At 60.3% G+C, this 54,568-nt stretch carries 59 protein-coding genes (2 of these 59 only partly in view); 28 read left to right on the top strand and 31 right to left on the bottom strand.

Annotated elements, in window-relative coordinates:
* Positions 1-266, top strand: the 3' portion of a protein-coding gene (locus ACMDB8_RS03895; RefSeq protein WP_056728426.1) for an N-acetylmuramoyl-L-alanine amidase. The gene continues 505 nt to the left of window position 1, outside the view; only the last 266 of its 771 coding nucleotides appear in the window; its start codon lies off the left edge, out of view; its stop codon occupies positions 264-266.
* Between the two features lie 74 nt (positions 267-340).
* Here the strand turns inward: ACMDB8_RS03895 and ACMDB8_RS03890 are convergent, their stop codons facing one another.
* The 4 genes from ACMDB8_RS03890 to ACMDB8_RS03875 all read right to left on the bottom strand — a co-directional run bounded on the left by ACMDB8_RS03890 (position 341) and on the right by ACMDB8_RS03875 (position 3,788).
* Positions 341-1,252 carry an SDR family oxidoreductase gene (locus tag ACMDB8_RS03890; RefSeq protein ID WP_409078290.1) on the bottom strand — a complete coding sequence of 304 codons (912 nt, stop codon included), beginning with the start codon at positions 1,250-1,252 and terminating at the stop codon, positions 341-343.
* Between the two features lie 170 nt (positions 1,253-1,422).
* Positions 1,423-2,325 carry an alpha/beta fold hydrolase gene (locus ACMDB8_RS03885; RefSeq protein WP_056728423.1) on the bottom strand — a complete coding sequence of 301 codons (903 nt, stop codon included), beginning with the start codon at positions 2,323-2,325 and terminating at the stop codon, positions 1,423-1,425.
* Positions 2,325-3,107 carry a class II aldolase/adducin family protein gene (locus tag ACMDB8_RS03880; RefSeq protein WP_056728421.1) on the bottom strand — a complete coding sequence of 261 codons (783 nt, stop codon included), beginning with the start codon at positions 3,105-3,107 and terminating at the stop codon, positions 2,325-2,327. The genes ACMDB8_RS03885 and ACMDB8_RS03880 overlap by 1 nt, the downstream gene beginning before the upstream one ends.
* A gap of 225 nt (positions 3,108-3,332) precedes the next feature.
* Positions 3,333-3,788, bottom strand: coding sequence for a flavodoxin (locus ACMDB8_RS03875; RefSeq protein ID WP_056728419.1), 456 nt, complete (start codon positions 3,786-3,788; stop codon positions 3,333-3,335).
* A gap of 102 nt (positions 3,789-3,890) precedes the next feature.
* Between ACMDB8_RS03875 and ACMDB8_RS03870 the strand changes: the two genes are divergently transcribed.
* Both ACMDB8_RS03870 and ACMDB8_RS03865 read left to right on the top strand, forming a co-directional pair.
* The gene (locus ACMDB8_RS03870) at positions 3,891-4,367 is read left to right on the top strand and encodes a PAS domain S-box protein (RefSeq protein WP_056728416.1); all 477 of its coding nucleotides are present in this window, start codon (positions 3,891-3,893) and stop codon (positions 4,365-4,367) included.
* A gap of 54 nt (positions 4,368-4,421) precedes the next feature.
* A complete protein-coding gene (locus ACMDB8_RS03865; RefSeq protein WP_056728415.1) occupies positions 4,422-5,027 on the top strand; it encodes a hypothetical protein in 606 nt (201 codons plus the stop codon).
* 3 nt (positions 5,028-5,030) lie between these two features.
* Here the strand turns inward: ACMDB8_RS03865 and ACMDB8_RS03860 are convergent, their stop codons facing one another.
* Positions 5,031-5,990 carry a MerR family transcriptional regulator gene (locus ACMDB8_RS03860; protein ID WP_223542485.1) on the bottom strand — a complete coding sequence of 320 codons (960 nt, stop codon included), beginning with the start codon at positions 5,988-5,990 and terminating at the stop codon, positions 5,031-5,033.
* Positions 5,991-6,213: 223 nt separating this feature from the next.
* On the opposite strand from ACMDB8_RS03860, the gene ACMDB8_RS03855 reads away from it, so the two are divergent.
* The 7 genes from ACMDB8_RS03855 (at position 6,214) to ACMDB8_RS03825 (ending at position 10,772) form a co-directional block, all read left to right on the top strand.
* Entirely contained in the window at positions 6,214-6,783 is a 570-nt protein-coding gene (locus ACMDB8_RS03855; protein WP_409078291.1) for an antibiotic biosynthesis monooxygenase, read from the top strand.
* A gap of 140 nt (positions 6,784-6,923) precedes the next feature.
* Complete coding sequence (folM, locus tag ACMDB8_RS03850) at positions 6,924-7,634, top strand: dihydromonapterin reductase (RefSeq protein ID WP_409078292.1); 711 nt, start codon at positions 6,924-6,926, stop codon at positions 7,632-7,634.
* Between the two features lie 19 nt (positions 7,635-7,653).
* Positions 7,654-8,214 (top strand): GTP cyclohydrolase I FolE, encoded by a 561-nt coding sequence (gene folE, locus ACMDB8_RS03845; protein ID WP_008046221.1) that lies wholly within the window; start codon positions 7,654-7,656, stop codon positions 8,212-8,214.
* A 2-nt stretch (positions 8,215-8,216) separates the two neighbouring features.
* Positions 8,217-8,588, top strand: coding sequence for a dihydroneopterin triphosphate 2'-epimerase (gene folX / locus ACMDB8_RS03840; RefSeq protein WP_056728405.1), 372 nt, complete (start codon positions 8,217-8,219; stop codon positions 8,586-8,588).
* Positions 8,589-8,684: 96 nt separating this feature from the next.
* On the top strand, positions 8,685-8,981 hold the full coding sequence (locus ACMDB8_RS03835; protein ID WP_046040093.1) for a DUF1244 domain-containing protein: 297 nt from the start codon (positions 8,685-8,687) through the stop codon (positions 8,979-8,981).
* A complete protein-coding gene (locus ACMDB8_RS03830) occupies positions 8,974-9,312 on the top strand; it encodes a HopJ type III effector protein (RefSeq protein WP_409078293.1) in 339 nt (112 codons plus the stop codon). The genes ACMDB8_RS03835 and ACMDB8_RS03830 overlap by 8 nt, the downstream gene beginning before the upstream one ends.
* A gap of 209 nt (positions 9,313-9,521) precedes the next feature.
* A complete protein-coding gene (locus ACMDB8_RS03825) occupies positions 9,522-10,772 on the top strand; it encodes a 2-aminoadipate transaminase (RefSeq protein WP_409078294.1) in 1,251 nt (416 codons plus the stop codon).
* A 91-nt stretch (positions 10,773-10,863) separates the two neighbouring features.
* On the opposite strand, the gene trxB is transcribed toward ACMDB8_RS03825, so the two are convergent.
* Positions 10,864-11,820 carry a thioredoxin-disulfide reductase gene (trxB, locus tag ACMDB8_RS03820; protein WP_056728400.1) on the bottom strand — a complete coding sequence of 319 codons (957 nt, stop codon included), beginning with the start codon at positions 11,818-11,820 and terminating at the stop codon, positions 10,864-10,866.
* Between the two features lie 315 nt (positions 11,821-12,135).
* Between trxB and cysZ the strand changes: the two genes are divergently transcribed.
* A complete protein-coding gene (cysZ, locus tag ACMDB8_RS03815) occupies positions 12,136-12,888 on the top strand; it encodes a sulfate transporter CysZ (protein ID WP_056728398.1) in 753 nt (250 codons plus the stop codon).
* 36 nt (positions 12,889-12,924) lie between these two features.
* Positions 12,925-14,124: a glycosyltransferase family 4 protein gene (locus ACMDB8_RS03810; protein WP_056728396.1), complete on the top strand. Its 1,200-nt coding sequence runs from the start codon at positions 12,925-12,927 to the stop codon at positions 14,122-14,124.
* 133 nt (positions 14,125-14,257) lie between these two features.
* On the opposite strand, the gene ACMDB8_RS03805 is transcribed toward ACMDB8_RS03810, so the two are convergent.
* The 3 genes from ACMDB8_RS03805 to ACMDB8_RS03795 form a co-directional block, all read right to left on the bottom strand.
* Positions 14,258-15,361, bottom strand: coding sequence for an NADH:flavin oxidoreductase (locus ACMDB8_RS03805; RefSeq protein ID WP_056728394.1), 1,104 nt, complete (start codon positions 15,359-15,361; stop codon positions 14,258-14,260).
* 195 nt (positions 15,362-15,556) lie between these two features.
* Positions 15,557-16,039 (bottom strand): glutathione peroxidase, encoded by a 483-nt coding sequence (locus ACMDB8_RS03800; RefSeq protein ID WP_056728393.1) that lies wholly within the window; start codon positions 16,037-16,039, stop codon positions 15,557-15,559.
* Between the two features lie 122 nt (positions 16,040-16,161).
* The gene (locus ACMDB8_RS03795) at positions 16,162-16,647 is read right to left on the bottom strand and encodes an FKBP-type peptidyl-prolyl cis-trans isomerase (protein WP_007901600.1); all 486 of its coding nucleotides are present in this window, start codon (positions 16,645-16,647) and stop codon (positions 16,162-16,164) included.
* On the opposite strand from ACMDB8_RS03795, the gene ACMDB8_RS03790 reads away from it, so the two are divergent.
* Genes ACMDB8_RS03790 through ACMDB8_RS03780 form a run of 3 tightly spaced genes read left to right on the top strand, consistent with a single transcriptional unit; the run spans position 16,616 to position 20,005 of the window.
* Positions 16,616-16,942: a DUF3565 domain-containing protein gene (locus ACMDB8_RS03790; RefSeq protein WP_056728391.1), complete on the top strand. Its 327-nt coding sequence runs from the start codon at positions 16,616-16,618 to the stop codon at positions 16,940-16,942. The genes ACMDB8_RS03795 and ACMDB8_RS03790 overlap by 32 nt on opposite strands.
* A gap of 60 nt (positions 16,943-17,002) precedes the next feature.
* The gene (pta, locus tag ACMDB8_RS03785) at positions 17,003-19,102 is read left to right on the top strand and encodes a phosphate acetyltransferase (RefSeq protein WP_056728390.1); all 2,100 of its coding nucleotides are present in this window, start codon (positions 17,003-17,005) and stop codon (positions 19,100-19,102) included.
* On the top strand, positions 19,103-20,005 hold the full coding sequence (locus ACMDB8_RS03780; RefSeq protein ID WP_223542488.1) for an acyltransferase: 903 nt from the start codon (positions 19,103-19,105) through the stop codon (positions 20,003-20,005).
* Between the two features lie 153 nt (positions 20,006-20,158).
* Here the strand turns inward: ACMDB8_RS03780 and cysN are convergent, their stop codons facing one another.
* The 3 genes from cysN to ACMDB8_RS03765 form a co-directional block, all read right to left on the bottom strand.
* Complete coding sequence (cysN, locus tag ACMDB8_RS03775) at positions 20,159-22,057, bottom strand: sulfate adenylyltransferase subunit CysN (RefSeq protein WP_223542489.1); 1,899 nt, start codon at positions 22,055-22,057, stop codon at positions 20,159-20,161.
* Between the two features lie 9 nt (positions 22,058-22,066).
* On the bottom strand, positions 22,067-22,984 hold the full coding sequence (gene cysD / locus ACMDB8_RS03770; protein WP_008046199.1) for a sulfate adenylyltransferase subunit CysD: 918 nt from the start codon (positions 22,982-22,984) through the stop codon (positions 22,067-22,069).
* Positions 22,985-23,231: 247 nt separating this feature from the next.
* Positions 23,232-23,990, bottom strand: coding sequence for a Nif3-like dinuclear metal center hexameric protein (locus ACMDB8_RS03765; RefSeq protein ID WP_409078295.1), 759 nt, complete (start codon positions 23,988-23,990; stop codon positions 23,232-23,234).
* Between the two features lie 103 nt (positions 23,991-24,093).
* Between ACMDB8_RS03765 and algW the strand changes: the two genes are divergently transcribed.
* Positions 24,094-25,254 carry a Do family serine endopeptidase AlgW gene (algW, locus tag ACMDB8_RS03760; RefSeq protein WP_046040068.1) on the top strand — a complete coding sequence of 387 codons (1,161 nt, stop codon included), beginning with the start codon at positions 24,094-24,096 and terminating at the stop codon, positions 25,252-25,254.
* A 61-nt stretch (positions 25,255-25,315) separates the two neighbouring features.
* Here the strand turns inward: algW and hisC are convergent, their stop codons facing one another.
* The 10 genes from hisC to ACMDB8_RS03710 all read right to left on the bottom strand — a co-directional run bounded on the left by hisC (position 25,316) and on the right by ACMDB8_RS03710 (position 33,278).
* A complete protein-coding gene (gene hisC, locus ACMDB8_RS03755) occupies positions 25,316-26,368 on the bottom strand; it encodes a histidinol-phosphate transaminase (protein WP_409078296.1) in 1,053 nt (350 codons plus the stop codon).
* 2 nt (positions 26,369-26,370) lie between these two features.
* Positions 26,371-27,708: a histidinol dehydrogenase gene (hisD, locus tag ACMDB8_RS03750; RefSeq protein WP_409078297.1), complete on the bottom strand. Its 1,338-nt coding sequence runs from the start codon at positions 27,706-27,708 to the stop codon at positions 26,371-26,373.
* A 126-nt stretch (positions 27,709-27,834) separates the two neighbouring features.
* Positions 27,835-28,470 carry an ATP phosphoribosyltransferase gene (gene hisG / locus ACMDB8_RS03745; protein ID WP_008018703.1) on the bottom strand — a complete coding sequence of 212 codons (636 nt, stop codon included), beginning with the start codon at positions 28,468-28,470 and terminating at the stop codon, positions 27,835-27,837.
* 125 nt (positions 28,471-28,595) lie between these two features.
* Positions 28,596-29,861, bottom strand: coding sequence for a UDP-N-acetylglucosamine 1-carboxyvinyltransferase (gene murA, locus ACMDB8_RS03740; RefSeq protein WP_056728381.1), 1,266 nt, complete (start codon positions 29,859-29,861; stop codon positions 28,596-28,598).
* Between the two features lie 22 nt (positions 29,862-29,883).
* Entirely contained in the window at positions 29,884-30,123 is a 240-nt protein-coding gene (locus ACMDB8_RS03735) for a BolA family protein (RefSeq protein WP_008046181.1), read from the bottom strand.
* A 114-nt stretch (positions 30,124-30,237) separates the two neighbouring features.
* Positions 30,238-30,543: an STAS domain-containing protein gene (locus tag ACMDB8_RS03730; protein WP_056728372.1), complete on the bottom strand. Its 306-nt coding sequence runs from the start codon at positions 30,541-30,543 to the stop codon at positions 30,238-30,240.
* The gene (locus ACMDB8_RS03725) at positions 30,540-31,193 is read right to left on the bottom strand and encodes an MlaC/ttg2D family ABC transporter substrate-binding protein (protein WP_056728370.1); all 654 of its coding nucleotides are present in this window, start codon (positions 31,191-31,193) and stop codon (positions 30,540-30,542) included. Before ACMDB8_RS03725 ends, ACMDB8_RS03730 begins: the two co-directional genes overlap by 4 nt.
* An 11-nt stretch (positions 31,194-31,204) precedes the next feature.
* Positions 31,205-31,672 carry an outer membrane lipid asymmetry maintenance protein MlaD gene (mlaD, locus tag ACMDB8_RS03720; RefSeq protein ID WP_056728368.1) on the bottom strand — a complete coding sequence of 156 codons (468 nt, stop codon included), beginning with the start codon at positions 31,670-31,672 and terminating at the stop codon, positions 31,205-31,207.
* A complete protein-coding gene (gene mlaE / locus ACMDB8_RS03715; RefSeq protein WP_056728366.1) occupies positions 31,672-32,469 on the bottom strand; it encodes a lipid asymmetry maintenance ABC transporter permease subunit MlaE in 798 nt (265 codons plus the stop codon). Before mlaE ends, mlaD begins: the two co-directional genes overlap by 1 nt.
* The gene (locus ACMDB8_RS03710; protein WP_056728364.1) at positions 32,469-33,278 is read right to left on the bottom strand and encodes an ATP-binding cassette domain-containing protein; all 810 of its coding nucleotides are present in this window, start codon (positions 33,276-33,278) and stop codon (positions 32,469-32,471) included. Before ACMDB8_RS03710 ends, mlaE begins: the two co-directional genes overlap by 1 nt.
* A 275-nt stretch (positions 33,279-33,553) precedes the next feature.
* Between ACMDB8_RS03710 and ACMDB8_RS03705 the strand changes: the two genes are divergently transcribed.
* The 10 genes from ACMDB8_RS03705 to ACMDB8_RS03660 all read left to right on the top strand — a co-directional run bounded on the left by ACMDB8_RS03705 (position 33,554) and on the right by ACMDB8_RS03660 (position 40,619).
* Complete coding sequence (locus tag ACMDB8_RS03705; protein ID WP_056728361.1) at positions 33,554-34,528, top strand: KpsF/GutQ family sugar-phosphate isomerase; 975 nt, start codon at positions 33,554-33,556, stop codon at positions 34,526-34,528.
* Positions 34,528-35,052 (top strand): KdsC family phosphatase, encoded by a 525-nt coding sequence (locus ACMDB8_RS03700; RefSeq protein ID WP_008046159.1) that lies wholly within the window; start codon positions 34,528-34,530, stop codon positions 35,050-35,052. Before ACMDB8_RS03705 ends, ACMDB8_RS03700 begins: the two co-directional genes overlap by 1 nt.
* A 7-nt stretch (positions 35,053-35,059) precedes the next feature.
* A complete protein-coding gene (gene lptC / locus ACMDB8_RS03695) occupies positions 35,060-35,632 on the top strand; it encodes an LPS export ABC transporter periplasmic protein LptC (RefSeq protein WP_056728360.1) in 573 nt (190 codons plus the stop codon).
* The gene (lptA, locus tag ACMDB8_RS03690) at positions 35,619-36,167 is read left to right on the top strand and encodes a lipopolysaccharide transport periplasmic protein LptA (protein WP_056728359.1); all 549 of its coding nucleotides are present in this window, start codon (positions 35,619-35,621) and stop codon (positions 36,165-36,167) included. The genes lptC and lptA overlap by 14 nt, the downstream gene beginning before the upstream one ends.
* Positions 36,167-36,892, top strand: a complete 726-nt coding sequence (lptB, locus tag ACMDB8_RS03685) for an LPS export ABC transporter ATP-binding protein (protein WP_008054366.1) — start codon at positions 36,167-36,169, stop codon at positions 36,890-36,892. The genes lptA and lptB overlap by 1 nt, the downstream gene beginning before the upstream one ends.
* Positions 36,893-37,117: 225 nt before the next feature.
* Positions 37,118-38,611, top strand: coding sequence for an RNA polymerase factor sigma-54 (locus ACMDB8_RS03680; RefSeq protein WP_056728357.1), 1,494 nt, complete (start codon positions 37,118-37,120; stop codon positions 38,609-38,611).
* 74 nt (positions 38,612-38,685) lie between these two features.
* Positions 38,686-38,994 carry a ribosome hibernation-promoting factor, HPF/YfiA family gene (gene hpf / locus ACMDB8_RS03675; RefSeq protein WP_007941242.1) on the top strand — a complete coding sequence of 103 codons (309 nt, stop codon included), beginning with the start codon at positions 38,686-38,688 and terminating at the stop codon, positions 38,992-38,994.
* A gap of 12 nt (positions 38,995-39,006) precedes the next feature.
* Positions 39,007-39,471, top strand: coding sequence for a PTS IIA-like nitrogen regulatory protein PtsN (gene ptsN / locus ACMDB8_RS03670; protein ID WP_056728355.1), 465 nt, complete (start codon positions 39,007-39,009; stop codon positions 39,469-39,471).
* A gap of 2 nt (positions 39,472-39,473) precedes the next feature.
* A complete protein-coding gene (gene rapZ / locus ACMDB8_RS03665) occupies positions 39,474-40,331 on the top strand; it encodes an RNase adapter RapZ (RefSeq protein WP_056728354.1) in 858 nt (285 codons plus the stop codon).
* Positions 40,332-40,346: 15 nt separating this feature from the next.
* Positions 40,347-40,619: an HPr family phosphocarrier protein gene (locus ACMDB8_RS03660; RefSeq protein ID WP_007970256.1), complete on the top strand. Its 273-nt coding sequence runs from the start codon at positions 40,347-40,349 to the stop codon at positions 40,617-40,619.
* A gap of 211 nt (positions 40,620-40,830) precedes the next feature.
* Here the strand turns inward: ACMDB8_RS03660 and pmbA are convergent, their stop codons facing one another.
* On the bottom strand, positions 40,831-42,177 hold the full coding sequence (pmbA, locus tag ACMDB8_RS03655) for a metalloprotease PmbA (protein WP_056728352.1): 1,347 nt from the start codon (positions 42,175-42,177) through the stop codon (positions 40,831-40,833).
* A gap of 108 nt (positions 42,178-42,285) precedes the next feature.
* On the opposite strand from pmbA, the gene yjgA reads away from it, so the two are divergent.
* Complete coding sequence (yjgA, locus tag ACMDB8_RS03650) at positions 42,286-42,810, top strand: ribosome biogenesis factor YjgA (protein WP_056728351.1); 525 nt, start codon at positions 42,286-42,288, stop codon at positions 42,808-42,810.
* Between the two features lie 124 nt (positions 42,811-42,934).
* Here yjgA and tldD read toward each other — a convergent pair whose 3' ends face one another.
* The 8 genes from tldD to mreB form a co-directional block, all read right to left on the bottom strand.
* Positions 42,935-44,377 (bottom strand): metalloprotease TldD, encoded by a 1,443-nt coding sequence (tldD, locus tag ACMDB8_RS03645; protein ID WP_056728350.1) that lies wholly within the window; start codon positions 44,375-44,377, stop codon positions 42,935-42,937.
* 12 nt (positions 44,378-44,389) lie between these two features.
* Positions 44,390-45,244: a carbon-nitrogen hydrolase family protein gene (locus ACMDB8_RS03640; RefSeq protein ID WP_056728349.1), complete on the bottom strand. Its 855-nt coding sequence runs from the start codon at positions 45,242-45,244 to the stop codon at positions 44,390-44,392.
* Positions 45,245-45,313: 69 nt separating this feature from the next.
* Positions 45,314-49,117 carry a YhdP family protein gene (locus ACMDB8_RS03635; RefSeq protein ID WP_409078298.1) on the bottom strand — a complete coding sequence of 1,268 codons (3,804 nt, stop codon included), beginning with the start codon at positions 49,115-49,117 and terminating at the stop codon, positions 45,314-45,316.
* 75 nt (positions 49,118-49,192) lie between these two features.
* Positions 49,193-50,650 carry a ribonuclease G gene (rng, locus tag ACMDB8_RS03630; RefSeq protein WP_056728345.1) on the bottom strand — a complete coding sequence of 486 codons (1,458 nt, stop codon included), beginning with the start codon at positions 50,648-50,650 and terminating at the stop codon, positions 49,193-49,195.
* Positions 50,651-50,695: 45 nt separating this feature from the next.
* A complete protein-coding gene (locus tag ACMDB8_RS03625) occupies positions 50,696-51,304 on the bottom strand; it encodes a Maf family protein (RefSeq protein ID WP_223542494.1) in 609 nt (202 codons plus the stop codon).
* Positions 51,305-51,336: 32 nt separating this feature from the next.
* The gene (gene mreD, locus ACMDB8_RS03620) at positions 51,337-51,828 is read right to left on the bottom strand and encodes a rod shape-determining protein MreD (protein WP_007970244.1); all 492 of its coding nucleotides are present in this window, start codon (positions 51,826-51,828) and stop codon (positions 51,337-51,339) included.
* Positions 51,828-52,949: a rod shape-determining protein MreC gene (gene mreC, locus ACMDB8_RS03615; RefSeq protein ID WP_409078339.1), complete on the bottom strand. Its 1,122-nt coding sequence runs from the start codon at positions 52,947-52,949 to the stop codon at positions 51,828-51,830. Before mreC ends, mreD begins: the two co-directional genes overlap by 1 nt.
* 143 nt (positions 52,950-53,092) lie before the next feature.
* Entirely contained in the window at positions 53,093-54,130 is a 1,038-nt protein-coding gene (gene mreB, locus ACMDB8_RS03610) for a rod shape-determining protein MreB (RefSeq protein ID WP_002555108.1), read from the bottom strand.
* Between the two features lie 210 nt (positions 54,131-54,340).
* Between mreB and gatC the strand changes: the two genes are divergently transcribed.
* A protein-coding gene (gene gatC / locus ACMDB8_RS03605; RefSeq protein ID WP_007901429.1) for an Asp-tRNA(Asn)/Glu-tRNA(Gln) amidotransferase subunit GatC crosses the window boundary here: on the top strand, positions 54,341-54,568 show its 5' portion. Its footprint extends 60 nt past the window's final position; only the first 228 of its 288 coding nucleotides appear in the window; the start codon lies at positions 54,341-54,343; its stop codon lies beyond the right edge, outside the window.

The following is a 54,568-nucleotide window of genomic DNA, read 5'->3' as shown; positions in this document are numbered from 1 at the left end:
AAGGAGTCGGGGCCTGGTTCGATGAAAGCACTCGGGACGAGTATCTGCGCCAATACAACACATCCGGCGCTCCAGCCCGAAGCGAATTGCTGGGGCTGTTCAAAACCTATGGATACGATGTTTCGGGCGCGTCCACGGAAGGCGGTTTTCAACAATTGGTGCGGGCATTCCAGTTACATTTTCGCCCGGAAAACTTCGATGGAAAAATGGACGCGCAAACAGCCGCCAACCTGAAGGCGCTGGTAGTCAAATACTTCCCGGGCTGACCATTGGCAAACGGCTTTGCAGCCGACAAATGCAACAACCGGCAAGGTCGGTCAATGTGACCTTGCCGGCGCTTTCAGAGCGAATACTTCTGCAAGTTTCCCATCATTTCCTTCAACGCCTCGATGTTGTCCTTCGGGTGCGCCGCGCCTTCGAAGTCGCAAATCTGCTGCCAGTGCGCCGCCACGTCTTCCGGGGAGAAACCGGCCCGTGGATCGAAACCGATGCCGAGGCTGCGCTCCCAGCGGACCTTGCCCATCCAGCCGCCGCCGACTTCGAACAGACCGGCGGTTTCCTGGCAGTTCTCGCTGGCCAGGTACACCACCAGCGGGCTGACCAGTTCGGGCTTTAGCTGTTCGAAGACTTGCGGCGGGATCAGGCCTTCGGTCATGCGCGTGCCTCCGGTGGGGGCGATGGCGTTGACCAGGATGTTGTTCTTGCGGCCTTCGATGGCCAGGGTGCGCGTCAGGCCGTAGAGACCGAGCTTGGCCATGCCGTAGTTGGACTGGCCAAAGTTGCCATAGATGCCCGAGGTCGACGCAGTGAAAATCACCCGGCCGTAGTTTTGCTCGCGCATATGCGGCCAGGCGGCGCGGGTGACTTTGTAGGCGCCTTCGACGTGGACGCGGTAAACCAGGTCCCAGTCGGCGTCATCCATTTTGTGGAAGGTCTTGTCCCGCAGGATCCCGGCGTTGTTGACAACCACATCGACGCGACCGAAGACGTCCAGGGCGTGCTGGACCAGTTTGTCACCGTCAGTGACCGAGTCGTGGTTGGCTTCGGCAATGCCGCCAGCCTCGCGGATCTCTGCGACCACGCGGTCGGCGGCCGAGGCATTGGCGCCTTCGCCCTGGGCCGAGCCGCCAAGATCGTTGACCAGCACCCTGGCGCCCTGTTTGGCGAACAGAAGTGCATGCGTCCGTCCCAGGCCGCCACCGGCTCCGGTGATGATCACGACTTTATCTTCGAAGCGCACAGACTCATTCATGGGGGACTCCAGCAGGCCAAGGGACAGTGAGTCCGAGTTTCAGGCACGGCGTAGCGGGTCACAATGAACACGGGGGAGGCTGAATGGTGCGCGATAAGGCTGGGGGATGATGATCGTGTCGGACAGGATGACGCGATCCCACAGAAGAAGGACAGATTCAACGCTGCGATTCAGGAACACGCCACCTTGCGCGGCGGCAAGAGCAGCTGATCGCGAAACACCAGGTAATGCTTGAGCACCTCGCAGGGCGCCTCGATCTGCGGGTAGTGGCCAATGTCGGGCAATACCACTGTGTCCGCATCCGGGATCAGCTCACGGTAACGCTCGACCATGTGCACCCCGGAGACCGGATCGACCCCGCCATCGATCACTCGCAGCGGCACTTCACCACGTTGCATCGCGCTCACCCAGCGGTTGCGCCAGACGCGTCGCTCCGGGATGTAGGCGATCAATTTGTGCATGATCCGTGGCCCGCGCTGGCTTTCGACCAGGCTCCAGAAGTCATCCATCTGGCTTTCACTGGGACGGGTTTGCGGGCCGAAAATCTGCCGAAAGCTTCTCACCAGGCCATCACGACTGAAGGCGCGGCCAATCATCCAGCCCAACGGGCTGAGCAAGAGTTTTTGCATCAGTAGCGGGTGGTGGGTTTCCGGAAACAACCCGCCGTTGAGAAACACGCAACTGGCCAGTTCCAACCGCGATTCGTAATGCCTGGCCAGCAGTTCCTGGGCCACGCTGTCACCGTAATCGTGGGCGAGCAGGTGCACTGGCTGCTCGACATTCAGGTGTTCAAGCAGTGCCTGCTGCAGATCCGCCTGCTCCAGCAGGCTGTATTCGTGATTCACCGGTTTGGCCGAATCGCCGAAGCCCAGCATGTCGCAGGCGATCACGCGAAAGCGCTGGGCCAATGGCTGCCACAGGTAATGCCAGTCCCAACTGGCGGACGGAAAGCCGTGAATGAGCAACAACGGTTCACCCTGCCCTGCTGTCCAGTAACGGATGGTCTGGCCACGGAACACGAACGCCTGGCTGCGTTTGCGCCAGACACACAGCGGGATCTCGGCGAGTGCCATTAGAGTTTATAACCCGGGTCCAGTTTATCGAGTTTGCGCAGCAGCGCCGGCCAGGCCAGCGCTCCGCCCATTCCTTGAGCACTTCGGGTGACACCCGCGATCATGGCTTTGGCGCCGGCCAGGATCTGCGGTTCGATGGCGATCAGCTCAGCGGCACCGTTTTGCGCCATGACCTGAATGTCACAGGCACGTTGAAAGGTGAACATCATCAGGAACGTATCGGCGATGGTGCTGCCGCAGGTGAGCAAACCGTGGTTATGCAACATCAGGAAATTGTTTTCACCGAGGTCGGCCTGTAGCCGCACTTTCTCTTCATGGTTGAGCGCCACGCCTTCGTAGGCGTGGTAGGCCAGGCTGGAAAGCACGAACAATGACTGTTGGCTGATCGGCAGAACACCCTGCTTCTGTGCCGACACCGCAACCCCCGAAGCCGTGTGGGTGTGGAGCACGCAGACGACATCGTGGCGGACTTCGTGCACGGCGCTGTGGATGGTGTAACCCGCCGGATTGATCTCGTAAGGACTGTCCATCAGCTTGTTGCCGGCCTGATCCACCTTGACCAGGCTCGACGCGCTGATTTCGTGAAACATCAACCCGAACGGGTTGATCAGGAAATCTTCGGTGCCGGGCACCTTGGCGGAGATATGGGTGAAGATCAGGTCATCCCAGCCATGCTGGGCGACCAGGCGATAACAGGCTGCCAGGTCAATGCGGGTCTGCCACTCGGCAGCACTGACCTGGTCTTTGACACTCGGAGATGATTGGACGGGGGCGACGGTCACGGCAGGAAGCCTCGGTGTTTTTATGATGGAGTGTTTCCTATCTTTACCGAGTCTAGCCAGCCCTTGAGGTTCCTGTAGTTGCATTGGCAGCCAGCTTGATGACCCAGCGAGTCAGCCGTTCTGCCGCCTTGGATCCATGTCAATTGACCGGCGCCAGCGAGGGTCAGACAGGCCGTTTTCAGCGCACTGTCAGAACCATGACTGGCGTGGGTGTCGTGGCAATGGTCAGTCGCGCAGTGCGTTGATCAGGTCCGCCAGCCAAGGCTCGGCGTCCGTCTCCGGGGTCACGCTCTCGCTGGCATCCAGGCGCAGCATTGGCAGTACTTCGCGAATGCCCAGCTCACCGAACAATTCGCGCATCTGCTCGCCGCCGCCACAAAAAGTATCGCCATAGCTCGCATCGCCCAACCCGATCACCGCGCCCGGCAAACCGCGCCAGGCTGCTGGCAACTGGTCACGCATGGTCGAATACAGCGGTTGCAGGTTGTCCGGCAGCTCACCCATGCCGGTGGTCGAGGTCACCGCCAGAAAAGCTTCGGGGCCGAACGCCTGGACGTCGGCGAGGGTCGCACGGGGGTTGTGCCAGGTTTCGAAACCGGCGGCTTTCAACAGGCTGGCGGCGTGGCGGGCAACTTCTTCGGCCGTGCCGTACACCGAGCCGGAAATGATGGCGACTTTCATCAATCTGATCCTGAATCCGAGTAAAAGACCCGGATATTAACAGCACGGTCGTGATAGTTCTTTTAGAATGCAATCGACAATCAATCAGGAAAGGATACTCCGATGATTAATGCACAACTGCTGCAAATGGTAATCAACGCCTCCAATGACGGTATCGTGATTGCCGAAAAGGAAGGTGAACAGGACAAGATCCTCATTTACGTCAACCCCGCGTTCGAACGCCTGACGGGGTATTCCAGTGAAGAAATCCTCTATCAGGACTGTCGCTTCCTGCAGTCGGGAGACCGCGATCAGGAAGCCCTGCCATTGATTCGCGATGCATTGAACCGCGAAGGATCCTGCCGGGAAATACTGCGCAACTACCGCAAGGACGGCACACCGTTCTGGAACGAGCTGTCCCTTTCAACGGTGAAAAATCCGGCGGACGGGCAAACCTATTTCGTTGGAGTGCAGAAAGACGTCACCGTACAGGTCAAGGCGCAACAGCGCGTGGCACAGCTGGAAGGGCAATTGGCTGAACTCCAGGCCGAGCTTGCCGCGCTCAAGGCGACGAACGGCGCAAACGAAACCCGGAATTAATGGTCAGTAACTACAATCACCAATGATTTTGTAACTATATCCTTCGAGTTGGCCATGCAACGCGACGCGCTCCTGACCCAGGATGAGCTGGATTTCATCCAGACCATGCAACACAACCCGCAACTCAATGTGCGGGACGCGACGTCGAGCCTGCTCGTCAACGGTGGTTCGCAAATCCGTGACCTGCTCACTCGCCTGGCGGCCCATGAGCAGGTCACCATTCAAGCCAGCTTCGAAAACCAGCAAATGACCTTCCCCCTGCACCTGGTGGAAGACGAGTTCCATGCGCTGCATTTGCGTCTCGGCGTACCGAGCATCTATGAAGACGGCCCGATGGTCCGGCCTTGGCGCCTGGTGCTGGACGAACCGGTAGCGCTGGAAAACGCCAAGGGTCAACCCGGCACCCTGTGGGTACACGAAGTGTCGTGCAAAGGGGTTTTGCTGGAAGCTCGCAACAAGACCAAACCGCCGAAGCATTTCGCCTTGTGGTTCAGCCCCTCAGGCTACGAGCGGATTGCCTTGCGCGGCACCTTCGAGAAAGAAAACGAAAAGGGCTTCTACGCCTATCAACTGAGCCAGGGCGATACGGACGAAACCGAGCGTCTGCGCCAGTTCATCCTGCAACAGCATCGTTTGACTCATCCAACGCTGCATCTCTGAACTTCAAGTATCCAGAGTACCCGCCAGGAACTGCTTCAGACGCTGGCTCATGAACTCCCCTTCATTGCCCAGGCAACCGATCGATGACCCGGCCAGGCTCTCCTGTACCAGGTCGCAAGCATCGCCGGCCAACAACAACCGACACTCCAGACTCATGGCCAGGCGATTCAGGCGCCGCGGCAACTCGGGAGCAGGCGCATGATTGGAAAACAGCACCAGTGCCAGGGGCTTGATCCTTTCACACATCAGCGCCAGCTCCTCGAATGGCTGGCCCATGTTCAGTACACGAACGGCCAATGGTCCGGAACTCAGGAACAGCGCGGCGACCAGCAGTTCCAGTTCCCGGCAATTGCCATCCAGAGCACAAATGACCACGCCACGCGGCTGTTTTTCGCGCATCAACAATAGACGCTGCACTACCCGGGACCGCAGAAAGCCATCCAGGAACAGCCACTCGCTGGTTCCACCGAACTGATCCTGGCGTTGCAACAATTGCTTCCAGACGGGGATCAGAATGTCCTGGAACACCACCGGCAGGGAGTAGCTGGAAAAGATCTGCCCGTAGACCTGCTCCAGCCGAAGGTCGTCAAACCCGTTGACCGCAGCAAGCACCTGCTGCCGCCACTGAGCGTAATCGGCTTCCACAAGGCTGCTGGGGATGATGTGCGACAACGGCTGGAGCGGCTTGGTCCTGGCCAGTATCTTGCCGATCTTGCTGACGGCAACCCCGCGCTCGATCCAGCCAAGGATGCTGTGGACACGCTCGATATCGGACATCGAATACAGGCGATGCCCACTATCGGTGCGTGTTGGAGCAATCAGGCCATATCGGCGCTCCCAGGCTCGAAGCGTGACCGGGTTGACACCTGTCAGTCGCGCCACCTCGCGAATGGGAAAGAGTTCTTCCTGTTCGAGAGCGACGGCCTGCGTGGAGCCTGAAGCGACGTCTGTAATTATGGGCATCCTGTTGAAACATCCCTGTATCGTCCGAGCCTTATTCTAACGCCCCTGCCCCGTAAAGTTTCCGTAAAAAATCGATACCGCCAATCAACGGATCAAGGTCACAGATGCCAGGGACGGAATCAGGAATAATCCTTGCTTGTTTCGAGTCGCAGCCCACCACCCCGGCGCTGTGCCTGGCGAAGTTCCTATCCGGAGCGACGCAAATGCCTTACGGAGATACACAATGTCTACCCCTCCCGTCACGCTGATGGTTGCTCGCCGTGTTGCCAATGGACGTTACCAGGACCTGATTGCCTGGCTGCGCGAAGGCGAACAACTGGCCACCGATTTTCCCGGTTATCTCGGCTCCGGTGTGCTCGCTCCGCCGCCCGAGGACGACGAATTCCAGATCATTTTCCGCTTCGCCGACGAGCAGACCCTGCACGCCTGGGAGCATTCGGCCTCGCGCACTGCCTGGCTGGCACGTGGCAGCGACCTGTTCGCCCACCCGACAGAACACCGGGTCAGCGGCATCGAGGGCTGGTTCGGTGCCGTCGGTCAACGCCCGCCGCGCTGGAAACAGGCAGTGGCGATCTGGCTGGCGTTCTTTCCGGTTTCGTTGCTGTTCAACTTTGTGCTGGGTCCGCTGATCAGCGACATGAGCCTGCTGCCGCGGGTATTGCTCAGCACGCTGTGCCTGACGCCGCTGATGGTTTATTTGTTCATTCCGTTGTCGACCCGTTTGCTGGCCGGCTGGCTTAACCGCACGCCGGTACGTCCATTGCCCACGACCTCAGTACCGCAAAATCGTTAAAAGATCGCAGGCTTCGCCAGCTCCTACGGGCCGTCATCTGTTGTCGATTAGTAGGAGCTGGCGAAGCCTGCGATCTTTTCCGAGACATCTCACGACTCCTCGCTGGTATAGTTTTGCTCTCACCGCGATGCGAGCCGTTCATGACTTCTTCCGCAGCCCCTGTCCTCATTACCGGCGCCGGCCAGCGTGTCGGCCTGCACTGCGCCCGGCGATTGCTGGAAGATGGCCATCGGGTGATATTCAGTTACCGCAACGAGCGCCCCGGCGTACAAGCCCTGCGCGACCTCGGGGCCACCGCGGTGTTCGCGGACTTCGCCAGCGAGGCCGGGATCCTCGCCTTCATCAGCGAACTGAGAACCCATACCGACTGTTTGCGGGCGATTGTCCACAACGCCTCCGAATGGCTGGCCGAAACGCCAGATACCGACGCCGCGGCATTCACTCGCATGTTCAGCGTGCACATGCTGGCGCCCTACCTGATCAACCTGCATTGCGCCGATCTGTTGCAACGCTCAAGCCCCGCCGACATCGTGCACATCAGCGATGACGTGACCCGCAAGGGCAGCAGCAAGCACATCGGCTATTGCGCCAGCAAGGCCGGGCTCGACAGCCTGACCCTGTCCTTCGCCGCCAGGTACGCGCCGGCCATCAAGGTCAACGGGATCGCGCCGGCCCTGCTACTGTTCAACCCTGAGGACGACGCGGCCTACCGCGCCAAGGCGCTGGCCAAGTCCGCGCTGGGCATCGAACCCGGCTGCGAAGTGGTCTACCAGAGCCTGCGCTACCTGCTCGACAACCCTTATGTCACCGGCACCACACTGACCGTCAATGGCGGAAGGCACATCAAATAGTGTCCCGCGAGGATTTTCCATGACGTTATCCCTGCCCCAGAATTATCGAGAGATCCTCATCGGTCTCGGTGAAAACCCCGACCGCGAGGGTTTGCTCGATACGCCGACGCGTGCGGCCAAAGCCATGCAGTACCTTTGCCATGGTTACGAGCAAAGTGTCGAAGAGATCGTCAATGGCGCGCTGTTCGCCTCCGACAACGATGAAATGGTGATCGTCGACAACATCGAGCTGTACTCGCTTTGCGAACATCACATCCTGCCCTTCATCGGCAAGGCGCATGTGGCTTATATTCCAACCGGCAAGGTGCTGGGTCTGTCGAAGATCGCGCGACTGGTGGACATGTTCGCCCGGCGCCTGCAAATCCAGGAAAACCTCACCCGGCAAATCGCCGACGCGGTGCAGCAAGTGACCGGCGCGGCTGGTGTCGCAGTGGTCATCGAGGCACAGCACATGTGCATGATGATGCGCGGCGTCGAGAAACAGAATTCGACCATGAACACCTCGGTGATGCTCGGCGCCTTCCGCGAGTCGAGCAACACCCGTCAGGAGTTCCTGCAATTGATTGGACGGAGCAAGTAGCAATGCCACAACTTCAGCCAGGCATGGCACGCATCCGGGTCAAAGACCTGGGCCTGCGTACCTTCATCGGCATCAACGAGGATGAAATCCTCAACAAGCAGGATGTGCTGATCAACCTCACCATTCTGTACGCAGCCCAGGAAGCAGTGCGGGACAACGACATCGATCACGCGTTGAACTACCGCACGATTACCAAGGCGATCATCGCCCATGTGGAAGGCAACCGCTTTGCGCTGCTCGAACGCCTGACCCAGGAAATTCTCGACCTGGTGATGGCCAACGCATCGGTGTTGTACGCCGAGGTCGAGGTCGACAAGCCCCACGCGCTGCGATTCGCCGAGTCGGTATCGATTACGCTTGCAGCGAGCCGCTAGCTTCAAGCCACAAGCGCCAGGCTGTAAACTTGCAGCCACCGCCATCCAACTTGCAGCTTCAAGCGTGCCGTTTGAAGCTGACTCGCAGAGACCGCCATGACCGATCAACAACGCCTGGAACTCGAAGCCGCCGCCTTTCGCCGGCTGGTGGCCCACCTGGACAGCCGCAAGGATGTACAGAACATCGACCTGATGAACCTCTCGGGTTTTTGCCGCAACTGCCTGTCCAAGTGGTACAAGGCGGCGGCCGACGACCGCCAGATCGAGGTCAGCCTCGACGAAGCCCGCGAAGTGGTTTACGGCATGCCGTACGCCGAATGGAAAGCCCAATATCAGCAAGAAGCCAGCGCCGACCAGCAAGCGGCGTTCGCCAAAGGAAAACCCAATGAGTGATTTGAACACCCTGCGTGCCAGCCTCAAGACCGGCGAACACGCCTTCGCCGATACCCTGGCCTTCATCGCCGCCGGTTACGACTACCAACCTCAGGTGTTCAACAACGGTGGCGTGGAAAACGCGGCCGGACAGAACGAAGGTTCGTGCAAGACCCTGGGCCTGGCGCTGCTCGAAGGCTTGAGCGATGAAGAAGCACTGCTGGCTTTTGGCGAGCATTACCGTTCGGTCGTTGCCACACCTGAAGGCAGCGACCACGCCAACATCCGCGCGTTGATTGCCCATGGCCTGGCTGGTGTGAAATTCGCTCAGCAGCCACTGACCCGCCGCTGATACCAAAAAGATCGCGGCCTTCGGCAGCTCCTACAGGGAATCAAACCTCAATGTAGGAGCTGCCGAAGGCTGCGATCTTTTGATCTCTATTGTTTCACCCTGCACATTCCGACTTTTAAGATTGACCCGGCAACTTTATTTCGTTTGCCCCGTACCACCGCTCACGGCTTAGATAAAAAGAAGTCCTCCTTCTTCCGAGCCGATCCTCCATGCGCAGCGAAACCATCAGCCAGTCGATCAACATCGTTCACCCTGTCACGCTCAGCCACGGCAAGAATGCCGAGGTCTGGGACACCGATGGCAAGCGCTATATCGACTTTGTCGGCGGCATCGGCGTGCTAAACCTCGGCCATTGCCATCCGCGCATCGTCGAAGCCATTCGCGAACAAGCCACCCGACTGACCCACTACGCGTTCAACGCCGCGCCTCATAGGCCTTACATCGACTTGATGGACCGCCTCAGCGCCTTTATCCCGGTCGATTACCCGGTCAGCGGCATGCTGACCAACAGTGGCGCCGAAGCGGCTGAGAACGCGCTGAAGATCGTCCGTGGCGCAACGGGTCGCACCGCTGTAATTGCCTTCGACGGCGCTTTCCACGGCCGCACCCTGGCGACACTCAACCTCAATGGCAAAGTCGCGCCCTACAAACAGAAAGTCGGCGTGCTGCCGGGGCCGGTGTTTCACCTGCCCTTCCCCAGCCAGGACAACGGCGTCACCTGTGCCGAGGCCCTCAAAGCCATGGAGCGCCTGTTCAGCGTCGAGATTGATGTCGAAGACGTCGCCTGCTTTATCGTCGAACCGGTGCAGGGCGAAGCGGGCTTCGTGGCCATGGATGTCGAGTTCGCCCAGGCACTGCGCAAGTTCTGCGACGACAAGGGCATCGTGCTGATCGCCGATGAAATCCAGTCCGGTTTCGGCCGAACCGGCCAGCGCTTCGCGTTCTCGCGGCTGGGCATCGAGCCGGACCTGATCCTGCTCGGCAAAAGCATCGCCGGCGGTGTGCCGCTGGGTGCGGTGGTCGGACGCAAGTCGCTGCTGGACAACCTGCCCAAGGGCGGGCTTGGTGGCACTTACTCCGGCAATCCCATCGCCTGCGCAGCGGCACTGGCAACCCTGGATGAAATGACCGATGCCAACCTGCATGCCTGGGGCTCCCAACAGGAAGAAGCGATTGTCGGTCGCCATGCAACCTGGCGCACGAACAACCTGACGCCGTACCTGGGACGCCTGACGGGTGTCGGCGCCATGCGTGGTATCGAGCTGATCAACGCCGATGGCTCACCCGCATCAGCGCAATTGACCCAACTGCTCGCCTTGGCGCGGGATGCAGGCCTGCTGCTGATGCCCAGCGGCAAATCGCGGCACATCATCCGGCTGCTGGCGCCGCTGACCATCGAGGCGTCAGTGTTGGAGGAAGGGCTGGACATCCTTGAGGCATGCCTGGCAAGACTGACCTGAACACAATCCCACACTGGAATGTGATCGGGTGGTAAATCGCGGGCAAAAAAAACCGGCCGAAGCCGGTTTTTTCAGTTCAACAAAAGCAGAATCAAGCGTTCTGCAGATCGTCGAGGTAACGCTCGGCATCCAGTGCCGCCATGCAACCGGCGCCAGCGGAGGTGATGGCCTGACGGTACACGTGGTCCGCCACGTCACCGGCGGCGAAGATACCTTCGAGGTTGGTGGCAGTGGCGTTGCCTTCACGGCCGCCCTGGACTACCAGGTAACCGTCTTTCAAGGTCAACTGGCCTTCGAACAGCGAAGTGTTCGGAGTGTGGCCGATAGCGATGAACACGCCGTCGACAGTCACTTCGTCGAAGCTGCCGTCGTTGTTCTTCAGGCGGGCACCGGTCACGCCCATGTTGTCGCCCAGTACTTCGTCCAGGGTCGCGTTCAGCTTCAGCTCGATCTTGCCTTCGGCAACACGGGCGTTCAGCTTGTCGATCAGGATCTTCTCGGCGCGGAAAGTTTCGCGACGGTGGATCAGGGTGACTTTGCTGGCGATGTTGGCCAGGTACAGGGCTTCTTCAACAGCGGTGTTGCCGCCGCCGACCACAGCCACAGGCTTGTTGCGGTAGAAGAAACCGTCGCAGGTCGCGCAGGCCGAAACGCCTTTGCCCATGAACGCTTCTTCCGATGGCAGGCCCAGGTAACGAGCGCTGGCGCCAGTGGCGATGATCAGCGCGTCACAGGTGTAAGTCGCGCTGTCGCCGGTCAGGGTGTATGGCTTGGCAGCGAAGTCGACGGCATTGATGTGATCGAACACGATCTCGGTTTCAAAGCGCTCGGCGTGCTCGCGCATCCGCTCCATCAGCGCCGGGCCGGTCAGGCCATGGACGTCGCCCGGCCAGTTGTCGACTTCGGTGGTGGTGGTCAGTTGACCGCCGGCCTGCATGCCGGTGATCAGCAGTGGCTTGAGGTTGGCACGAGCGGCATAGACCGCGGCGCTGTAACCGGCAGGGCCGGAACCGAGAATAATCACTCGCGAATGACGGACTTCAGACATGACCTGCTCCTGTTGACCGGCCCGGAATACCTGGCGCGGAACGCCGGATTGCCGGCTGGAATAAAAAAGAACGGTTGAAAGCACTTGGGGAAGGCTTGAACCCGACCGTCCTGTAAAAAGATTGGGTGCAGCGTATCGAGGGGGCGAAGATTAAGGAAATACGGTTTAACAATCCAGCTCATAGGTGGTCTCTATGCCATCTCGCCGATGATATCGACGTCTTTGTTACAGTGAATGTCGATACCTCCATCGCGCTTTCGCCTGTGAAGCAAAGCCGGTAAGGTCGGCGCGTTTTCCCTCTGCCTGGAGCCTCTTATGCCCGCCCCTGTCCTGTCCGGCCCGCAATACCTGCGCGAAGGCCTCAAGCTGGTGCTGAGCCCCAGCCTGCGTCTGTTTGTGCTGTTGCCGCTGGCAATCAACCTGGTGCTGTTCGTCGGATTGATCTACCTGGCCGGCCATCAATTCAGCCTGTGGGTCGATACCTTGATGCCCTCCCTGCCCGACTGGCTGAGTTTTCTCAGCTACATCCTCTGGCCGATTTTCGTGGTGCTTGTGGTGTTCATGGTGTTCTTTACCTTCACCATGCTCGCCAACGTCATCGCCGCGCCGTTCAACGGTTTCCTCGCGGAGAAAGTCGAAGTGGTGGTGCGCGGCACCGATGATTTCCCGGCCTTCAGCTGGGGTGAGCTGATCGCCATGATCCCGCGCACCCTGGCCCGGGAAATGCGCAAGCTCGGCTACTTCCTGCCCAGGGCAGTCGGGTTGTTCATCCTCTCGTTCATCCCGGTGGTGAACATCATCGCCGCGCCGCTGTGGCTATTGTTCGGAGTGTGGATGATGGCGATCCAGTACATCGACTACCCGGCGGACAACCACAAGCTGGGCTGGAACGAAATGCTCGCCTGGCTGCGGCAGAAGCGCTGGCAGAGCATGAGCTTCGGCGGCAGCGTGTACCTGGTGCTGTTGATCCCGGTGGTCAACATCCTGATGATGCCGGCGGCCGTGGCCGGGGCGACGCTGTTCTGGGTGCGTGAACGCGGCGCGGAAAACCTGGTGACCCAGCGCTAATTCATAAATCCATCATCCTGACGTCACACTGACGACATGGCCCCGGTCGACACTGGGGTCATGACGACAGCTCTGCATATCACCCTGATCACCGAAACCTTCCCACCGGAAATCAACGGCGTGGCCAATACCCTGGGTCGCTTGTGCGACGGTTTGCGCGCGCGCGGGCATCAAGTGGAGCTGGTGCGACCACGTCAGGGCTGCGACCAGCAGTTGGGCAGCGACGATGAATTGCTGCTGTGCCGCGGCTGGCCGCTACCGGGCTATCCCGGCCTGCAATGGGGTCAGTCGTCGATGCACAAACTGCTGCGGCGCTGGACGCGTCACCGCCCGGATGTGCTCTACATCGCCACCGAGGGCCCGCTGGGCCTCTCTGCGCTACGTGCGGCACGGCGACTGGGGATTTCCGTGGTCAGCGGTTTCCACACCAATTTCCAGCAGTATTCCAACCAGTACGGGTTTGGTTTGCTCACGCGCCTGCTGACCCACTACCTGCGCTGGTTCCATAACCGTTCGACCATGACCCTGGTGCCCAGCGTCAGCCAGCGCCTGGAACTGGAGCGACGTCAGTTCGAGCGAGTGGCGTTGCTGTCCCGTGGGGTCGACAGCGAATTGTTTCACCCGGCCAAACGCTTGAGTGCCCTGCGCGAGCAATGGGGACTGGCCGAAGCAGACATCGCCGTCATTCATGTCGGACGCCTGGCCCCGGAAAAGAATCTCGGCTTGCTCAAGCGCACCTTCAATACCCTCAAGGCGAGTTATCCACAGCGCACGCTGAAACTGATCGTGGTCGGCGATGGCCCGCAGCGCCAGGAACTGGAAAACGAAATGCCCGAGGCGATTTTCTGCGGCACCCAACGGGGTGAAGCCCTGGCCTGTCACTACGCCTCTGGCGACGTGTTCCTATTTCCAAGCCTGACCGAAACCTTTGGCAATGTGGTGCTTGAAGCACTCGCTTCGGGGCTTGGCGTGGTGGCCTACGACCAGGCGGCAGCCGCCCAGCATATTCGTCATGGCTACAACGGTGTGCTGGCGATGCCGGGGGATGAAGAAGCGTTCTGCGATGCAGCGGCATGGCTGCTGGAGGAAAGGGAAGCCTTGCGCAATGTGCGCCTCAATGCACGCCAACATGCCAGTCGCCAGGGTTGGGCGACGATCATCGAGCAGTTCGAAGGGCAGTTGCGCGGGGCCTGCACCGGGGAGATGGTGGTGCCGATTGCACCGATTGTTCCTTGATTTTGCAGTGTTCTTGAGTCGGTCTTCGCGAGCAAGCCCGCTCCCACAGGGTTCTTGATTCACACATGATTGGTGATCACCGCAGAACCTGTGGGAGCGAGCTTGCTCGCGATGAGGCCTTCCCGCTCGCCGCTTAAACCAGCGACATCAACGCCTCACGGCTGAACGGCAGAATGTCTTCCTCACGGCCGTCGCGCACTTTCTGCGCCCAGTCCGGGTCCACCAGCAAGGCACGACCGACCGCCACCAGGTCGAACTCGTCGTTGTTCAGGCGCTCCAGCAGTTTTTCCAGGCTGGCGGGCTGCGCGACCTTGTCGGTGTTGACCATGAACTGCAGGAACTCGCCATCCAGGCCGACGCTGCCCACGGTGATGGTCGGTTTGCCGGTGAGTTGGCGGGTCCAGCCGGCCAGGTTCAGCTCGGAACCGTCGAACTCCGGCTCCCAGAAGCGGCGGGTCGAGCAGTGGAAAATATCCACGCCGGCGTCGGCCAACGGCTTGAGGAACTCGCCCAAGGCTTCCGGGGTTTGCACCAGACGCGCGGTGTAGTCCTGCTGCTTCCACTGGGAGAAACGGAAGATGATCGGAAAACCTTCACCGACCGCGGCACGCACGGCCTGAATCAACTCAATGGCGAAGCGCGAACGGTTGGCCAGGCTGCCGCCGTATTCGTCGGTACGCTGGTTGCTACCTTCCCAGAAGAACTGATCCACCAGATAACCGTGGGCTCCGTGGATTTCCACGCCGTCCATGCCGATGCTCTGGGCATCCTTGGCAGCCTGGGCGAACGTGGCGATCACATCCTGGATGTCCTGTTTGGTCATGCCGTGCACCACAACCTGGCCTTCCTTCAGTTTTTCCGACGGGCCATAACCCGGCACGCTGGCGTCCGGCTCGGTGCCGATCCGGCGCACGCTGCCCACGTGCCACAACTGCGGAACGATCTTGCCGCCTTCGGCGTGAACGGCGTCGACGACTTTCTTCCAGCCGGCCAAGGCCGCTTCACCGTAGAAATGCGGAACGTTCGGATAGCCGTTGGAAGCCTTGTGACCGACGGTGGTGCCTTCGGTGATGATCAGGCCGACGCCCGCAGCGGCGCGACGACGGTAGTATTCGATCACTTTGGAATTAGGCACACCGCCCGGGGAAAAGGAGCGGGTCATCGGCGCCATGACGACACGGGTCGGCAATTCGAGGGTGCCGAGGTGGAACGGTTTGAACAGGGCTTTGACGGACATGGGACGCTCCACGGAAGAATGACTTTATGACGGCTATAATATGGAGTGCCCAACCCATTGAACAGCATTATTGATTTCGGTGATTAAGAGTCAAAAGGCAGAAAGCAAAAGATCGCAGCCTTCGGCAGCTCCTACGGGTACACATTCGCCGTAGGAGCTGCCGAAGGTTGCGATCCCCTGATCTTGATCTCTGGCTTAACTCAGCGCTTTTTCAATCGCGTGAACGATGGTCGGATCATCGGGCGCCGTACGCGGCGAGAACCGAGCCAGTACACGGCCGTCCTTGCCCAACAGGAACTTCTCGAAGTTCCAGGTGATGTCGCCGGGAAACTCCGCGCCCTCGCCCGCCAGCAAACGGTACAACTGATGACGCTCATGCCCGTTGACTTCCAGCTTGCTGGACAACGGAAAGGTCACGCCATAGTTGAGGCTGCAGAAATCCTTGATCTCTTGTTCGGTCCCCGGTTCCTGCCCGGCAAACTGGTTGCACGGCAAGCCCAGGACGCTGAAGCCCTTGGCCTTGAATTGCTGGTAGAGGTTTTCCAGCGCCGCGTACTGCGGGGTCAGGCCGCATTTGGAGGCAACGTTGACCACCAGTACGACTTGGCCTTTGAAAGGCGCCAGAGGTAGCTCCTGTCCATCCAGGGCTGTCAATTTAAGGTCGTGAAAAGCACTCATGGCGTACTCCAGATTCCCGTGTTCTTCTCGAAACAGCCACTTGTCGGTGTCGTCAGGGACGGCCGCAGACTAAAAAGGCGCCCACAGGGCGCCTCTCCAGTTATCTGAGCTTAGCGCAGAAATCAGTGGTGATGGCCACCTTCGCCATGGACGTGGCCATGAGCGATTTCTTCCTGGCTGGCGTCACGGATGTCGATGATCTTGACCTGGAAATTCAGGCGCTGACCGGCCAACGGGTGGTTGCCGTCGACGGTGACGTCGTCGCCGTCCAGATCACGGATGGTTACGATCTGCATCTGGCCGTCCGGAGCGGAGGCGTGGAACTGCATGCCCACTTCCAGCTCGTCGACGCCTTCGAACATGCTGCGGCTCAGGGTGCTGACCAGTTCGGCAGCATATTCGCCGTAAGCGTCTTCAGGTTCTACGGCTACGGTCAGCTCGTCGCCGACAGCCTTGCCTTCCAGAGCCTTTTCCAGGCCCGGGATGATGTTGCCTGCGCCTTGCAGGTAGACCAGCGGCGCGCCGCCGGCGGAGCTGTCGATGACCTCACCAGCGTCGTTGGTCAGGGTATAGTCGATGGAGACAGCCTTATTGGCGGCGATCAGCATGGGGCGAGACCTTTTGCATAAGAAGATTGAAAGGCCAAGTTTAGCGAAGCAATCGTCCGAAAGCGAACACAACCCGGACAGACGGGATTCGACGATCACAGGCTTCCATCAGGACGAGGACGGGCACTGGGTGGCCGAGCTTTCCTGCGGCCACACCCAGCACCTGCGGCACCAGCCGCCATGGCAATCCCGTGCCTGGGTCACGGACCCTGCGCAGCGCCAGGAAAAAATAGGCCAACCCTTTGATTGTGGTTGGTGCGCACAAGGCTCGGTTAGCGATAACCTTGGCGACTGAATTTCGGTAGACGACCAGTTATAGGTCATCGCCTTTGCAATGCACCTTTAGAGAATCCGCATGCAAACTTTTTTTATCGCGCCCACCGATTTTGGTGTGGGTCTGACCTCCATCAGCCTCGGGCTGGTGCGTACCCTTGAGCGCGCCGGCCTCAAGGTCGGTTTTTTCAAGCCGATTGCCCAGCCGCATCCGGGCGACACCGGCCCGGAACGTTCCACCGAACTGGTGGCGCGTACCCACGGTTTGAAACCGCCCCAGCCCCTGGGCCTGGCCCATGTCGAGCGCATGCTCGGCGACGGTCAGCTCGATGAGTTGCTCGAAGAAATCATCGCCCTTTATCAGCAGGCGGCCATCGGCAAGGACGTGCTGATTGTCGAAGGCATGGTACCGACCCGCAGCGCCAGTTACGCCGCGCGGGTCAACCTGCACCTGGCCAAGAGCCTCGACGCCGAAGTGATCCTGGTCTCGGCGCCGGAAAACGAAGTGCTGACCGAACTCTCCGGTCGCGTCGAGTTGCAGGCGCAATTGTTTGGCGGCCCGAAAGATCCGAAAGTCCTCGGTGTGATCCTCAACAAGGTCAAGACCGAGGAAAGCATGGAAGCCTTCGCCACGCGCCTGAAGGAGCATTCGCCCTTGCTGCGCAGCGGTGATTTCCGCTTGCTCGGCTGCATTCCGTTCCAGCCGGAACTGAACGCCCCGCGCACCCGCGACGTTGCCGACCTGATGGGCGCGCAAGTGCTCAACGCCGGTGATTACGAAACCCGGCGCATGACCAAGATCATCATTTGCGCCCGCACCATGCGCAACACCGTGGAGTTGCTCAAGCCCGGCGTGCTGGTGGTGACTCCTGGCGACCGCGACGACATCATCCTCGCCGTCAGCCTCGCGGCCTTGAACGGTGTACCGCTGGCCGGCCTGCTGCTGACCAGCGACACCCTGCCCGACCCGCGCATCATGGACCTGTGCCGTGGCGCCCTGCAGGCCGGGTTGCCGGTGCTGTCGGTGAGTACCGGCTCCTATGACACCGCCAACCTGCTCAACGGCCTGAACAAGGAAATCCCCATCGACGATCGCGAGCGCGCCGAAATCATCACCGATTTCATCGCTGGCCATCTCGATGCCAACTGGCTGCACCAACGCTGCGGTACGCCACGGGAAATGCGCCTGTCGCCAGCGGTGTTCCGCTATCAATTGATCCAGCGTGCGCAGGCGGCCAACAAGCGTATCGTGCTGCCCGAAGGCAGTGAGCCGCTGACCGTGCAGGCCGCCGCGATCTGCCAGGCCCGTGGCATCGCTCGCTGTGTGTTGCTGGCCAAGCCCGAGGACGTGCAGGCCGTCGCCCGCGCCCAGGGTATCGAGTTGCCGCCGGGACTGGAAATCATCGATCCGGACTCGATCCGCGAGCGCTATGTCGAGCCCATGGTCGCGCTGCGCAAAAGCAAAAGCCTCAACGCGCCGATGGCCGAGCAACAACTGGAAGACACCGTGGTGATCGGCACCATGATGCTGGCCCTGGATGAAGTCGACGGCCTCGTGTCGGGCGTGATCAACACCACCGCCAACACCATCCGCCCGGCCCTGCAACTGATCAAAACCGCACCCGGCTGCACCTTGGTGTCTTCGGTGTTTTTCATGCTGTTCCCGGAAGAGGTGCTGGTCTACGGCGACTGCGTGATGAACCCGCACCCGAGTGCCAGCGAACTGGCCGAGATCGCCCTGCAAAGCGCTGACTCGGCCGCCGCCTTCGGCATCACGCCACGGGTGGCGATGATCAGCTACTCCAGCGGCGAGTCGGACAGCGGCGAAGAAGTCGAGAAGGTCCGCGAGGCGACCCTGCTCGCCCATGAGCAACAGCACTCGCTGCTGATCGACGGCCCCCTGCAATACGACGCCGCCGCCAACGAAAGCGTGGCCCGGCAATTGGCGCCGAACAGTCAGGTGGCCGGTCGTGCCACGGTTTACGTGTTCCCAGACCTCAACACCGGCAATACCACGCACAAGGCCGTACAGCGCAGTGCCGACTGCGTCAGCCTCGGGCCGATGCTGCAAGGCTTGCGCAAACCGGTGAACGATTTGCCCCGCGGGGCGCAGGTCGATGACATCGTCTACACCATCGCCCTGACCGCGATCCAAGCCGCCAACCGACCTATGGATGTGTAAATGCTGGACTTCCTACCCGCCCCGTTGCGGGGCGTGATCGCCTCGCTGCTGTTGGCACTGAACACGATTTTGCTCTGTTCGTTCCTGTTCTGCGTGGCACTCGTCAAGGTACTGCCGTTCGCCCTCACCCAGCGCCTCGCGGGCTGGCTGATGAGCCATACCCACGAAGCCTGGATCAGCCTCAACAAAGGCTGGATGAACCTGGTACGCCGCACGCGCTGGCATATCAGCGGCCTGCAAGGCCTCGACTATCAGCACTCGTACCTGATTACCAGCAACCACCAGAGCTGGGTCGACATCCTGGTGCTGCAATACGTGCTCAACCGGCGCATTCAGCCGCTGAAGTTCTTCCTCAAGCAGGAGCTGATCTGGGTTCCGGTGATCGGGCTGGCCTGGTGGGCGCTGGGCTTTCCGTTCATGAAGCGCTACTCCAAGGCCTATCTGGAGAAGCACCCGGAGAAGAAAGGCAAGGACCTGGAAACCACCCGCAAGACCTGTGCGAAATTTCGCGACAACCCGGTGGGCATTTTCAACTTCGTCGAAGGCACGCGCTTCACCGAGGGCAAGCACAAGCAACAGCAGTCACCCTTCAAGTACCTGCTCAAGGCCAAGGCCGGCGGCATTGCCTTTGTGCTGGATGCGATGGGCGAGCAGCTTGAATCCCTGGTCAACGTGACCATCCACTACCCCGCCGGGCGCCCGGGTTTCTGGGACTTGCTGTGCGGGAACGTGGCGGATGTGGTGGTGCACTTTGAAGAGCTGAAGATTCCGCCGCAATTCATTGGCAAGAACTATGACCAGGACGGCGAATACCGCCTGCAGTTCCAGGGCTGGATCAATCAGTTGTGGCAGGACAAGGATGCGTTGCTGGAACAGATGCATCGCGAGTATCCGCAGATTTAAGATCAAAAGATCGCAGCCTTCGGCAGCTCCTACAGGATGTACGCCGAACCAATGTAGGAGCTGCCGAAGGCTGCGATCTTTTGACGATCTGAAAGACACAAAAAACCCGCCGATGATCACTCATCGGCGGGTTTTTCATTTTGCAGCTAAGGCTTAGATCGCACCACGCTCACGCAGCAGACCCAGCACTTGCTTGACGCCTTCTTCCAGGGACACGGACTGGGTGTCGATCACCAGATCGGCATCCAGCGGTACGTCGTACGGGAAGGAGTCGCCCGGGATGTTATCCCCGGCCGCCGCGTACAAACCTTGCGGATCGCGCTCGGCGCAGACTGTCGGCGAAGCCTGGACGTAGACCGTCAGCAGACGCTCCTTGCCGATCAGTTCCCGGGCCTGTTCACGACCTTCGGCACTCGGCGCAACGAACGCCGCGAGGGTCAGCAGACCGGCTTCGTTGAACTGACGCGCAACGTGTGCGGCACGGCGCCAGTTCTCGGTACGCCCGGCGCGATCCTGTGGCAGACCTTTGTTCAGGTCGTGACGCAGGTTCTGGCCATCGAGTACGAACACCGCACGGCCCATGTCGAACAACTTGCGTTCAACGGCATATGCCAGGGTGCTTTTGCCCGCGCCCGACAAGCCGCTGAACAGCACGGTGGCCGGTTGCTGGCCGAAGCGCTGTGCGCGTTCTTCGGTGGCGACGTGGGCCAGTTTGCCGTGGTGTGTGCTGGTGCCATGGGCCAAAGGCTGGGCGACGATCATGCCCGCGCCAACGGTGCCGTTGGTCAGGCGGTCGATGATGATGAAGGCGCCGGTGGTGCGGTTGCTGTCGTAACCGTCGAGGGCAATCGGCGCATCGAGCGCGATCTTGACCTTGCCGATTTCGTTGAGCTGCAACGCGCTGGCCGGACCTTCTTCCAGGGTGTTCACGTCGACCTTGTTGACGATGCTGGCGATAGAGCCCGGCACGTAACTGGTGGCGCGCTTGATGTCGTACTTCTTGCCCGGCAGCATCGGCTCTTCAGCCATCCACACCAGCATCGCTTCGAAGCTGTCGGTCACCGGCGGCACGTTGTCGGCGTGAACCAACAGATCGCCACGGGAGATATCGATTTCGTCTTCCATGGTCAGCGTGACTGCCTGACCGGGACCGGCGTGCTCCAGTTCACCTTCGAAGGTGACGATGGACTTCACGCGGCTGCTCTTGCCCGACGGCAGCACTACGACTTCATCGCCTTTCTTGACGATGCCGCTGGCCAGCGTACCGGCGAAGCCACGGAAGTTCAGGTTCGGACGGTTGACGTACTGCACCGGGAAACGCAGGTCGGTGAAGTTGCGATCGCCCGCCACTTCCACGGTCTCAAGAATTTCCATCAGCGACTGGCCGGTGTACCACGGCGAGCGCTCGGACTTGTTCACCACGTTATCGCCCTTCAAGGCCGACATCGGCACGAAGTGCATGCTGGTCGGCTTGAGCTTCAAGCCTTCGGCAAACTGCAGGTAGTCGGCCTTGATCGACTCGAACACGCCCTGGTCGAAGCCCTTGAGGTCCATCTTGTTGATGGCGACGACTATGTGCTTGATGCCCAGCAACGAGGCGATGAAGCTGTGGCGACGGGTCTGGGTCTGCACGCCGTAACGTGCATCGACCAGGATGATCGCCAGGTCACAGGTGGAGGCACCGGTGGCCATGTTGCGGGTGTACTGCTCATGGCCCGGGGTGTCGGCGATGATGAATTTGCGCTTGGCGGTGGAGAAATAGCGGTACGCGACATCGATGGTGATGCCTTGCTCACGCTCGGCCTGCAGGCCGTCGACCAGCAATGCCAGGTCGATGTCTTCACCGGTGGTGCCGACCTTTTTCGAGTCGCGGGTAATGGCTTCCAGGTGATCTTCGTAGATCATCTTGGAGTCGTGCAGCAGGCGCCCGATCAGGGTGCTCTTGCCGTCGTCGACGTTACCGCAGGTCAGAAAGCGCAGCAGCTCTTTACGTTCGTGCTGGCCCAGGTAGGCGAGGATGTCCTCGCTGATCAAATCAGATACGTGCGACATGACAACCCCTTAGAAATAACCCTGACGTTTTTTGTCTTCCATGGAGCCGGCGCCATCGTGGTCGATGACACGGCCCTGGCGCTCGGAAGTTCGCGTCAGGAGCATTTCCTGAATGATGTCCGTGAGGCTTTCGGCCTCGGACTCCACCGCGCCCGTCAACGGGTAGCAACCAAGGGTACGGAAACGCACTTTCTTTTTGACGATGCGGGCTTTGTCTTCATCGCTCAGGTGCTCGAGGATGCGCTCGTCGTCGATCATGATCAGCGTGCCGTTCTTCTCGATGACTTCACGCTCGGCGGCGAAGTACAGCGGAACGATCGGGATGCCTTCCAGGTAGATGTACTGCCAGATGTCCAGCTCGGTCCAGTTCGACAGCGGGAAGACGCGGATCGACTCGCCCTTGTTGACCTTGCCGTTGTAGACGTTCCATAGCTCGGGACGCTGGTTCTTCGGGTCCCAACGGTGCTTGCTGTCGCGGAACGAGTACACGCGCTCTTTGGCGCGGGATTTCTCTTCATCGCGACGGGCGCCACCGAATGCTGCGTCGAAACCATACTTGTCGAGTGCCTGCTTCAGGCCCTCGGTCTTCATGATGTCGGTATGCTTGGCGCTGCCGTGGGTGAACGGGTTGATGTCCTGCGCCACGCCGTCAGGATTGACGTGGGTGATCAGGTCGAGGCCCAGCTCGGCGACCATCTTGTCGCGGAAGCTGTACATCTCCTTGAATTTCCAGCGAGTGTCGACGTGCATCACCGGAAACGGCAGCTTGCCCGGGAAGAACGCCTTGCGTGCCAGATGCAGCATCACGGCGGAGTCTTTACCGATGGAGTACAGCATCACCGGGTTGTCGAACTCGGCGGCCACCTCGCGGATGATGTGGATGCTTTCCGCCTCCAGCTGTTTCAGATGCGTCAGTTTGTCGACCATGGCTACTCACGAAAGCTTTCTTATGAACGGCCAGCGGGCCGTGTTCGAGCGGGGATCCTAGCACAGCGACCTCTTCTAATCAGGACGCTAACTAGATCGAAAGAGCATATGAATATGCCTGCCCGTTTGGGATGCCCACCCTACGTAGGAGCCGCCGAAGGCTGCGATTTTTTGACGTTGATTTTTCAAGATCAAAAGATCACAGCCTTCGGCAGCTCCTACGGGAGCGATCACATTGCGGACAGAGTCAAATCGGATTCGGACAATCGATGAAGATGTGCTCCAGCGCAAACCGACGGGCCAGATAATCCCCCAGCGCCTGAACGCCGTAGCGCTCGGTGGCATGGTGACCGGCGGCGATGAAGCTGATGTCGTTTTCCCGGGCACTGTGGAAGGTTTGCTCGGAAGCCTCGCCGCTGAGGTACAGATCGACGCCGGCCAGAATGGCCTGGTCGATGTAACCCTGGCCGCCGCCGGTGCACCAGCCGACGCGGCGGATCATTGCACTGCCTTCGATCAACAGCGGCTCACGCCCCATCACTTCCTGCACACGGCGGGCGAAATCCATGGGCATCATCGGCTCATTCAGCGAGCCGACCAGGCCGACAATCTTCAGGTTGTCCGGGTCCAGCGGACCTTCGACGGTAATGTCGAGCTGCTTCGCGAGCTGCACGTTATTGCCGACGTCCGGGTGCAGGTCCAGCGGCAGGTGATAGGACAACAGGCTGATATCGTGTTTGAGCAGGGTCTTCAAGCGGCGCTGCTTCATGCCGGTGATGCACGGGTTCTCGCCTTTCCAGAAGTAGCCATGATGCACCAGCACCAGGTCGGCATTGGCTTCCACGGCCGCATCGAGCAAGGCCTGGCTGGCGGTGACGCCACTGACAATGCGCATCACTTGCGGCCGCCCCTCGACCTGCAGGCCGTTGGGGCAATAATCGGCGATTCTTGCGCTGTTGAGGTAGCGGTCGGCTTCTTCGACCAGGGTGCTCAGGGCGACGGCCATAAAAGACTCCTAAATATCCCGTTCAGAGGCGCGTGCGGCCTCGTATAATGCGCGTCATTATGAGCGGTCTCATACCGCCTGCAACTCTCTCAGGAACTGCTTAATGCTCAAGGCGCTGCGTTTTTCCGGCTGGCCGCTGTTGGCCGGCGTGCTTGTCGCTCTTTTGATAATCCAGCGTTACCCGCAGTGGGTCGGGCTCCCGAGCCTCGACGTCAATCTGCAACAAGCGCCGCAAACCACCAGCATGCAGCAGGGCCCGGTGTCTTATGCCGAAGCGGTATCCACCGCGGCGCCGTCGGTGGTGAACCTGTACACCACCAAAGTCATCAACAAACCCAACCATCCGTTGTTCGAAGATCCGCAGTTCCGTCGCTTCTTCGGCGATAATTCGCCCAAGCAGAAACGTATGGAGTCGAGCCTCGGTTCCGGCGTGATCATGAGCCCGGAAGGCTACATCCTGACCAACAACCACGTGACCAGCGGTGCCGACCAGATCGTGGTGGCCCTCAAGGACGGCCGGGAAACCCTGGCACGGGTGATCGGCAGCGACCCGGAGACTGACCTCGCGGTTCTGAAAATCGACCTGAAAAACCTGCCATCGATCACCGTGGGGCGTTCCGACAACATCCGCATCGGCGACGTTGCATTGGCCATCGGCAACCCGTTCGGCGTCGGCCAGACTGTGACCATGGGCATCATCAGCGCCACCGGGCGCAACCAACTGGGCCTGAACAACTACGAAGACTTCATCCAGACCGATGCGGCGATCAACCCCGGCAACTCAGGTGGTGCGCTGGTGGATGCCATCGGCAACCTGACCGGCATCAACACGGCAATCTTTTCCAAGTCCGGGGGCTCCCAGGGCATTGGTTTCGCGATCCCGGTGAAGCTGGCGATGGAAGTGATGAAGTCGATCATCGAGCACGGCCAGGTGATTCGTGGCTGGCTGGGTATCGAAGTGCAGCCGCTGACCCAGGAACTGGCCGAGTCGTTCGGTTTGTCCGGACGCCCTGGCATTGTCGTGGCGGGGATTTTCCGCGATGGTCCGGCACAGAAGGCCGGCCTGCAACTGGGTGATGTGATTCTTTCCATCGATGGCGAACCGGCCGGTGATGGCCGTCGCTCGATGAATCAGGTGGCGCGGATCAAGCCGACCGACAAGGTCGCGATCCAGGTGATGCGCAACGGCAAGGAGCTCAAACTGACGGCGGAAGTCGGCCTGCGCCCACCGCCGGCTCCGGTCAAGGATAAAGAAGAAGAGTAAGCGGCTAATACAAACCCTTGTAGGAGCGAGCTTGCTCGCGCCTACAGGGGGCAGCGGTGGTTTACAGGTCGCCGAGGCCGTCGATCAGCGCCTGATTCTGCTCTGGCGTGCCGATGGAGATCCGCAGGAACTGGGCGATCCGCTCCTGCTTGAAGTGCCGGACGATCACGCCTTGCTCGCGCAACTTCGCCGCAAGCCCCGCCGCATCGTGCCGGGGGTGACGGGCGAAAATGAAGTTCGCCGCCGATGGCAGCACTTCAAAACCCTTCTCCTTTAGCTGTGCAACGACCTTCTCGCGATTCTCGATCACCAACGCGCAGGTCTTGTCGAAATACTCGCGATCGTCGAACGCTGCGGCAGCGCCGACATTCGCCATACGATCCAGCGGATAGGAGTTGAAGCTGTTCTTGATCCGCTCCAGCGCCTCGATCAGGTCCGGATGCCCCACCGCCAGGCCTACCCGCAGACCGGCCAGGGAACGGGACTTGGACAGGGTCTGGGTCACCAGCAGGTTCGGATAGCGGTCCACCAGGGTGATTGCCGTCTCGCCGCCGAAGTCGATGTAGGCCTCGTCGACCACCACCACCGAATCCGGGCTGGCCTTGAGAATCTGCTCCACCGCCTCCAGCGCCAACAGGCAGCCGGTCGGTGCGTTCGGGTTAGGGAAGATGATCCCGCCGTTCGGTTTGGCGTAGTCCGCCGGGCTGATCCGGAACTGCTCGTCCAGCGGCACCGCGTCGAACTTGATGCCGTACAACCCGCAGTAGACCGGGTAGAAGCTGTAGCTGATGTCCGGGAACAGCAGCGGCTGATCGTGCTGCAGCAAACCGTGGAAGATGTGCGCCAGCACTTCATCGGAACCGTTGCCGAGGAACACCTGGTTGCCCTGCACGCCGTAGTATTTGGCGACCGCGTTCTTCAGCAGATCGCTGTTCGGGTCCGGGTACAGGCGCAGGTTGTCATTGAGTTCGGTTTGCATCGCAGCCAAGGCTTTCGGCGATGGACCGTACGGGTTTTCGTTGGTGTTGAGCTTCACCAGCTTCGCCAGTTTCGGCTGTTCGCCCGGCACGTAAGGCACCAGATTCTTGACGAACGGGCTCCAGAATTTACTCATGTTCAGTTCCCCTGCCCTTGTGGAAAGTCTTCGTCAACGATGCGGTATTCGGCGCTGCGGGCGTGGGCAGTCAGCGACTCGCCACGGGCCAGCACGGAAGCGGTCTTGCCCAGTACGGACGCACCCTGCTCGGAGCAGAAGATGATCGACGAACGTTTCTGGAAGTCATACACACCCAGCGGCGAAGAGAAGCGCGCAGTACCGGAGGTCGGCAAAACGTGGTTGGGACCGGCGCAGTAGTCGCCCAAGGCTTCGCTGGTGTGACGCCCCATGAAGATCGCACCGGCGTGGCGGATCTGCGGCAGCCAGGCTTGTGGATCGGCAACGGACAATTCGAGGTGCTCCGGCGCGATGCGGTTGGCCACTTCGATGGCTTGCTCCATGTCGCGAACCTTGATCAGTGCACCACGGCCATTGATTGAGGTTTCGATGATCGCGGCGCGCTCCATGGTCGGCATCAGCTTGGTGATGCTGGCGGCGACCTTGTCGAGGAACTCGGCGTCGGGGCTGACCAGGATTGCCTGGGCGTCTTCGTCGTGCTCGGCCTGGGAGAACAGGTCCATGGCGATCCAGTCCGGATCGGTCTGGCCGTCGCACACCACGAGGATCTCGGAGGGACCGGCGATCATGTCGATACCGACCTGGCCGAACACGTGGCGCTTGGCGGTAGCGACATAGATGTTGCCCGGGCCGACGACCTTGTCGACTTTCGGCACGCTTTCGGTGCCGTAAGCCAATGCCGCAACGGCTTGAGCGCCACCGATGGTGAACACGCGGTCGACGCCGGCGATGCAGGCAGCGGCCAGCACCAGTTCGTTGATTTCACCGCGCGGGGTCGGCACCACCATGACTACTTCGGTCACGCCGGCGACCTTGGCCGGAATCGCGTTCATCAACACCGACGACGGGTACGACGCCTTGCCGCCCGGTACATACAGGCCGGCGCGATCCAGTGGCGTGACCTTCTGGCCCAGCACGGTGCCGTCGGCCTCGGTGTAGCTCCAGGAATCCTGCTTCTGTTTTTCGTGATAGCTGCGCACGCGAGCCGCGGCGACTTCCAGGGCTTCGCGCTGAGGCACGGAGATGCGGGTCAGCGCCAGCTCCAGCCGCTCGCGCGGCAGGATCAGGTCGGCCATGGACTTCACGTCCAGGCCGTCGAACTGGCGGGTAAAGTCCACCAGTGCCGCGTCGCCACGCTCACGCACGGCCTTGATGATGTCCAGCACCCGCTGATTGACCGAGTCGTCAGACACACTTTCCCAGCTCAGCAGATGATCCAGATGATGCGCGAAATCCGGGTCAGCAGCGTTGAGTCGGCGAATTGCAGTCGGTGCGGTCATAGCGAGAGCCTCATAGGAATGGCAAAAACTCAGGCGCCCTAACTTAGCAGTCGTTTCCGCTTGGGCACCTGAGAATTCTGGCTATGAGGCGGATAGACGGGCGCGACTTAACGTCGCGCAGGTGAATCAGCCGCGGTGTCGAGACTCCACTGCCTTGCGCAGGGTGTCGATCAACGCCTGGATACGGGCGTGCTGCATCTTCATCGAAGCTTTGTTGACGATCAGCCGGGAGCTGATGGCAGCAATGAAATCCTGTGGCTCCAGGCCGTTGGCCCGCAGCGTGTTACCGGTGTCGACCACGTCGATGATCTTGTCTGCCAGACCGATCAGCGGTGCCAGCTCCATCGAGCCGTACAGCTTGATGATGTCGACCTGACGACCCTGTTCAGCGTAATAGCGCTTGGCAACGTTGACGAACTTGGTGGCGATGCGCAGGCGGCCCTTGGGCTCGACCGCGCCGACCTTGCCGGCCGTCATCAGCTTGCACTGGGCAATTTGCAGGTCCAGTGGCTCGTACAGGCCCTGGCCGCCATATTCCATCAGCACATCTTTACCGGCGACACCGAGGTCGGCGGCACCATGCTCGACGTAAGTCGGCACGTCGGTGGCACGCACGATCAGCAGGCGTACATCTTCCTGGGTCGTGGGAATGATCAGCTTGCGGCTCTTGTCCGGATTCTCGGTCGGCACGATGCCCGCTTCAGCCAGAAGCGGCAGGGTGTCGTCAAGGATGCGGCCCTTGGACAGTGCGATGGTCAACATGGGAAACGTCAGTCCTTATCAAGGTACTCATGCCCGGTCGCAAATGGCGCCGGACACACATCGAGCCGAAAACGGCTCGACTTCAACAAATCAACGGGCACGTCCTTATGCCCATGCAGCAGGGTCTAGCCCGGAACGCGACGAATCTTGGCGCCCAGCATCTGCAGTTTTTCTTCGATGCACTCGTAGCCACGGTCTATGTGGTAGATGCGGTCGATCAGGGTGTCGCCTTCGGCGATCAGGGCCGAGATCACCAGGCTGGCCGAAGCACGCAGGTCGGTCGCCATCACTGGCGCGCCCTTGAGTTTTTCGGTGCCAGTGACGATGGCGGTGTTGCCTTCGACCTGGATCTTGGCGCCCATGCGGTGCAGTTCGTAGACGTGCATGAAGCGGTTTTCGAAGATCGTCTCGATCACCGCACCGGTGCCTTCGGCAATGGCGTTGAGGGAGATGAACTGCGCCTGCATGTCGGTCGGGAACGCCGGGTACGGAGCGGTCCGCACATTGACGGCTTTCGGACGCTTGCCGTGCATGTTCAGTTCGATCCAGTCTTCTCCGCAGGTGATTTCGGCACCGGACTCACGGAGTTTTTCCAGAACGGCTTCGAGGATGGTCGGATCAGTGTCCTTGACCTTCACGCGACCACCGGTCACGGCAGCGGCAACCAGGTAGGTACCGGTTTCGATACGGTCTGGCATCACTTTATACGTGGTGGTGTGCAGACGCTCGACGCCATCGATGGTGATGGTATCGGTACCGGCGCCGGAAACCTTGGCGCCCATGGCGTTCAGGAAGTTCGCCAGGTCGACCACTTCAGGTTCGCGAGCGGCGTTTTGCAGGACGCTGCGACCCTTGGCCAGGGCCGCAGCCATCATGATGTTTTCGGTACCGGTCACACTGACAGTATCGAAGAAGAAGTGCGCACCGCGCAGGCCGCCTTCAGGCGCCTTGGCCTTGATGTAGCCGCCTTCGACGTCGATGACTGCGCCCATGGCTTCCAGGCCACGAATGTGCAGGTCAACCGGGCGCGAACCAATGGCGCAACCGCCAGGCAAGGCGACTTCGGCTTCACCGAAACGGGCAACCATCGGGCCCAGCACCAGGATCGACGCACGCATGGTTTTAACCAGTTCGTACGGTGCGACCAGGGTCTTGATGGTGCGCGGGTCGATCTCGACGGCGAGTTTCTCGTCGATCACAGGCTCGATGCCCATGCGTCCGAACAGCTCGATCATGGTGGTGATGTCGTGCAGGTGCGGCAGGTTGGCCACGGTCACCGGGCCATCGCACAGCAAGGTGGCCGCCAGGATCGGCAGGGCAGAGTTCTTTGCCCCGGAGATACGGATTTCGCCATCAAGACGAGCACCGCCAGTAATAATCAATTTATCCATAAGAATCTCGACGCCCTTGGGCTCAGGTGCGCTCGGCCCAGGCCGCGCTGCTGAAAAATTTCATAGTGACCGCATGGATGCTGCCATCGACGATCCACGGGTTCAAATGGGCATAGACCTGCTGCTGACGCTTGACCGGGCTCAACGCCGCCAGTTCATCGCTAATCACGTTCAGCTGGAAATTGCAGCCTTCGCCCTCGACTTCTACTTTCGTTCCGGGCAGCTTTCCTTCAAGAAAGCTCTTAACTTCGTTGGCCTGCATGCTCAACCTCAATCGGCGCCCTGTGCGCGCGGGTCGGACATCATACAAAAAAGCCCCGCGCCTGCGAACCCCGCGGAGCAGGACTCTGACGGGGGGCTTCCTTATAGATGCGGGTTAGTGATGCGCCAACAGCTCGGTCAGCTCACTGACCTGAGCGATTTCACGCATGTCTTCCGGCATCCCGTGGATGCTCAGGGCCTTGCCGGCCGCCTGCGCATCGCGGATAAAGCACAGCAGTAACGACAAACCGACACTGCTGGACTTGGTCACCGCCGAGCAATCGACCACCAGCGCCGTAGCCTTGCTGGCCTTGATCAGCGCCTTGCCCTGCTCGCGCAGGCCAGGGCCGGTGCGGTAATCCAGCACACCACTGAGTCGCAACTCGCCCGCTTCGTCCATCTGGACTGCCGACTCACTCATTGGGCTGACTGCCCTGGCTTGTTGTCGGTGGCTTCCTTGGCCTTGGCGACTTCCCCGGCCCAACCGTTGATGGTCTTGTCCAGGTCATTGCCATTGCGCTGCATCGCATCGGCGAACTGATCGCGGAACAGTTTGCCGATGTTGATGCCGTTGATGATGACGTTACGCAGTTTCCACTCGCCGTTGATCTTTTCCAGCGTGTAGGACACTGGATAGATAGCGCCGCTGCTGCCCTTGACGGTCATACCGACGCTGGTACGGTCGCCCGACTCGTCTTTGGCCGGATCAACGGTGATGCCCTGGTTGTTGTACTCAAGCAAGGCATTGCCATAGAACTGGAACAGGCCCTTCTTGAAGTTTTCTTCGAAGGTTTTCATCTGCGCAGGCGTAGCTTTACGCGAGTACTTGACCGTCATGATGCTCTTGGAAATACCCTCGGCATCCACAACCGGCCCGACGATATTGTCCAGCGCCGTATAGAAGTCCTGCGGGTCCTGCTTGTACTTCTCTTTGTTTGCCGCCAGGTCCGCGAGCATACGGTTGGTTGTGTCCTGCACCAGATCGTGCGCCGAAGGCGCCGCTGCGGCATGGGACACCAACGGAAACACCGCGAGCATTACCAACAGGCCACGTCGCAAGGTAGAGATCATTTAACTGTTCCTCATTTAGCTTCTTTGCTAACGGTATTGAGCAGAAATTTACCGATCAGGTCTTCGAGCACCAGCGATGACTGCGTGTCATGGATGGTTCCACCATCCTTGAGCAGGGTGTCTTCCCCGCCCACGCTGATACCGATGTACTTCTCGCCCAACAGGCCAGCGGTCAGGATAGATGCAGTGGAGTCCGCCGGCAGATTATCGATGCGTTTTTCCAGCTGCATGGTCACCCGACCGGTAAAACTGTCGCGATCCAGATCGATGGCCGTGACCTTGCCGATGGTCACACCGGCCATGGTCACCTTTGCTCTGACCGTCAAACCGGCGATATTGTCGAAGTAGGCGTAAAGTTTATAGGTGTCGGTGCTCGGACTCGGGGACAGGCCACTGACCCGCAACGCCAACAAAAGCAAAGCCAGGATGCCAGCCAGCAAGAAAAGGCCGACACCGATTTCCAGGGTGCGGTTTTGCATCAGAAATCTCCAAACATCAAGGCGGTCAGAATAAAGTCCAGGCCGAGTACTGCCAACGAGGCATACACAACGGTCTTGGTAGTGGCACGACTGATCCCCTCGGAAGTGGGTTCGCAGTCATAGCCTTGGAAAACGGCGATCCAGGTCACCACAAAGGCAAAGACGATGCTTTTGACGATCCCGTTGAGCACGTCCTCGGTAAACGTCACGCTGTTCTGCATGTTCGACCAGTAGGAGCCCTCATAGACTCCCAGCCAGTCGACCGCCACCCACGAGCCGCCCCAGATACCCACCACGCTGAAGATCATCGCCAGCACCGGCAGGGAAATGAAGCCGGCCCACAAACGTGGCGCAATGATGTACTTGAGCGGGTCGACCCCGATCATTTCCAGGCTGGACAACTGCTCGGTGGATTTCATGTTGCCGATTTCGGCGGTCAACGCCGAACCTGCGCGCCCAGCGAACAGCAAGGCGGTCACCACCGGCCCCAGTTCACGCAGCAGCGTCAGGGCAACCATCTGCCCGACAGCCTGCTCCGAACCATAGCTGGAAAGAATGTTGAAGCCCTGCAGCGCCAGCACCATGCCGATGAACACCCCGGAGACCACGATGATCACCAGGGACATCACGCCCACCGAATGCAACTGCTTGACCAGCAGCCCGAAACCGCCACCGATGCCGCCCCGACCAAGCAAGGCATGAAACAGGAACAAGCTCGAACGCCCGAACACCGCCAACACATCGATGCCGGCCTGGCCGAAGCGGCGAACGCGCTCTATCAATGAAATTCTGCGCATCAGCGCTTCCCCAGAAGATCTGCGCGGTAATCCGTCGCTGGAAAGTGGTACGGAACCGGCCCGTCGGGTTCGCCGGTCATGAACTGGCGAATGCGCGGTTCATCCGAGTTCATCAACTCGTCCGGTGTCCCCTGCCCCAACACCTGACCATCGCCCACCACATAAATGTAGTCGGCAATGCTCGCGGTCTCGGCCAGGTCGTGGGAGACCACGATGCTGGTGATGCCCAACGCATCGTTGAGCAACCGGATGAGGCGCACCAAAACGCCCATGGCGATGGGGTCCTGGCCGACAAAGGGCTCGTCGTACATGAGGATCTGCGGGTCGAGCGCAATCGCCCGGGCCAGAGCAACACGGCGCTTCATGCCGCCGGAAAGCTCGTCGGGCATCAGCTCGATGGCGCCCCGCAAGCCTACGGCCTGCAGTTTGAGCAGGACGATGTCGCGGATCATTTCTTCCGGCAGTTGCGTGTGAACCCGCAGTGGAAAAGCGACATTCTCGAAGACATCGAGGTCGGTAAACAATGCGCCGCTCTGAAACAGCACGCCCATATGCTTGCGCGCATCGAACAGGTCGCTGCGCGACAGTTTTGGCAGGTTCTGACCGTTGACCCAGACTTCACCCTGGGTGGGCCGCAACTGGGCGCCCATCAGACGCAGGAGCGTGGTCTTGCCACACCCGGAAGGCCCCATGATGCCGGTGACCTTGCCGCGCGGGATACGGATATCGACATTATTGAAAATGCTGCGCGCACCGCGCTTGAAGGACAGTCCCTTCAGCTCGACCGCGTAGGCGTTATCGGCACTCATCTAAACTCCTTGCGATGCAGCCTCTCACTCGGACGCCTGGCTTTCTGCCGAAAGCACATACCTCCCGGGCAGGCCGAACTGGCGGCGAACTATAGCATTGCAAAGGCTGCGCGCCCAAGGCCAAAGCCAGGACATGTTCAACTGCATGACCGGTTGAAAGCCCCGTTTAGAAGGTTTCCGGCAACAAGGATGGCAATGCGCGACGAACTAGCGTGAGGGATTCGATCATAACCGCTATAATCGCCGCCTTTTCATCAGGCTATACGATTTCTGACATGAGCCAATCCAGCGACCTGATTCAATCAGCACAACGCACCATCCGCCTCGAGGTAGAGGCCGTGCAAGGCCTGCTGCCCCATATCGACGCGGATTTCGTACGCGCTTGCGAGATGATTCTGGCCAGCAAAGGCCGCGTGGTCGTGGTCGGCATGGGCAAGTCGGGGCACATCGGCAACAAGATTGCCGCGACCCTGGCCAGCACCGGCACCACGGCGTTTTTTGTGCACCCGGCTGAAGCCAGCCACGGTGACATGGGCATGATTACCCGCGACGACATCATTCTGGCGCTCTCGAATTCCGGCTCCACCAATGAAATCGTGACCCTGCTGCCACTGATCAAGCGCCTGGGCATTCAGTTGATCAGCATGACCGGCAACCCTGGCTCGCCGCTGGCCAAGGCCGCCGAGGTGAACCTGAATGTTCACGTCGAACACGAAGCCTGCCCGTTGAACCTGGCACCCACCTCATCAACCACCGCCGCGCTGGTCATGGGCGATGCCCTGGCCGTCGCGCTGCTGGAAGCCCGTGGCTTTACCGCCGAAGACTTCGCCTTTTCCCATCCCGGCGGCGCCCTGGGCCGACGCCTGCTGCTTAAAGTGGAAAATGTCATGCACGCCGGGCAAGAGTTGCCGCAAGTACAGCGCGGCACCCTGCTGAAGGACGCGCTGATGGAAATGACCCGCAAAGGCCTGGGCATGACGGTGATCCTGGAAGCCGATGGAAAGCTGGCCGGGATCTTTACCGACGGTGACTTGCGTCGCACGCTGGACCGTAGCATCGACATCCATAGCGCTACCATCGACCAGGTCATGACTGCACACGGCAAGACTGCCCGCGCCGAGATGCTCGCCGCCGAAGCGCTGAAAATCATGGAAGATCATAAAATCAACGCGCTGGTCGTGGTCGACAGAGACGACCGCCCGGTCGGCGCCTTGAACATGCACGACTTGTTGCGTGCAGGAGTAATGTAATGAGTGCGGACCTGCTGCAACGCGGCAAACAGATCAAGCTGGCGGTGTTCGATGTCGATGGCGTGCTGACCGATGGGCGCCTGTATTTCCTCGAAGACGGCAGCGAGTTCAAGACCTTCAACACCCTCGACGGCCAGGGCATCAAGATGCTGATGGCCGCCGGCGTGCAGACCGCCATCATCAGTGGCCGCAAGACCCCGGTGGTCGAGCGGCGGGCCAAAAACCTCGGTATCCCGCACCTCTATCAGGGTCGCGAAGATAAACTGGTGGTACTCGACGAACTGCTGGCCCAACTCAACCTGAGCTATGAACAGGTGGCCTACCTCGGCGACGACCTGCCGGACCTGCCGGTGATTCGTCGCGTCGGCCTGGGCATGGCGGTGGCCAATGCCGCCGGTTTCGTGCGTGAACACGCTCACGGCATCACCCTCGCCCGCGGTGGCGAAGGTGCCGCTCGCGAATTCTGCGAATTGATCCTGCGCGCCCAGGACCGCCTCGATGCGGCCAATGCGGCGTACCTGTGAGCCCACTATGCTGAGCAAAAAGTTTCGCAACACCCTGATGTTCACTTGCATCGCGGCAATATTCGCCGCGGTTGGCTACTGGAACATCAGCCCGGAACGCTTCCTCGACAAGCCGGTAACGCCGGTCGATGAGAGCGCGATCGACTATTACGCCATCAACGCCCACAGCGTGCAGTACCTGCCCGACGGCAAGCTGCAATATGATCTGGTGTCCGACAAGGTCGAGCACCTGAAGGCGACCGAGGTGACATTGCTGACCAACCCCGACCTGAATGTGTTCCGCGGCACTGAATTCCCGTGGCACGTCCAGAGCCTGCGCGGCGAGGTCAATCCTGATGGCACGCAGGTCGAACTGATCGATGACGTGCGCATCACGCGTTTCGACGAGAAAAACCGTAGAACCCTGATCACCAGCACCCGCATGACCGTGTTCCCGCAGCAGCAATATGCGCAGACCGAGCAAGACGTTAGAATCGACGGCGCTGGCGGTGTATCGACTGGCAAGGGAATGAAAGCGTATTTGAAAGAAAGCAGGATACACCTGCTATCGAACGTAAGAGGACAGTATGAGGCTCGTTAAAACCCTCCCGATTTTGCTCAGTCTGGGCGCAGCACTGGGAAGCGTGAGCGCCTGGGCTCTGCCGGAAGATCAACAGCAGCCTATCCGCATCCAGGCCGACGATGCCCAACTGGACGACAAGCAAGGTATTGCTACCTATAAGGGTGACGTGATCATCACCCAAGGCTCGATGAAGGTGACAGGCAACACCGTTACCATCACCCGCACCCCGACTGGCGACATTGACGTAGTGACCTCGGTGGGCAACCTGGCGTACTTCGAGCAATTGCAAACGGCTGGCGACACCAAGCCCGTGCAGGGCTGGGGCGTGACGATCCAGTACCACGCCGCGCAAAATCGCGTCGTACTGATCGACAAGGCCAAAGTTGTCGACAAGGACAACAACGTCACCCAAGGCGAGAAAATTGTCTACGACACCGACAAGAAGCTCGCCAGCGCCGGTCGCGCTACAGGCAGCAAGGTCACCGAGGCGCGTCCGCGTATCGACATGGTGATCCAGCCGAAGAAGAAAACCGACGAGAAAAAGGCCCAGTAATGGCAACTCTGAAAGCTCAGCATCTGGCCAAGAGCTACAAGAGCCGCCAGGTCGTGCGTGATGTCAGCCTGTCCATCGACAGCGGCCAGATCGTCGGCCTGCTTGGCCCGAACGGCGCCGGCAAGACCACCTGCTTCTACATGATCGTCGGCCTGGTGCAAGCCGACCAGGGCCGCGTCCTGATCGATGACCTGGACGTCAGCCACCAGCCGATGCACGGCCGCGCAAAGGCCGGTATCGGTTACTTGCCGCAGGAAGCATCGATCTTTCGCAAGCTGTCGGTGGCCGACAACATCATGGCCATCCTCGAGACCCGCAAGGAACTCGACAAGGCCGGCCGTCGCAAGGAACTGGAAAGCCTGCTGCAGGAATTCCACATCAGCCACATCCGCGACAACCTGGGCATGAGCCTGTCCGGCGGCGAGCGTCGTCGCGTGGAAATCGCCCGCGCCCTGGCCACCAACCCGAAATTCATCCTCCTCGACGAACCCTTCGCCGGCGTGGACCCGATTTCGGTCGGCGACATCAAGCAGATCATTCACCACCTCAAGGCCAAGGGCATTGGCGTGCTGATCACGGACCACAACGTTCGTGAAACCCTGGATATCTGTGAAACCGCCTACATCGTCAATGACGGCCAACTGATCGCCGAGGGCGACGCAGAGACCATCCTGGCCAACGACCTGGTCAAGGAAGTGTATCTGGGCCATGAGTTCCGCCTGTAAGCACTGAGTCGTGCCCAGGCCATCGCCCGGGCACTCACCGTGCCGACAAGCGTGGTCAGCCCTCAACAAGGGCAGCGCAGCAACACCGCTTTATAGTTTTTTATTGTTACAGCGCTCTAGGCAAACCCTTTAGTTTCAGGCATATAATTTGCTTAAGTTTGGCGCCCCGGCGCCCTGTAGTGGATGGCGCATGTGCGCCGGCGAATAAGGTGTTAAGCCCCTGCCATGAAACCATCGCTAGTCTTGAGAATGGGCCAGCAGCTGACGATGACACCGCAGCTGCAACAGGCCATCCGCCTGCTCCAATTGTCGACCCTGGACCTGCAACAGGAAATCCAGGAGGCCCTGGAGTCAAATCCGATGCTCGAACGCCAGGAAGAAGGCGACGACTTCGACAATTCCGATCCCTTGGCCGACAACGCCGAACAAAAGCCCAACACTGACATCCAGGAACCTTCCTATCAGGAAAGCGCCCCGACGGTTGATAACCTCGATGAGGGTGACTGGAACGAGCGTATCCCCAACGAACTCCCCGTCGACACCGCGTGGGAAGACGTTTACCAGACCAGCGCCAGCAGCCTGCCCAGCAATGATGATGACGAGTGGGACTTCACCACCCGCACCTCGGCCGGCGAAAGCCTGCAGAGCCACTTGCTGTGGCAACTGAACCTGGCCCCGATGTCCGACACCGATCGCCTGATCGCCGTGACCCTGATCGACTGCATCAACAATCAGGGCTACCTGGACGAAACCCTCGAGGAAATCCTCGAAGCCTTCGACCCGGAACTGGACATCGAACTGGACGAGATCGAAGCCGTCCTGCACCGCATCCAGCAATTCGAGCCAGCCGGCATCGGCGCCCGCAACCTCGGTGAATGCCTGCTGCTGCAATTGCGCCAGCTGCCTGCCAAGACCCCTTGGCTGGCCGAAGCCAAGCGCCTGGTCAGCGATTACATCGACCTGCTTGGCAGCCGTGACTACAGCCAGTTGATGCGCCGCATGAAGCTCAAGGAAGACGAACTGCGCCAGGTCATCGAGCTGGTCCAGAGCCTAAACCCGCGCCCGGGCTCGCAGATCGAGTCCACCGAAGCCGAGTACGTCGTTCCTGACGTCATCGTGCGCAAGGACAACGAGCGCTGGCTGGTGGAACTCAATCAGGAGTCGGTGCCACGGCTGCGGGTCAATGCCCAGTACGCCGGTTTCGTGCGCCGCGCCGACACCAGCGCCGACAATACCTTCATGCGCAATCAGCTGCAGGAAGCCCGCTGGTTCATCAAGAGCCTGCAGAGCCGCAATGAAACCCTGATGAAGGTTGCCACCCAGATCGTCGAGCATCAGCGCGGCTTCCTGGAGTACGGCGACGAAGCCATGAAGCCGCTGGTCCTGCATGACATCGCCGAAGCGGTCGGCATGCATGAATCGACGATTTCACGGGTGACCACCCAGAAATTCATGCACACCCCCCGGGGCATTTATGAACTGAAGTACTTTTTTTCCAGTCACGTAAGCACCTCCGAAGGCGGCGAATGCTCGTCCACGGCGATCCGGGCGATCATCAAAAAACTGGTTGCAGCGGAAAATCAGAAAAAGCCGTTGAGTGACAGCAAGATCGCTGGTTTACTGGAGGCACAAGGCATTCAGGTGGCTCGCCGCACCGTCGCCAAGTACCGCGAATCCCTCGGGATCGCGCCTTCGAGCGAACGCAAGCGGTTGATGTAGGGCCACGCCACAGCGTTCCAGTGGTAGATCATCTGGTCTACCGCTTTATGCACTGGCAACGAAGGAGAAGCTGTATGCAAGTCAACATCAGTGGACACCAACTGGAAGTGACCGAACCTCTTCGCACCTACATCGGCGAAAAACTCGAACGATTGGAGCGACATTTCGACAAGATCACTAATGTGCAGGTCACGATGACCGTCGAAAAACTGAAGCAGAAAATCGAAGCCACGCTGCATATTCCCGGGAATGAAGTGGTCGCCAACGCGGAGCATACCGATATGTACGCCGCGATCGACGCACTCACCGACAAGCTGGATAAACAACTCAAAAAGCATAAGGAAAAGACCCAGAGCCTCCTACAGGGCGCAACCGGTCGTTAACACTCCCTACCCATGATCCGACTTGAAAGTATCCTGACCCCCGGCCGTTCCCTGGTGAACGTGCCGGGAGGCAGTAAAAAGAAAGCCCTCGAACAAATTGCCAATCTGATCGCCCGCGAAGTGCCGGCCCTGGAGATGCAAGATGTCTTCGAGGCACTGATTGCTCGTGAAAAACTCGGTTCCACCGGGTTTGGTAACGGCATCGCCATTCCACATTGCCGTCTCAAGGGCTGTGTTTCGCCCATCAGTGCATTGATGCACCTGGACGCCCCTATCGATTTCGACGCCATCGATGGTGCGCCGGTTGACCTGCTGTTCGTGCTGCTGGTCCCGGAAGCCGCCACCGATGCGCACCTTGAGCTGCTGCGACAGATCGCCAGCATGCTCGACCGCAAGGACGTGCGTGAAAAGCTGCGTAGTGCTGCAAGTAACGAAGCCCTGTATCAGGTTGTCCTGAACGAGCAAAACGGTCAGTAATCATGCGCTTGATCATCGTCAGTGGCCGTTCCGGCTCAGGTAAAAGTACCGCCCTCAACGTACTTGAGGATAACGGCTACTACTGCATCGACAACCTGCCCGCCGGCCTGCTGCCGGAGCTGGCCGAGCGCGCCCTGGTTCATACCGAGATGTTGCAGCCGCTGGTCGCCGTTTCCATTGACGCGCGCAACCTGCCAAGCCACCTGTCACGCTTTCCCGACCTGCTCGAGGAAGTCCGTGCCCGCCACATCCAGTGCGATGTGCTGTATCTGGACGCCGACGAAGAAACCCTGCTCAAGCGCTTCTCGGAAACCCGCCGACGCCACCCCCTGAGCAACGCCAACCGTTCGCTGGCCGAAGCCATCAACGTTGAGAGCGCCCTGCTCGGGCCGATTGCCGACCTTGCCGATCTCAAGATCAACACCACCAGCCTGAACCTGTACCAGCTGCGCGACGCCATCAAACTGCGCCTGTTGAATCAGCCCGAGCCGGGAACTGCCTTCCTGGTCGAGTCCTTCGGCTTCAAGCGCGGCATGCCGGTGGACGCCGACCTGGTTTTCGATGTGCGCTGCCTGCCAAACCCTTACTGGAAACCGGAATTGCGCGAGCAGTCCGGGCTCGATCAACCGGTTGCCGAATACCTGGCGGCACAGCCGGATGTCGAAGAGATGTTTCAGGACATTTCCACATACCTGCTAAAGTGGCTGCCTCGTTTTGCCGCCAGCAACCGCGCCTACGTCACCATTGCCATTGGCTGCACTGGCGGACATCACCGTTCCGTCTACCTGACCGAGCGTCTGGGGCAGACGCTGCAACAATCCCTGAAGAACGTCCAGGTCCGCCACCGCGACCTCAGCTAAAGGATTCACATCGCGATGCCTGCTCTGGAAATCGAAATCATCAATAAATTGGGCCTGCACGCTCGCGCTTCTGCAAAATTCGTTGGGGTAGCGGGTCAGTTCCCGTGCCAGATCCGGGCCGGTCGGACACCAGAGTCCATGGTCGATGGCAAAAGCATCATGGCGATGATGATGCTGGCTGCCGGCAAAGGCACCACGATCCACTTGAGCACCGAAGGCGAGCAGGAACAGGAAGCGCTGGATGCGCTGGTGGCGTTGATCAACAACTTCTTCGACGAAGGCGAATAAAAGCTACAGAAAAGAAGATAGGCCCAGCCGTTGCAGGAGCGAGCCTGCTCCGGGCGGCGTTCCGACGATGGCATCACCACTTTCAACTTCAATGTCGCCTGACACTCCGCTTCGCGAGCAAGCTCGCTCCTGCAAGGGGTTTGCCGTGTAGTAATAAAAAAGGCGCGCCACCCAATGGGTGACGCGCCTTTTTTTGTACAGCGGCCGAGGCTTAGCTACCCGCCACCGTCATCCGCTCGATCAGCACCGAACCTGTGCGAATGTTGCTGCGCAATTCAAGATCGTTACCCACGGCCACGATCTGCTTGAACATGTCGCGCATGTTGCCGGCGATGGTCACTTCCTGCACCGCGAACTGGATTTCACCGTTCTCGACCCAGTAACCCGCTGCACCACGGGAGTAATCGCCGGTCACCATGTTGAGGCCCTGCCCCATCAATTCAGTCACCAGCAAGCCACGTCCCATGCGCCGCAGCAAGGCGGCCTGGTCTTCGTCGCCATGGGTGACGAACAGGTTGTGCACGCCGCCGGCGTTAGCCGTGCTCGGCATGCCGAGCTTGCGGCCGGAATAGGTGCCGAGGATATACGACACCAACTCGCCTTTTTCGACGAACGGTTTGGCGTAGGTTGCCAAACCATCACCGTCGAACGCTGCGCTGCCCATGGCACGCATCAGATGCGGACGCTCGTCGATGGTCAGCCACTCCGGAAACAGCTTCTGCCCGAGAGTGCCCTCAAGGAACGAAGACTTGCGATACAGGCTGCCGCCGGAAATCGCCGACAGGAAACTGCCGAACAGCCCTCCGGCCAACTCTGCGGAAAACAGCACCGGCACCTCGCAAGTCGGCACCGGACGCGCGCCCAGACGGCTCGCCGCCCTTTGCGCTGCGCGCTGACCGATGCTCACCGGGTCGGCGAGCAGATTGCCTTGGCGGTTCACGTCGTACCAGTAATCACGCTGCATCTGGCCATCGGCCTCGGCGATCATCACGCAGCTCAGGCTGTGGCGAGTCGATGCGTAACCGCCGATAAACCCGTGGCTATTGCCATAAACGCGGCAGCCCTGATGGGTACTGAGGGTGGTGCCGTCGGCGTTCTTGATCCGGCTGTCGGCGGCAAACGCCGCGGCTTCGCAGGCCAGGGCCTGTTCGATGGCTTGTTCCGGCGTAATGTCCCATTGGTGGAACAGGTCGAAATCCTGAATATCCCGCGCCATCAGCGCGGCATCCGCAAGACCCGAGGCTTCGTCTTCCGAGGTGTGCTTGGCGATGGCCAGTGCAGCGGCGACGGTTTCGCGAATCGCATCAGGGCCGCTGGCCGAAGTGCTGGCCGAGCCTTTGCGCTGACCGACGTACAAGGTGATGCCAAAACCCTGGTCGCGGTTGAATTCAACGGTTTCGACTTCACGCTGGCGCACCGTGGTCGACAAACCCTGCTCCAGTGACACCGCCACTTCACAGGCACTGGCGCCCTGGCGTTTGGCTTCAGCGATGATCTGCTCGACTTGTTCCTGCAGTGCCGGCAACGCTTGTGGGCCGACGCTTTCAACTGCACTCATGCTGTTCTCCACTCAAATTCTGCTTTCGGTAACGGTCATCGAGCGACCGGGCCGGACAAGCGGCCCCCGACTGGTTATCATGGCGGCGTTTCTTTGCGGACGGCCACCATGGTTGATTCTTACGACGACTCCCTCGATACGGGAGAAAAAAGCAAATCCCAGGTAAAACGCGAGCTGCATGCTCTGGTTGACCTTGGCGAGCGCCTTACAACACTCAAGCCTGACTTGCTGGCAAAACTGCCCTTGACCGACGGAATGCGTCGGGCTCTGGCCGATGCGCCCAAGCACACCGCGAATATCGCGCGTAAACGGCACCTTCAGTTCATCGGTAAACTGATGCGCGATCAGGACACTGCCGCCATTCTGGTTCTGCTCGATCAACTCGATGCCTCCACCCGTCAATACAACGAACGCTTCCATAACCTGGAGCGCTGGCGTGATCGTCTGATTGCCGGCGACGATGCCGTTCTGGAAAAGTTCGTCGTCGATTACCCGGACGCGGACCGCCAGCAATTGCGTTCCCTGATCCGTCAGGCCCAGCATGAGGTTGCGCAAAACAAGCCTCCTGCTTCCAGCCGTAAAATCTTCAAGTACATCCGTGAGCTGGACGAGACTCAACGCGGTCTGCGCTGAGTAACGCCCTTCCCGTCCTGTAGGAGCTGCCGAAGGCTGCGATCTTTTGATCTTTCGCTCAGAACTCAATTGTCTGGGTAAAGATCGCAGCCTACGGCAGCTCCTACAGGGGATATCCCCGTCGTTATGCGCCCGTGCCACCCACGGTGATCGCATCAATCTTCAGCGTTGGCTGGCCGACACCCACCGGCACCGACTGCCCATCCTTGCCACACGTGCCCACGCCGCTGTCCAGCGACAGATCATTACCAACCATCGATACCTTGCTCATGGCTTCCGGCCCGTTGCCGATCAGGGTCGCGCCCTTGACCGGAGCGGTGATCTTGCCGTCCTCGATCAGGTACGCCTCACTGGTGGAGAACACGAACTTGCCGCTGGTGATGTCCACCTGACCGCCACCCAGGTTGGCGCAGTAGATGCCACGCTTCACCGAGGCGATGATTTCCGCCGGGTCGCTTTCGCCAGCGAGCATGTAGGTGTTGGTCATGCGCGGCATCGGCAAGTGCGCGTAGGATTCGCGACGACCGTTACCGGTGCGTGCCACGCCCATCAGGCGGGCGTTGAGCTTGTCCTGCATGTAGCCCTTGAGGACGCCGTTTTCGATCAGCGTGGTGCACTCGGTCGGCGTGCCTTCGTCGTCGACGCTCAACGAGCCACGGCGACCGGCCAGGGTGCCATCATCGACAATGGTGCACAGCTTCGACGCAACCATCTCGCCCATGCGCCCGCTATAAGCCGAACTGCCCTTGCGGTTGAAATCACCTTCCAGGCCATGACCGACGGCTTCGTGCAGCAGTACGCCCGACCAGCCTGAACCGAGCACCACCGGCAAGGTACCGGCCGGGGCCGGAATGGCTTCCAGGTTGACCAGCGCCTGGCGCAACGCTTCACGGGCATAGCCCATGGCGCGGTCTTCGCCGAGGAAATAACGGTAATCGGTGCGACCGCCACCGCCATGACCGCCGCGCTCGCGACGGCCGTTCTGCTCGACGATCACGCTGACATTGAAACGCACCAGCGGGCGCACATCCGCCGCCAGACCGCCGTCAGTGGAAGCCACCAGAATCCGTTCCCACACACCGGCCATACTCACGGTGACTTGCTGGATGCGAGGGTCGAGGGCGCGGGTCGCGGCATCGATTCGCTTGAGCAAATCGACTTTCTCGGCACGGGTCAGCACTTCCAGGGGATTGTCCGGCGCATACAACTGCGCGACATCCTGGCTGGTGAATGCCTGTACGGTGCCGTGCTGCCCGGCCCGGGAAATCGAACGGGCGGCCCGCGCCGCCGCGCCAAGGGCTTCCAGGGTGATGGCATTGCTGTAGGCAAAACCGGTTTTTTCACCCGATTGCGCGCGCACGCCCACACCTTGGTCGAGGTTGAAGCTGCCTTCCTTGACGATACCGTCTTCCAGCGCCCAGGACTCGGAGATCTGCCCCTGGAAATACAGGTCGGCCGCATCGATGCCCGGCCCGGCCAGGTCGCCGAGCACGCCTTGCAGGCTCTCGATCGTGACGCCACCGGGCGCCAGCAGGTGTTCACTGACTGAGGACAACAACTCGCTCATATGCTTTACGCCTTAAATTCGTCGTTCTGATGCAGGTCGCTGGGCGCCCTGCGAGAAAAAGCGCCGGTGACTGGACACCGGCATCCGCGCCCGGATGGACGCCTGTTCGCTGCTGTCGCGTTCGGCCAGCAGCACGGCCTCGCCTTGATCCTGTTGTGCCAGCACACGCCCCCACGGGTCGATGATGGCGGCATGGCCAAAGGTTTCCCGCGGCCCCGGATGCGTCCCACCCTGGGCGGCCGCGAGCACATAACATTGTGTCTCGATGGCCCGTGCGCGAATCAGCACATCCCAATGCGCCGCGCCGGTCACCGCCGTGAAGGCCGAAGGGGCGGTAATCAGTTCCGCGCCGGCCGCGCGCAATTCGCTGTACAACTCAGGGAAGCGCAAGTCGTAACAGACCGTCAGGCCAACCCGTCCAACCGGTGTGTCCGCCACCACGACCCCACTGCCATAAGCATAGTCATCGGATTCCCGATAACGGCCGCGATTGTCGGCCACGTCGACGTCGAACAGGTGCAGCTTGTCGTAGCGCGCCACCGTTTCACCCTGGTCATCGACCAGCAACGAACAGGCATGCACCTTGGCCGTCGGCTGATCGACCGGCGGCAACGGCAACGTGCCGGCTACAATCCATAACTTGAGGTCACGTGCGGTCTGTTTCAACCAGGGCAGGATCGGGCCTTCACCCAGTGCTTCGGCGCGCCCGATGTCGGCTATGTCACGCCGGCCCATGGCGGCGAAGTTTTCCGGCAATACCGCCAGTTTCGCGCCACCGTCGGCCGCTTGCTCGAGCAGCCGACGGGCCTGGGCCAGATTGGCCAGCACATCGCTCTGGCTGACCATTTGAATCACCGCTACGGACATGGCGCACTCCTGGAATCGTATGCGGCCATGCTACTCCATAGGCTTGCCGAGCGCCTTTTCAAAAGGATCTCAAAAAGCCTTGTCGAAGGTAATCTTCGGTTCTTTCCACGGCCCTTTGACGGTGTACTTCACACTGGCGAAACGGGAGACCCGGTCACCGATCAGCTTGTCAATCAGGAACAGCGCCCCGCCGACCGCGGGTGCGCCGACGATTAAAGCGGCAATCGGCAGGTTATTGGTCACCGGCAAGGTCACCATCAGTTTCGCATCGATCTGATCGGCCACCATGTTCAGCGTGCCGTCGAGTTCAATGGTGCTCGACGGGCCCGTCAACTGGATCGGCTTGCGGGTGACATACACACCATCGGTCCCGACCAGCAGCCCCTTGACCCGGTCATAACTCAGGCCTTTGCCGAACAGGTCGGAGAAGTCCAGGCGCAGGCGCCGGCCGATGGAGTTGAAGTTGAGCAAGCCAAATACCCGCAGCGCCTGGGCACTGCCTTCAACCTCGACGAACTGCCCCTCATTGAGCGTCGCATCGAGCGTGCCGGAAAAACGCTTGGTCGCCACCCAGGCCGGTGAGCCGGGCCAGCGGCCATCAACGTCCATATAGAAGTCCTGGCTGGTGACGCTCGGCGCAAACCCCCAGCCCTTGAGCACGTCTGCAAGGTTCTTGCCGCTGATGCGGCCCTTGTACCAACTGTTGCTGGCACCCGGCACGCCTTCCCAGCCGCCGCTGCCCACCAACAGAATGCCCTTGAGGCCCAGGTCCAGGGAGTTGAACACGATCCCCTTGGGCGTTGGACGAATCTTCAGCGACCAGCCCCCCACCAGATCCTGGCCCTGGAATAGCTGATTGATGGTGATGTCCATCGCGGGGATTTTCGTCGGGTCCACCGACGCCAGCGGATCCGGTGAGTTTTCATCGGCCAGCACGGTCGGGTCCGGCGCGGGCAGGCGCACGGTTTGAAGATTGATCGCGATTGGCGTGGCCTTCGAATCGGGAAGGTTGGCACTGCCCTTGATCTGCTGGCTGTCCAGTTGCAGCGCCCAGGCAGAAGGCTTGCGCACCAGCTGGATCGAGGCCTGATCGAGGGTAGTGCCGATACCGCTGAGCTTGTCGACCTTGAAATCCGCGCCACTGAGCAATTGCCTGGCGCTGCCTCCGGGGTCTTGTCCGGCGTACCTGTCCACCAGATCCTTCCACGGGCCAACGTCCAGCTCCGACAGCACGCCCCGTATCCGCAGGCCTTTGGTGCCAGGCAACACGGCTTCGCCGCCACCGAGGGACAATTCCCCGCGACCATCGGCGAAATTGCTGGCTGGGGCCGCGAACGTGAAACTCGCCAGATCCCCGTAGTTGACCCAATAGCGTCGCTCGTCGCCCTGCAACGTCATGCGGAACGTCGTGTCGCGCCCGGTCTCGGAAGTCATGCCGAACGGTGCAGGCAAATCGACGGCCACGCCCTTGAGGCTGGAATTGACCATCAACTGGCTGTCGGCGCCGTCCAGGGTCAGTTGCAGTTGATACGGGATCACGCCGCTCACCGGCAGAGGCTGGGTCACCTTCAGCCAGTCGGTCAGTCTCCTGACCTCGACCTGCCCTGTCGCGGACACCCGGGTTTTGAGCCTGCCCGGGCTGCCATCGGCATAAATCCGTGCGGTGACGGGCTTGTCGAACGCCCGGGCATTGATGTTGTGCCCGCTCAGGCCTTCGTCGCTGTCGAAACGGAAATCACCTTTGAGCTGGCTCAGTTCCAGCGCAGGTTCGGCCAGTTTCAAGCGTGCCCTGGCGGTCTTGAAGTCGACGAGGATCTTCGGTTCCTCGCCTTTTGCCAAGGGAATATCCAGCTTCAACTTGCCTTGCAGGTCACCCTCGCCTCCCCAGCCGGCAAAGGTCGGCCCGGTGCCGATCGGCGCTTCCTGGAGGATTTTCAGGCCATCGCCCAAACCGCCGGCAAATCCGCCATCGAGGAACAAATGAACGTTCTGCCCGGTCGGCACATGGGGAATGTTGACGTAGATATCGTTGACCTGCGTATCGAGCAACTGGCCCGTGCTGGCCAGAATCCGCACGCCGCTGTCTTCGACAAACACATCGCCGCTGACCTTGCTGACATGGGGCCAGCCCGGCTGGAAGGCCAGTTCGGCATCGTGAACCTTGAAGAACAGGCTGATGCTGCGATCAACGTCCGCGGCACCGTGGCTGAGCGAGCCTTGATACTGGAAGAAGCCCTGATCCACCGCGCCCTTGAGAATCGCAGTGCGCAGCCATTCGTCCAGCGCCGGGCTGAGGACGGTCGGCAAGTACTTGGCGGTGTAGCGACCGTCGCCGTCCACCATGCCGACCCGCAGGTCCATGTAGTCTTCCCGGGTGTGATCGAAATGCAGGCGAATCAGGAAGTCGCCGGCGATCTTGCCTTCCTCGCCCAGCACTTTCAGATACGGCGCGATCAGGGTGAAACTTTCTTTATCGAGCTTCCAGGTCAACCGCGCATTGGCCTGAATGTACTGCCATGGCTTGGCGAATATCGGGTCCAGGTGCAGCATGAAATCCTTGCTATCCATGCGCAGTTCACCTTGCCCCAGGTCACCGCTGATGCTGCCGCTGACATTTCGTGCCGCCGGCGCACCGTGATAGGCGTCGAAGCCTACCTGGTCGAGGTTGGCGGCAAACCCGAACTTGCTGTCGTCGGTGGCATTGGGGCGGAAGTCGACCAGCACGTTACGCAGGCCACCCGTGACTTTTAACCGCTCGACGAGCGTGGCGAAATCTTTCGGGAACGGCGCCAGGGCGTTAAGCAGCGGGGTCAGCGGAGTGAGATCAACCCGGTCGGCTTGCAGGTGCCAGAGTTCTTCGGTTTTATTAGTGGCGGCGTTTTGCGTGAGCTGCAGATGCGTTTCCCAGCGGGTCTCCCCGAAGTTCATCGCCAGGGAGTCCAGAGTCACCGACGCGCCTTTGGCACTGCGCTGGAAGTAACCATTGAGCGCCAGGTTATTGATCTGGATCGGCTTGCGCTCGGCATAGGCGCCCTTGAGTTGTGGCGCGTTCAAGCGCACCGCAGCGCTTTGCAAGGTGCCTTTGCCCCAGGTCACCCACAGCTCGCCGCCGGCCTTGATCTCGGAAAAATTCCACTGCTGGGTCAGACGTTCAGGCAACCACTTCGACCAGTCGCTTTGCGGCAGGCTCAGGTAGACCTCGGCTTCACCGTCCTTCCATTGACTGGCTCGAATACGGGTACGCAGGCTCATGGCCACCGGTTGCCCGTCAGGCAGGGTCAGCCGTGCGTCGAGCCGCTGCCGTGACGCCCCGACCTTCAGATTCAGGCCGACGTAAGTCAGGGTCAGCGGCGATTCGCCAAACGGCTGCAAGGTTACCTGGCTGTCGAGCACCGACAGTTGCTGGATCATCTGCATGCGATTGAGCAGTTGCTCCGGATCGGCGGGCTGGTCCTGCTTCACCGGCAGACCTTCCAGCGCCCATTGACCGTCTTCGGCTTGCTTGAGGTTGATCTTCAGACCGCTGAATTCCAGATGAGCGATGCGTACCTGACGGGCCAACAGGCTGGCCCAAAGGTCCGGTACCGCGCGCACCTGATCCAGGCGCAAGGCATTGGCGCCCTCGCCGACTGTCACGTCGCGGGCCATCAATATGGGGGCGAATCCACTCCAGTTGCCTTCGAGTTCGCCGATTTGCAACGGCATGCCCAAGGCATCGCTGGCTTTGGTCTCGATGTCGGCACGGTACTCGGCGACTAACGGCGTCAGCTCCCGGCCAAGGCTGACGTAGAGCGCCATCAACACCAAAACCAACGCGCACAGGCCCAGCCCCCAGCGGGTCAGAACAGCCAAAATGCGTGTCAGACGATCCATGTCAGGTGGCTCCCATGGCAAAAGTTTTGCAAAAAGCTGAGGCCAGCCCTTCTCGAACAATCAAGACGAAACGCTTCAGAGCAGCACCACGTCGTATTGTTCCTGGGAATACATGGTTTCGACCTGAAAGCGGATGGTGCGCCCAATAAATCCTTCGAGCTCGGCGACGTTACCCGACTCTTCGTCGAGCAGGCGGTCCACCACTTTCTGGTTTGCCAATACACGATAGCCTTCCGCCTGATAGGCGCGAGCCTCACGCAGGATTTCGCGGAAGATTTCGTAGCAAACGGTTTCCGGGGTCTTGAGCTTGCCCCGCCCCTGACAGGCATTGCACGGTTCGCATAGCACTTGCTCAAGGCTTTCGCGGGTGCGCTTGCGGGTCATCTGCACCAGGCCCAACTCGGTGATACCGATGATGTTGGTCTTGGCGTGATCGCGCTCCAGTTGCTTTTCGAGTGTGCGCAACACCTGGCGCTGGTGCTCTTCATCTTCCATGTCGATGAAGTCGATGATGATGATTCCGCCCAGGTTACGCAGACGCAATTGACGGGCGATGGCCGTCGCGGCTTCGAGGTTGGTCTTGAAGATGGTCTCTTCGAGATTGCGATGGCCGACAAATGCCCCTGTGTTGACGTCGATGGTACTCATGGCTTCCGCCGGATCGACCACCAGATAACCGCCGGACTTGAGCGGGACCTTGCGCTCGAGCGCCTTCTGGATTTCGTCTTCGACGCCATACAGGTCGAAAATCGGCCGCTCACCCGGGTAATGCTCCAGGCGGTCAGCAATCTCGGGCATCAGTTCGGCGACGAATTGCGTGGTTTTCTGGAAGGTTTCCCGGGAGTCGATGCGGATCTTCTCGATTTTCGGGCTCACCAGGTCACGCAGAGTGCGCAGCGCCAGACCGAGGTCTTCGTAGATCACGCTAGGCGCACTGATCGTTTTGATCTGGGCGTTGATCTGATCCCAGAGACGGCGCAGATAACGGATGTCCATGAGGATTTCATCGGCGCCGGCACCTTCGGCTGCCGTGCGCAGGATGAAACCGCCGGCCTCCTTGATCCCTTCCTTGGCCACGCAGTCGGTGACCACCTGCTTGAGGCGGTCGCGCTCGGCTTCGTCTTCGATCTTCAGGGAAATGCCAACGTGAGCGGTGCGCGGCATGTACACCAGGTAACGCGAAGGAATCGAGAGCTGGGTGGTCAGGCGTGCGCCCTTGGAACCGATCGGATCCTTGGTCACTTGCACCACCAGGCTCTGGCCTTCGTGCACCAGAGCACTGATGCTTTCGACCGCAGGGCCTTCGCGCAGGGAAATTTCCGACGCATGAATGAACGCGGCACGGTCCAGGCCGATATCGACGAATGCCGCCTGCATTCCCGGCAATACCCGCACGACTTTGCCTTTATAGATGTTGCCGACGATCCCGCGCTTTTGCGTACGCTCGACGTGGACCTCTTGCAGGACACCGTTTTCGACCACCGCCACGCGCGATTCCATCGGCGTGATGTTGATCAGAATCTCTTCACTCATGGCAGGGTCTCGTTCAGGCATGTTCACGATAATGGCCGCATCTGTTCAAAACGTTGCTTGGTGTGCGTTCCGGGGTTGCCAACAGGGTATGCCGAAATGGCCGAGCAGTTCCGCGGTTTCGCAAAGCGGCAGTCCGACCACCGCTGAATAACTTCCATCGAGCCCGGCGACAAACACCGCACCCAGTCCTTGAATGCCATAACCGCCCGCCTTGTCCTGTGGTTCGCCGCTGGCCCAGTAGGCCACGGCTTCTTCACGACTGATATCCCGAAAACGCACGCGGCTGGTGACAACCCGGGATTCGCAACGTTCGCCATCGAGCACGGCAATCGCGGTCAGCACTTCATGCTCACACCCTGACAGCATCATCAGCATGGCGCACGCATCCGCCTGATCAACCGGTTTGCCGAGAATTTTTCCATCGAGCACCACGGCGGTATCGGCACCGAGCACACAGAACGGTTCGTCAGACACGACGCTGCCGCGCCCGGCCTCGGCCTTGCCGCGCGCCAGTCGCTCGACATAGGCCGACGGGGATTCTTGAGCTAAAGGAGTTTCATCGATATCCGCACTGACGGCGCAGAACGGAACGCCGATCTGCGTGAGCAGTTCACGTCGACGCGGCGAACCAGAGGCGAGGTACAACCGTTTCATCAAGACCTCTCCCTGTCCAATGCCTGAGCGAATTAATTGATTTTGTAGCGTCGACGCAGTCCGCGCAAACCGAAACTGATCCAGGGCCAGAGCAGCGCACTGACCAGTGCCGGCAGCACCAACGCCAGCGTCGGCTGACGATTGCCGGTCAAGGCACTGAGCCACAGTTGTACAAGCTGGGCGAGGCCGAAGATCACCAGGATCACCAGGCTCTGCTGCCACATCGGGAACATCCGCAGGCGTTGCTGCAGCGCCAGCACCAAATAGGTGATGAGCGTCAGGATCAAGGCATTCTGCCCCAGCAAGGTACCGTAGAGCACGTCTTCAGCCAGCCCCAGGCAAAACGCCGTCACCATCCCGACGGTCTGCGGCAGGTTCAACGCCCAGAATGCCAGCAACAAGGCCAGCCACAACGGACGCAGGATTTCCATGAATTGCGGCAGAGGTGAAACACTCAGCAGCAGGCCGACGGCAAACGTCAGCCAGACTATCCAGCCGTTTCGGGATGCTTTTACACCGCCCATTATTCTCTCCCCACTGGAGTGGCCGGCGCGGACACTGGCGGTTTGGCCGCAGGCTTCGCGGCAGCGGGTTGCGCCGCCGGCGGTTTAGCTGCCGCAGGCTTGGCTGGCGTGGTCGCTGGCTTGGCTGGCGCGGTGGCCGCAGGCGCCGCCGTGGCAGGAATCGCCGGTGCGGCAGCCGGTGCAGCGGGGGCTGCAGGGCTGGCCAGTTTCGGAACCGTCGCCGGAATGGTCGGCCCACCGCCCTGTGCATCCAGGCTTTCCTGAGCCTGGGCGGCAGCGTTGACGCGCTCTTCGGCGGTCCGGTTGTCGCTGAACACCAGCAGCAGGTAACGGCTACGGTTCAAGGCGGCGGTTGGAACGGCGCGGACAATGGCAAACGGCTGGCCGGAATCGTGAATCACTTCCTTGACCGTCGCCACCGGATAACCCGCCGGGAAACGCTGACCGAGGCCGGAGCTGACCAGCAAGTCGCCTTCCTTGATGTCGGCGGTATCGGCCACATGCCGCAACTCGAGACGCTCCGGGTTGCCGGTGCCGCTGGCGATCGCCCGCAAACCGTTACGGTTCACCTGCACCGGAATGCTGTGGGTGGTATCGGTCAGCAGCAAGACGCGGGAGGTGTAGGGCATCAACTCGACCACCTGCCCCATCAGGCCACGGGCATCGAGTACCGGCTGACCGAGGACCACGCCGTCGCGCTCACCTTTATTGATGATGATGCGATGGGTAAAGGGGTTGGGGTCCATGCCGATCAACTCGGCCACTTCGACCTTCTCATTGACCAGTGCCGAAGAGTTGAGCAACTCGCGCAGCCGAACGTTCTGCTCGGTCAGGGCGGCCAGCTTCTGCATGCGCCCCTGCAACAGCAGGTTTTCAGTCTTGAGTTTTTCGTTTTCGGCGACGAGTTCGGTCCGGCTGCCAAACTGACTGGCAACGCCTTCCCACAGTCGTCCGGGCAGGTCGGTGATCCAGTAGGCGTCCATCAGCACCAGCGACATCTGGCTGCGTGCAGGCTTGAGCAGACTGAAACGGGCATCGACCACCATCAGCGCGACCGATAGCACGACCAGCACCAACAGGCGCACGCCCAGTGAAGGGCCCTTGGTGAAAAGCGGTTTAATAAGCCGCTCCTCCCAGGCAAATGTTCTGTTTATTCATACGGCAGCAATCCGGCCTGGATGCAGACTGACAGAAGATAAACGCGAACAGGCAGCACTGCAAAGTGCCGCCTGCGCGCTCAACAGCATAGAGGCAATCCGGCGACTTATTCGCTGGAAAGCAGGTCCATGGTGTGTTTATCCATCATTTCCAATGCACGGCCACCGCCGCGAGCAACGCAGGTCAGCGGGTCTTCGGCAACGATCACCGGCAGACCAGTCTCCTGGGCCAGCAATTTGTCCAGGTCACGCAGCAAGGCGCCACCACCGGTCAGTACCAGGCCACGCTCGGCGATGTCGGAAGCCAGTTCCGGCGGCGATTGCTCCAGGGCGCTTTTCACCGCCTGAACGATGGTCGCCAGGGACTCTTGCAGAGCTTCCAGCACTTCGTTGGAGTTCAGGGTAAATGCCCGTGGAACGCCTTCGGCCAGGTTACGGCCGCGAACGTCGACTTCGCGAACTTCGCCGCCCGGGTAGGCGGTACCGATTTCCTGTTTGATACGTTCGGCGGTGGACTCACCGATCAGGCTGCCGTAGTTGCGACGCACGTAGGTGATGATCGCTTCGTCGAAGCGGTCGCCGCCAACGCGCACGGATTCGGCGTAAACCACACCGTTCAGGGAGATCAGTGCGATTTCAGTGGTACCGCCACCGATATCCACGACCATCGAACCGCGAGCTTCTTCTACCGGCAGGCCGGCACCGATCGCAGCAGCCATTGGCTCTTCGATCAGGAACACTTCACGGGCACCGGCACCGAGGGCCGATTCACGGATTGCACGACGCTCAACCTGGGTGGATTTGCACGGAACGCAGATCAACACGCGAGGGCTAGGCTGCAGGAAGCTGTTTTCGTGAACCTTGTTGATGAAGTACTGCAGCATTTTTTCGCACACGCTGAAGTCGGCGATCACGCCGTCCTTCATCGGACGAATGGCAGCAATGTTGCCCGGCGTACGGCCCAGCATGCGCTTGGCTTCGGTGCCGACAGCAACGACACTTTTCTGGTTACCGTGTGTCCGAATGGCCACAACCGATGGCTCATTCAGGACGATACCGCGCTCGCGCACGTAAATAAGGGTGTTGGCAGTGCCCAGGTCAATGGAAAGATCGCTGGAAAACATGCCACGCAGTTTCTTGAACATGGGAAAGGGACCCTAGGCAACGCGTGGGTAAAAAAGTGCGGCAAACTCTAACAACGACAGGGATTTTGGGCAAGGCGCCAATATGTTAAATTGGCCGCTTTTCTGTGCACCAAGCCCCACAATCGCGGCCTTATGACCGTAGAAGTGCGGTAGTGTTCCGACAATCTAACACACGGACGCGGTCCGTTTTGTTTTCCACTGGAGAATCCCATGGCGCTTGAACGCTCCGACGTGGAAAAAATCGCTCATCTGGCCTGCCTTGGCCTCAATGATGCCGATCTTCCACACATCACTTCGGCCCTCAACAGCATTCTCGGGCTGGTCGACGAAATGCAGGCGGTCAATACCGACGGTATCGAACCGCTGGCCCACCCACTGGAAGCCAGCCAGCGCCTGCGCGCGGACGTCGTGACCGAGACCAATCACCGCGAGGCCTAC

The organism is Pseudomonas monachiensis, from assembly GCF_047345015.1.
GTDB lineage: Bacteria > Pseudomonadota > Gammaproteobacteria > Pseudomonadales > Pseudomonadaceae > Aquipseudomonas > Aquipseudomonas monachiensis.
This window is presented reverse-complemented; position numbering and strand designations above follow the sequence as displayed.

What these genes read in the sequence shown, in the direction of transcription:
- ACMDB8_RS03805 (WP_056728394.1), bottom strand. Translation starts at nt 15,361, where the DNA reads ATGTCCGTCAAAGCCCTGTTCAAACCGTTCCACCTCGGCACCCTCGAA.
- ACMDB8_RS03635 (WP_409078298.1), bottom strand. Translation starts at nt 49,117, where the DNA reads ATGGATCGTCTGACACGCATTTTGGCTGTTCTGACCCGCTGGGGGCTG.
- ACMDB8_RS03735 (WP_008046181.1), bottom strand. Translation starts at nt 30,123, where the DNA reads ATGCAGGCCAACGAAGTTAAGAGCTTTCTTGAAGGAAAGCTGCCCGGA.
- mlaD (WP_056728368.1), bottom strand. Translation starts at nt 31,672, where the DNA reads ATGCAAAACCGCACCCTGGAAATCGGTGTCGGCCTTTTCTTGCTGGCT.
- ACMDB8_RS03780 (WP_223542488.1), top strand. Translation starts at nt 19,103, where the DNA reads ATGCTGGACTTCCTACCCGCCCCGTTGCGGGGCGTGATCGCCTCGCTG.
- cysZ (WP_056728398.1), top strand. Translation starts at nt 12,136, where the DNA reads ATGCCCGCCCCTGTCCTGTCCGGCCCGCAATACCTGCGCGAAGGCCTC.
- lptB (WP_008054366.1), top strand. Translation starts at nt 36,167, where the DNA reads ATGGCAACTCTGAAAGCTCAGCATCTGGCCAAGAGCTACAAGAGCCGC.
- mreB (WP_002555108.1), bottom strand. Translation starts at nt 54,130, where the DNA reads ATGTTCAAGAAACTGCGTGGCATGTTTTCCAGCGATCTTTCCATTGAC.
- ACMDB8_RS03705 (WP_056728361.1), top strand. Translation starts at nt 33,554, where the DNA reads ATGAGCCAATCCAGCGACCTGATTCAATCAGCACAACGCACCATCCGC.
- ACMDB8_RS03710 (WP_056728364.1), bottom strand. Translation starts at nt 33,278, where the DNA reads ATGAGTGCCGATAACGCCTACGCGGTCGAGCTGAAGGGACTGTCCTTC.
- folE (WP_008046221.1), top strand. Translation starts at nt 7,654, where the DNA reads ATGACGTTATCCCTGCCCCAGAATTATCGAGAGATCCTCATCGGTCTC.
- ACMDB8_RS03640 (WP_056728349.1), bottom strand. Translation starts at nt 45,244, where the DNA reads ATGTCCGTAGCGGTGATTCAAATGGTCAGCCAGAGCGATGTGCTGGCC.
- ACMDB8_RS03810 (WP_056728396.1), top strand. Translation starts at nt 12,925, where the DNA reads ATGGCCCCGGTCGACACTGGGGTCATGACGACAGCTCTGCATATCACC.
- pta (WP_056728390.1), top strand. Translation starts at nt 17,003, where the DNA reads ATGCAAACTTTTTTTATCGCGCCCACCGATTTTGGTGTGGGTCTGACC.
- rng (WP_056728345.1), bottom strand. Translation starts at nt 50,650, where the DNA reads ATGAGTGAAGAGATTCTGATCAACATCACGCCGATGGAATCGCGCGTG.
- trxB (WP_056728400.1), bottom strand. Translation starts at nt 11,820, where the DNA reads ATGTCTGAAGTCCGTCATTCGCGAGTGATTATTCTCGGTTCCGGCCCT.
- algW (WP_046040068.1), top strand. Translation starts at nt 24,094, where the DNA reads ATGCTCAAGGCGCTGCGTTTTTCCGGCTGGCCGCTGTTGGCCGGCGTG.
- mreD (WP_007970244.1), bottom strand. Translation starts at nt 51,828, where the DNA reads ATGGGCGGTGTAAAAGCATCCCGAAACGGCTGGATAGTCTGGCTGACG.
- ACMDB8_RS03660 (WP_007970256.1), top strand. Translation starts at nt 40,347, where the DNA reads ATGCCTGCTCTGGAAATCGAAATCATCAATAAATTGGGCCTGCACGCT.
- ACMDB8_RS03700 (WP_008046159.1), top strand. Translation starts at nt 34,528, where the DNA reads ATGAGTGCGGACCTGCTGCAACGCGGCAAACAGATCAAGCTGGCGGTG.
- lptC (WP_056728360.1), top strand. Translation starts at nt 35,060, where the DNA reads ATGCTGAGCAAAAAGTTTCGCAACACCCTGATGTTCACTTGCATCGCG.
- hisC (WP_409078296.1), bottom strand. Translation starts at nt 26,368, where the DNA reads ATGAGTAAATTCTGGAGCCCGTTCGTCAAGAATCTGGTGCCTTACGTG.
- ACMDB8_RS03795 (WP_007901600.1), bottom strand. Translation starts at nt 16,647, where the DNA reads ATGCTGATCGCCGCCAATAAGGCTGTCTCCATCGACTATACCCTGACC.
- hisG (WP_008018703.1), bottom strand. Translation starts at nt 28,470, where the DNA reads ATGTTGACCATCGCACTGTCCAAGGGCCGCATCCTTGACGACACCCTG.
- ACMDB8_RS03855 (WP_409078291.1), top strand. Translation starts at nt 6,214, where the DNA reads ATGTCTACCCCTCCCGTCACGCTGATGGTTGCTCGCCGTGTTGCCAAT.
- ACMDB8_RS03830 (WP_409078293.1), top strand. Translation starts at nt 8,974, where the DNA reads ATGAGTGATTTGAACACCCTGCGTGCCAGCCTCAAGACCGGCGAACAC.
- ACMDB8_RS03890 (WP_409078290.1), bottom strand. Translation starts at nt 1,252, where the DNA reads ATGAATGAGTCTGTGCGCTTCGAAGATAAAGTCGTGATCATCACCGGA.
- hpf (WP_007941242.1), top strand. Translation starts at nt 38,686, where the DNA reads ATGCAAGTCAACATCAGTGGACACCAACTGGAAGTGACCGAACCTCTT.
- ACMDB8_RS03765 (WP_409078295.1), bottom strand. Translation starts at nt 23,990, where the DNA reads ATGGCCGTCGCCCTGAGCACCCTGGTCGAAGAAGCCGACCGCTACCTC.
- ptsN (WP_056728355.1), top strand. Translation starts at nt 39,007, where the DNA reads ATGATCCGACTTGAAAGTATCCTGACCCCCGGCCGTTCCCTGGTGAAC.
- cysN (WP_223542489.1), bottom strand. Translation starts at nt 22,057, where the DNA reads ATGTCGCACGTATCTGATTTGATCAGCGAGGACATCCTCGCCTACCTG.
- tldD (WP_056728350.1), bottom strand. Translation starts at nt 44,377, where the DNA reads ATGAGCGAGTTGTTGTCCTCAGTCAGTGAACACCTGCTGGCGCCCGGT.
- ACMDB8_RS03885 (WP_056728423.1), bottom strand. Translation starts at nt 2,325, where the DNA reads ATGGCACTCGCCGAGATCCCGCTGTGTGTCTGGCGCAAACGCAGCCAG.
- hisD (WP_409078297.1), bottom strand. Translation starts at nt 27,708, where the DNA reads ATGACCGCACCGACTGCAATTCGCCGACTCAACGCTGCTGACCCGGAT.
- ACMDB8_RS03625 (WP_223542494.1), bottom strand. Translation starts at nt 51,304, where the DNA reads ATGAAACGGTTGTACCTCGCCTCTGGTTCGCCGCGTCGACGTGAACTG.
- ACMDB8_RS03800 (WP_056728393.1), bottom strand. Translation starts at nt 16,039, where the DNA reads ATGAGTGCTTTTCACGACCTTAAATTGACAGCCCTGGATGGACAGGAG.
- cysD (WP_008046199.1), bottom strand. Translation starts at nt 22,984, where the DNA reads ATGGTCGACAAACTGACGCATCTGAAACAGCTGGAGGCGGAAAGCATC.
- ACMDB8_RS03870 (WP_056728416.1), top strand. Translation starts at nt 3,891, where the DNA reads ATGATTAATGCACAACTGCTGCAAATGGTAATCAACGCCTCCAATGAC.
- ACMDB8_RS03680 (WP_056728357.1), top strand. Translation starts at nt 37,118, where the DNA reads ATGAAACCATCGCTAGTCTTGAGAATGGGCCAGCAGCTGACGATGACA.
- ACMDB8_RS03875 (WP_056728419.1), bottom strand. Translation starts at nt 3,788, where the DNA reads ATGAAAGTCGCCATCATTTCCGGCTCGGTGTACGGCACGGCCGAAGAA.
- lptA (WP_056728359.1), top strand. Translation starts at nt 35,619, where the DNA reads ATGAGGCTCGTTAAAACCCTCCCGATTTTGCTCAGTCTGGGCGCAGCA.
- folX (WP_056728405.1), top strand. Translation starts at nt 8,217, where the DNA reads ATGCCACAACTTCAGCCAGGCATGGCACGCATCCGGGTCAAAGACCTG.
- murA (WP_056728381.1), bottom strand. Translation starts at nt 29,861, where the DNA reads ATGGATAAATTGATTATTACTGGCGGTGCTCGTCTTGATGGCGAAATC.
- ACMDB8_RS03865 (WP_056728415.1), top strand. Translation starts at nt 4,422, where the DNA reads ATGCAACGCGACGCGCTCCTGACCCAGGATGAGCTGGATTTCATCCAG.
- yjgA (WP_056728351.1), top strand. Translation starts at nt 42,286, where the DNA reads ATGGTTGATTCTTACGACGACTCCCTCGATACGGGAGAAAAAAGCAAA.
- mlaE (WP_056728366.1), bottom strand. Translation starts at nt 32,469, where the DNA reads ATGCGCAGAATTTCATTGATAGAGCGCGTTCGCCGCTTCGGCCAGGCC.
- ACMDB8_RS03860 (WP_223542485.1), bottom strand. Translation starts at nt 5,990, where the DNA reads ATGCCCATAATTACAGACGTCGCTTCAGGCTCCACGCAGGCCGTCGCT.
- ACMDB8_RS03725 (WP_056728370.1), bottom strand. Translation starts at nt 31,193, where the DNA reads ATGATCTCTACCTTGCGACGTGGCCTGTTGGTAATGCTCGCGGTGTTT.
- rapZ (WP_056728354.1), top strand. Translation starts at nt 39,474, where the DNA reads ATGCGCTTGATCATCGTCAGTGGCCGTTCCGGCTCAGGTAAAAGTACC.
- ACMDB8_RS03835 (WP_046040093.1), top strand. Translation starts at nt 8,685, where the DNA reads ATGACCGATCAACAACGCCTGGAACTCGAAGCCGCCGCCTTTCGCCGG.
- ACMDB8_RS03825 (WP_409078294.1), top strand. Translation starts at nt 9,522, where the DNA reads ATGCGCAGCGAAACCATCAGCCAGTCGATCAACATCGTTCACCCTGTC.
- ACMDB8_RS03790 (WP_056728391.1), top strand. Translation starts at nt 16,616, where the DNA reads ATGGAGACAGCCTTATTGGCGGCGATCAGCATGGGGCGAGACCTTTTG.
- pmbA (WP_056728352.1), bottom strand. Translation starts at nt 42,177, where the DNA reads ATGAGTGCAGTTGAAAGCGTCGGCCCACAAGCGTTGCCGGCACTGCAG.
- ACMDB8_RS03730 (WP_056728372.1), bottom strand. Translation starts at nt 30,543, where the DNA reads ATGAGTGAGTCGGCAGTCCAGATGGACGAAGCGGGCGAGTTGCGACTC.
- folM (WP_409078292.1), top strand. Translation starts at nt 6,924, where the DNA reads ATGACTTCTTCCGCAGCCCCTGTCCTCATTACCGGCGCCGGCCAGCGT.